The sequence below is a fragment of the Flavobacterium sp. UBA7682 genome, from assembly GCF_002482945.1.
Lineage (GTDB): Bacteria > Bacteroidota > Bacteroidia > Flavobacteriales > Flavobacteriaceae > Flavobacterium.
Window position 1 is genome coordinate 1 of the sequence record NZ_DLGY01000034.1, and the last position, 57,671, is coordinate 57,671.

Genomic DNA, 57,671 nt, shown 5'->3' on the forward strand with positions numbered 1-57,671 from the left:
TTTTAGTATTTCATCTTGATTTGTTACACTTGTATCATAAGTTAATGTTGCCATTTGGGTTTCTTGGTTCCAATCTACTTTGGCAATTTTTTTAATACTTCCTGTTTTTTCGATGGTAGTTTTGCACATTCCACAGTTTCCATAGACTTTAACTGTTTCAGTTTTTGCATTTTTTATTTGTGCGTTGATAGAAGTTGATAGCAACATTACAGTTGCTACCATTATTTTTATAAATGAACTTTTCATTTTTAAATAATGTTTAAGTAATCAAAGTGGTTTACCTTGATTGATTGATAAAATAAATTTGAATAAATAACAGTAGTGAAAGAAAAGGTATTGTAACCCAAATAATGGTGTAGCAAAAGGTATTCTAAAACTGTTGTAAATTGGATAGCAAAACGCTATGAATTTGACACACTTATGGCTGTCAAAAAAGGAATTTAGCTTATTTTAGGTATTAGCCAAATAGAATAAAAGCCATCAGAAATTGATGGAGAGGAGTAAGAAAATTTAACTTTCTCGATTGAAGAAAAATTAAATGTGTTGTTTTGAAAAGTAATATCAGTGAATAGATTTACTGGTGTTGTTGGACAGGTTGAAGAACAACCACATTGTGAATGCCCACATTTTCCACCGCAACCTTTATCATCATTGCTTTTAGAATTATCGTCTTTACTACAACAACTCTTTTTTTCTGTTTTGTTTGAAGATGCTTCTTTTTTACAAGAGTGCTTTTCGCTACCACTACCACAAGCAATAGCATCATTAGGCATAAGAAATATGCCTAATAAAACTAAAAATATAAAGTGGTATCTTCTCATTCGAAAAATTATCACACAAATATAATCAAATTTAATCAAACTTAAATTAAAAATTTGTTAAAGCTATATAGTCTTTTAACAATTATTCAAAAACCTATTGTTGATTTGTACTTTGCTTATTTATATCGTCAAGGTATAATTGTAAGTCATATAAGTAAATCAATTCGTCATTTTCCTGTTCCGGCATTTGTGCCAGCTGGACAAAACTGATATTTTCAGCCATTGATTTTTCGCCGAGTAAATCCTGCAACATAATATTTATAAGAACGGGCAAATTTTTATTGTGTGAATAGATGGTAAAATTCTTTAGGTAAACGATCATATCTATTTTTTTCTCCCCGTCATATTCAAACGGGATGAATTTGAGCTCACTTGTTTTTAGAGTTATGTCATTAAAAATGTATGGTTCATCTATTCCCGCTTCTATATCATCGATATCCTGACGTGGCTGGACGAGTGCGGTAAATTTCCAATCCCATAACCTGGGTGCGGTTTTTTCTAATTCAATAACCATATTGAAAAGTTCCTGTTTTCCTTTTGCGGATATAATTAACTGTGTCTTTTTTTTCTTCACTTTGGGAAATACAATTATATATTCGAGTCCAGGGAAATAGAATTGTAGATGCCAATTCAGCCAAAACATATAATGCTTTTGTTCTTTATGATTTAAACTCATAAGGTTCTTTAGTTTGTTCTTGTGTTTGAGGAACCATGTCCAAAAGTGGGTTGTCTTGTTTTTCATTGCTTTAATATTTAATTAGCGTTTGTCTTTTGTGTTTTTGTCGTAGGCAATCAGGTTCATCATCTCGCGAAGACGACTTCTAACCCTAATACCGTAATGCTGTTCGATTTCGGAGGCCGAAAGGTTTGTTGTAATGTGTGTTGGGATTCTTTTTGCGATAAATATGTCGTAGCGGCTTAAAAAGACTTCAGCCATTACATTGCATTCATTCCCGTAGTATTTTAGATTATTTTCTACCCCTAGGTCATCGAAGCAGTAAATTTTTGGTTCAGATATATAAAGCTTACCATTAGCATAACGGTGGATTACTTCATAACCATCCTTAATGAACTCGAAGCTGATATCGCGGCAAGGCTTCACTGAAAACTTGTGTGGTACAGGTGTTAAGTATTTCATGATATTTAGCAACGATGTCTTACCACAGCCGACTGGACCAGAAAGTATGATTCCTTTATTCAAATCTAAATTGTAGCGGAAGCATGTTTGTTCGTCCTTTAAGAAATAAGCAATTAGTCTATAAACTACAGGATAATCGGTTTCCATAATTTTGAAATGATTACCATATAATTCCTGGCCTTTGCGTTCTATCCAACTTGTGACCTCAACATAATCATAGTGGCTCGGAATAGTCTTTTCCTGCTGAAGTGTCGAGTTGTTGTGTTCTGTCTGTTCGTTCATTTGAAAGAATGAATTTTGGAGCGTTTAACATCCAGTTACTGGCGGCGGCCTGCCAGTCGGCCATTGGTGTCTTGCCGCCGACAAGCCAGCCAATACTTTTGAAATAATTAAAAAACTTGTTAGCTTCGAGTGCAGGGAATTGCTGTTGACGAAAGTATTCGAGTACTTCATCAATGGTTGGTGGTTCTACCTTTTCTTTTTGCTCGGAACTTTTTTGCCGACGGTTTTCAGTGTGCTCCGCATTGTAGTCGGCGAATGCCGGAGAAGAAAATTTTGCTTTTTCATCCACTACATTTTCCGGCATTTCTTTTTGCCTCCCGTTAATATTTTTAGCGGGGTCGGCGAATGTTGAAAACATTTCTTCTTTTTTTGCGGAACTTTTTTCTTCTTTTGAATTTCCATCTTTAAAAACGAATTGCTCTTCTTCAATTTTTTTTTCGAGCTCGCCCAAGTTTAAACTGTTTGAATTGTTTACATCGTTTGTATTGTTTGTATTGTTTATATAAGGTACTACGACTTGTTCACCAACTAGTTCAGGACTTGTTTCACTACCGGTCTGCAACTTGTCTGCAACTTGTTCATCAATAGGTTTAAAATTTGAACTGGTGTTTTTTGGTAAGGGCTTTAGATCATCTGAAAAATTGAATAAAAAAACATGACTCCCTTTAAATGGATTGTATGATGGTTCGTATTTAATATAGCCCTGTGCGTGCAATGCTTTTAGGCATTTGTGATAGGTGGCTTTTGAACTAATCTTACTAATTCGCATTATTTCATCACGGGAAATACTTATCGGATTTTTAAACCGGTTGTAGTTCCAGAATTGAAACAATGACATGTATAGACTTACATGTGTCGGATTCAACATTCTATCATTGGCTACTTTATCAAAAAAACCGGTAAGGTGTTTTATGTAATTCATGATTTGAATTACTTTGAGTTAAAGAGTGTGCGCTCGGCACTTACTTTATTTTCATCGAGTAGTTTTTCGATATCCTTTTGAGCATAATATATAATACCGCCAATCTTGGTGTAAGACAGTGTTTTATTTATGCGCAAGGTTTGTAATGTTCCCGGAGAGATATTGAGTAGTTTGCGTACCTCTTTTGATTTTAACCATTGTTTAGTCTGTTCGGTTTTGCCTTGGAGAATTTCTCTAATGTCATTTAAAAGTAATGTACGGAAATCATTGAGGTCTTCTTTTGTTAGAATTTCAACTGCCATAATTTATGTTTTACATTGTTATATTTTACCGATTAACACCCAAAATAACCTTAGTAAATTGGCCTTTTTTCCTTTCTTCTTCAAAATAAAAATAAAACGTAGCTATGCTATGCTTGATTTTTCTTTATTGAATAAATAAAAAAAGCCTCAATTTCTTTAAGGCAATTTTGAATATTAACCGGTAATGCAAAATTGTATGAATTGGCAATTTTTATTTCACAAGTCAATCACAAGTTGTGAAAGAAAAAAATAAAATTTATTGCGAATTGGCCGCTGTTATTGACTTTTTCAATTTGTAAATAAAGTACGTTGGTGTAATTCCTGTTCGAACTTTGAATGCCCGAGTGAAGTTTTGGGTAGAACCAAAACCGGCTTCTTCTCCTAATGCTTTGTTAGTGTAGTTTCGGTATTTGCTTTCTTTTTTTAGAATATCAATTATGTAATCTATTTTTAAATCGGTGATGTACTCTATGGTGCCTTTTCCTCTGTGTTTTGCAATAACCTTAGTCACATATTTTGTATTGGTATTTAATAGAGATGCCATTTTTACGAGTGTCATGTCTTTTTCTAAGTACTTTTTGCTAGCCTCTAGTTTATCTAATTTTTTTAAAATGCCTACTTCAATATCCGGGCTTATTTCTTGACTAGTTTGTTTATTATTGGTTTCCTGAATTTGAGGATTGATCATTTCTTGCTTTGTAGAGACTTCCGATACTAAATACTCTATGTTGTTATTAAGAGTTTTTGGTTGGGTAGTATCGCGTTTCATTACTTCTTCAAAAAGCCTTTTATTTTTGAAATGTCTGTATACTAAATAGACTATAACAAGTGCCATCAGTGTAATAATACTAAAACCAACGACGGTTCTGAATGTCATTGCATTTTCGATTTCCTGTTTTGATTTAAGTAGTTCTTTTGTATCGTATTCTTTGACTATTTTTCTTAATAGGTATTTGTAGTTATGGCCAAGAATATGATCAACTTTCAATAACTGATTGATGTAATATAATTGGGACTTAGTGTCTCTGTGGTTTTTATAGTAATCTATTAATAATTCGTAGCTTTCTCGTAAATCAGGACGAATGTATTTTTGCTGCTCAAATGCTTTATCGACTTTTTTAAAATATTCTATTGCCTTTTCTTGTTCCTTAAGAGACCAAAAGCACTTACCTAAATAAAAATATGCGACTGTCTCATTGGCAAAGTCTTTCTTACTTTGCATACTTGGTATAGTGCTATTCAAATCTTTGATTGCCTTGCTATAATTATTCTTGAAGTATTGATTAATTCCTTCGGAATGTATAAAGTAGGATTCCATATCAAGGTTTTCCAGCTTTCGTCCTTCATTAATTCCTAATTGATTTGTAGCTGAACTTAAGTCATACTTACCAACTTTGTTGTAGCACACTCCTAATCCATGAATGGAGTTAAGATAAGCGCGGTCATTTTCTTCCTTAAAATAGTCAATACATTCCCGAAATAAACTTATTGCTTCATCATAGAATCCTAAGTAATACTTGGTTTGTGCAATACCAAACTTTATTTTATAAATGGAATAGCTATCATCTGTTTTAGAAATATATTCGTCAGCCAATAAAAAATTGTCTAAGGCATTTTTATTATCCTTTTGTCCATAATATACAGTTGCTCTTGTCATGTATGCAGAAGCAATAAGTATATCATCTTTTGTATGATTAGCTGCAGTAAGAATACTGTCTGAGTACAGCAAATGGGTTTTCTTATCTGATAGGTACATTAAGGCCTTATAAGTCAATGCCATCTCCCGGTAATTTTTTTCGGATTTTATTTTTACCAACAAGTCTTTGGCTGTAGCAATAGATTTTAAAGTATCGCTTGTGTTCAGGAGAGCTCCACTACTAATTTGTCTGAGAAGGTTGTTTGCTCTACTGTTTTCTACTTGGGCATTTGCAAAATGCACTAACAATGTTAGTATCAATACCAATTTCTTTTGACTCATTTTTAGGGATTATAAGTAAATAAGATTCTCGCAAACCAAATTACGATAAGTGACAAATTGCGAATAAATGTAAAAAATTAATATTAAAAACAGTATTCCAAAAGGTAAAATATTGGGAATATACTGACTAGTCTGTAAGTGCCTGAAAGGTTGTTAATTGATTCAAAAAAACGGAGTGGTCGATTCGGGAATGACACATTTTAGATTCCCGAATAGAACAGAAGTTGACTTGTGAGGCGTCAAAACCCCCATTAGTTTTGCCTTGAATTCAAACGGTTTTGTTATGAGCGAAACCAAAACACTGTTCAAATTACCCCGGGCGAAATGAACTGATGAAAAAAAGTAATCAGTAACATTTAACACTTTAACAACCATGAAAAAAATATATTCATGCTTACTTATTTTGACATTTTTTACTTCCTGTACCGATGATTCGAATACACAGCAGGAAGTTGACACTAACACCATTGCCAATAGAGCAATTAATGAGCTATGGCCACTGAATAGTGATAATCCCTATGATGCTGTTGGACAGCTTCATGATACACTATTTGAAACTTATTATGCCAGTGAAAACCTTCCAAGTGATATTAATGGTATTATCAATAAGGTTGAATCTGTCGCAAATTCAAATAGTGCCTTTACAGCTTTGAAAGACACCAATTATCAACCAGTATCTGAACAACGCGTTCAGTATTTATTAGAACATAAAAACACCTGCGTTGCTGATGTAATTTCGAACAGTTCGATGACCGCTGCTGCCAAATTAAGTCTTGCCGACTTTATTAATTCTCTTGTCGTACTTTTTCCAACTGAATTTAATGGTGATGTGCTAAGTGATTTTGTAATAAAATATGAGGATGCCGTAATTGCCAATCCGGTATTTACAACAAATGATAAAAGAGTTATACTAATTACAACTTCAATGGCAAGGCACTCAGCTTATATGGCACGTAAAAAGCCCAAAAAGAATACTGACCCCGACTGGACAATTTTAGTAGTTAATATAGTTGCTGCGGCCGATGGAGCAGAGAATGGAATGGCTAAAAGCGTAACTGAAGGTTTAGTTGGTGGTATAACATCTAATTAGAAAATAGAGGAAAGAGCAAAGAATAAAGATGAGATTGCCACATAGCCTTGCAGGCTATTCGCAATGACACAATTGGGGCTGTCGAAGTTTGGCAGCCCTTATTAATTTTCATCAGCATCATCCATACGGAGGATTAGTTTTTCTTTTAGTGTATTTAGGAATTTAGTTCTTTCGGATTTTCGAGCACGGATTTCAAGGAAGGTGCGATTGAATTGCCCCAAATCGACCTCAAAGGCATCTTCGAAAAATGTTGTTACTTCTTTTAGTTCTGATGCTCCGTGATTGAAAACGCCTTCGGTGTGAAGTGCATAAATCAGTTCGATTAACGCTACTTTTGAACCTGTCCATTTTTGTGTTTTTCGATTAGGTAACAGAACTGTATTTGGGTCTTCTTTATTTTCTAATTTTGAAATCTCAGTTTCTAAATAGATTTTTATGGTATCGTTTGCCTGAATTCGTGCTACTTTATAATCGTGTGAAGTAGAGAACCGATGGTCTGCCTGAAAGTAAAAGCTATCCAATGTATGCCGGAGATCGTGTTTGCCACGAATGAAATATTTATTGTCGAGGTTCCGGTTCCCGGTTCGGTAGTATTTGTAAAAATCTAAATTTTCGGTAAAATAGGTTTCCAGTTTTGTCAACTCGGCATTGTAGAACTTGCGGATAGCTTTTTTGGAACCAAAAGGTTTATTTATTTCTATATTGTAGATGTCGTTGTAGTAAATCAGCTTAGCCGCGAACAACGGTTTTATATTTCGGAAAAAATAAATTTCTTCTGATTTGTTTTCGAAGTGGTGATTTAAGAATGTTGTTTTGAGTTTTTCTAGTATTGCAATCAGCATCTTTATTGCCTGCTCTGCGTATTGAATTGGTTCTTCCGTTTCGGAATGGATTACTTTTAAATGACTCTCTAATTCAGATAGTAAGGATTCAGAAAACAATTTCATTTGCCGTTAGTTGATGGTTGGATTAACTTCGTTCAGTTCGGTCATCGTTAGGCAACGATGCACCTCGTGTAGGGCAAATCTATTGGAGTGTGGTGTTGGGTGCAAATGGTGTGGTGTTGGATTCCCGAATCGAATAGTGCAATTTCCGAATTGCAAAGTAATTTTTAAATCATTCCCTTTCTTTTGGCTTGACCCAAAAGAAACAAAAAGTCAAGGCTATGAATCTTCAGCGGTCAAATTAATTCTTGAATTTGCTTCGCACCGTTCGGCTTCGCCTCGGGTCTAAATGAAAAGAACTCGGCTGTGCCTCAAACAGCTTTTCATTTTTGCTTCGCCAGTTCGCTTTGCTCGGGTCGAATTCTTCGAATATTTGACACTCGCTTCCAGATTATTTCATCAGTTCGCCTTGCAGGCTCGGGTCTAAGGCCGTTCTAAAAGCATATACTGATTATGGCGCCGATATTTTTTGTGATTTCTCTATTTATCCTATTTGTTTATTTATTCTTTAGGGAAATAAAACTTGACCATAAACGGTTTTTGGAAGCTGACCGATTAGCTGATGAACATGTTTTGAGGGAAGTGGAACGATTCAAAAGAACAATGGGTCAGTTGTCTGACAAGTCTATTACGAAGTAGCTTCTCTATTGATCTTCCAATTTACTGTTTCGATTCGATCATGCACTGTTTTTAAGCTTGTCAAAATTTGCTCTTCGGTCGGCAAGTCGCCATAAACTAAATCTTTGAAAGTAGTATTATAAGTATTTCGCATCTGATTCCATGTGTTTTCGATATCAGCATAAATCATGGCAGTGGCCGGGTGATTATCAAGCCATCCATTGTTATTCTTAAAACTTATTACATCATCATTGGCGACAATTAGTAATAGCTTGTCAAATTCGGGAGAATGAAAAAAAGCATTGACTTCCTTGTTATCCAATAGTTTATAAATGTCATAGACATGACGGATTTTATTATTCAAATCGGTAATGGGATCTTCTGTAAATGAAAACCGCATCAGGCTCATGATTTTCTCGCAGAGTGTACGTTCCAGACTGAGCACCAGAACTTCAAACGGCTGCAGACCATATTGCTCAATTAATGCTTCCTGATTATTGGCTTTCATCATTTCGGCTACAAAAGATGTCACCATTGCATTAGTATATGGCTCAAAACTTCCTAACCAGGTTGACTCTACAATAATGATATCACGAACCTGCCCAAAATCACCCTCAAATGTTTTGTTATAGTTGTGTGCTGTTTTTCGAATCATTCCCATTTTGTTTGTAATACCTTCAATCTCAATCTCGGGCAATATCTCTGCTACTACATTTGAAATTTTCTTGATTTTGGCTTTTAACTGATTGCCTGTTTCTTCCTCATTTCTGAGAATAACCATATCAATGTCTTCTGAAAAGCGTTCAATTATGTTGTAGCATTTTGACAATGCTGTTCCTCCTTTAAAGACTGCTTCCTTTCCTATATCTGAAGTAAAGATGCGGTTTAGCGCCAGTGTTACCCAATAATCTTTTTCAACATAAATTTCCTTAATTCCTTTTTGCTGTGCTGTTGCCAGTATCGCATCGTTGTATAGTTCTTTATTTTCGTGTAGTGTCATACTATGTTCCAGTTTTTAGCATTGGGTAAAATATCCTCTGTAATTTTGTATTCATATTGTGAAAGTGGATTAAGACTTTCTTTTAATGGTTTTATTTCTTCATTATTCATAAAAACTTCCACTATTGCCCCTAAAATTGCTCGAGTCCTTGGAGGGTATTTCAAGGCATACTTTAGCAGTAATTTTTTATCTTTTTCATCCCATTTTTTTATTTCATTTGCCAAAAGTAACAGCCCTGATCTTTTATCCATATCGGGGATTTGTTTAAAATCTTTCAGCGCATCTAAAATTTCTAATACATAGTAATTCTTATCGGAAACATCTATGTAACTTTTTACCGGTTTGCCTTTTAGACTTCCGATTGAGGCAAAAATTCGTTTGTCACGACTGGCAATTTTAATGACTTTAGGTATTTGTGTGGTTAAACCAAGTCGGTTGTATAAACTTACTCCGGTTATGTATGCTATTCTTTTATCATTTTCGAATAGGTAATTTTTTAAAAGTTCTTCTTCCCGAGGCTTTAATTCGCCAAAAACTGTTTGCTTTGGTTTATAAAACACCCCAGTTGAAACACGCTTTAGCACTCCTTTTTTTATTAAACGCTCTAATGTTTTTGCAGTAGCAGCATACTCATCCGATTTAACAGAAAGCGTTTGATAGGTGAATGTGGTGCCTATTGGCAGTTTCTTAACCTTATCTTCTATTTTTTTGGAAATCGTCATGCTCTATTCTTTAGAGATACAAAGATACTATTATTTTTTTAATCTGTCAAGTAAATGAAGCAATATACTTGACAAAATATTTAAATTATATTTGTTTTACAGTTTGTTAGTGTAACTATATTGACTATGTTAACTTGACTTTCTCGAAAAAGGCAGCCTAACTTTACAGCACTTTATTAAAGTAATAAAGTGCACGCGCGATAGCACGGTTCTACTGAACCGTGCTATCAGTTTTTATTGTTACAACAACTATACTTTACTTTTCCTATCTTAGCCCTACCACAATTTGTAATTTCATGAATCTCCCACATAGTAATGCACTTCCTGTATCTAAACTAGCGGCTTCGTTTGGCAATACCTCGGCGACGTATAAGTTTTATTGGCTGTTGGCTATTTTGGAATTGGTAGAGGAAGGGCTGCTGACTATACCAAAACGGCATTTATTTGCGAGAATGATTGGCAATGCGTGGTATACTGTGAATTATTTTCATGTGTCGTTTGGGAAACAGGATTTGATACAACAAGCTGTACACTCTATTTTGGAACAGGAACGGTTGACTATTGATATAAAGAAAGGACTACTGTTACCCATATTAGAAAACTCCGATCTAAAAGTTACACAACAAGCCCTTTATCATTTTAACAAAAATGTACCGCATTGGTTTTTATCTCCGTGGTTTAGTAAAGTGGCGGGTGAGAATGATGTTGCTTACCGGAAGCGAATATATGCTTCTTCGCAAGTTTTTGAAAATGATTGTTTGTATGCCTTGTATGATGATTACATTATTATAAATCCTAAGTGGGTTGGTTACCTAAAAGCAAATGCCAAAATACTAAAGGATTTTATTTATTGGAACCTGACTTTGTTTTTGCAGACCCGCAACCCGAATGTGCCGGATATCGCTAATAAGTTAATACGACCGCCTTTTAGAGGTTCGCTAACTAACCAACGGAAGAATTACTGGGACATCGTATTTAAAGAACTAGGAACTGTAGATTGTATTTTTACCAATACCGCTTTGACCATTGACCATTATGCATTGGACCATTTTATACCCCACGCTTTTGTATCACATGATTTGATTTGGAACTTGGTACCGATTGATATTAGTTTTAACTCTACTAAAAGTGATAAGCTGCCCAATATGGAAACCCATTTTGATGGGTTTTATGCTTTACAAAAAACTGCTTTTGAAATTATACACCATTATAGCCCTAAAAATAAATTGCTTGAAGAGTACTTGATTATTTATCCGGAATTAAATAGTCAGAATTGTTTTGATTATACTAGGTTTAAGGAAGGTATACAGCCGTTGGTTACAATTGCTCATAATAATGGGTTTGTGTACTTACCTTAGTTATTTTTTTTTCGGAGCAACTTGCTATCTGAAATTCTGGGATTGGTAAAATATCCTAATTCTTCTTTTATTTTTTTTGCCTGATTTATAAAATCATCGTCCATTTCCGGAATATCGAGAGTACATATATCAAAACAACTATCGCCTTTTGAATTACTACCCATTGAAATTCCAATGATTTTTTCGGCGGTAGGGTTTTCAAATCGTGCCACAATACATCTCAATTCTAATTCTCCTTCTTTTTCTTCCCAATTCTTGTCGGTCAGCGGCATAAATACATAGGCATGTTTACTTCCTTCCAATGGCCTTAACATACGTGCCTTCACTTTATCCTTAATAGCGCTATTCAACATTTCGCCCAATTCAATTCGATTGATTCGAGGTTCTAGATTAATAGTGCGAATTGCTTCTTCTAGTTCCTCTCTTCGTTCATTTGCTGTTTCCTCATTGATATGATGTGTATGTAAGTGTCTAATCATAAAATCCCACACATAACTAACTGCAATATCCTCTCTCCATTCAGCATATTCCTTACTGGCAATATAATCTTTCCATAAATCTCTCCCTGAAATTATAGCATCATCAGGAATCTCCATCTTTAATCCGCCATCGAGATAGAACGCTAAAAAATCTGTTTCGGTTGGAATGAGTATTGTTTTGTTCTTTTCAAAATTTTCTTTTGCTAGTAAATACTCTGTAAAGTCAGTGATAGTATCCAGTTCATCAAGTAGTGTAAAAGTTGTTTTCTCATCAAATACGCTGACATAACCTTTTCCGAAATTGCCTGTCGGTAATGGAAAATCATCATCACTTCCAAAAGCAATGGCAATTCTGTGAATTATGCGATTTTCTTTTTTTGGCAACTTTATAGTTGTTTTTTTGCCTTTTAAAATGACCTCATCAACATCTAGCAGGTATCGCTCTGCTCCATAAATTTGTTTAACAGATTCATGAACCGCCTGGTTCACCCATCTGTCATAAACAATAGATTTGTCGTTGTGCTTGGTAAGTGAAATATCTTTTACTGATATTATAATAATTGTGGGTCCACAGACTATAAGAACATCACATAATTCCTTTCCTTTTTTTCCGAGTGGATTTGCAAAACTCCAAAATGGAAGAAAAGATTTTTCACAAAGATTAGCAACATATTTTTCTGATTGTGTCATCATGCAGCAATTTAGCCAATAAGGATTGAATTAATCGCCTTTTTTAAATTTACCTGTATTACTATCATAAGTTAAAAGTGTTTGAAGCTTTATTGTTTTATTTCCCTCAGTTGAATAGAAATGTACTTCATCATCTTTCATAATTATATCGCTCTGTACCTCATCACTCATTTTTATATTAATAGCATTGGCTTTTATATTACCCTTGTTGTCTTTTAGTGTTCTACCAGTTATATTTTCAGGAGTGACAAATTGAAAATTAATCATAGTGTTGCAGTTTAATTCTAATAAATCGATATTTTGCCCTTCGGATGTCTTAACGTAACTATTAGTGAAAGTTAAAGTGAAATTCACCGGAAAATCTTCTGACTTGTAATTCTTAATTGTCATCCAATTTAAAAGTGCCACATTAAAAATTTCCATTCGGTTATTATTGACGACCTCTGCTAAGATTTGCTTTATGCTTTTTGTATTACTATCATCAACGGAGTAAATTGTATTTGGACAATCTTTGTGTACTTTTTTTAGCGTTTCTTCATCAGCGTCAAATGTTAGCATTAGTGAGTTGAATTTATAAGTAAAAATGGGTTTTATTTGCCTCACCGGTAACAGCTGCAGTAGAAAATCCCTAGTTAGCGATTCAGCCGTCATTAATTCAATTCCAAATGTGTTGGCTGCATTAATTGCATCTGTTTGAAAACCATTGGCACTGATGAATATTTTTTTATTTATAGATTTTATTCTTTCACATTTACCGTGAAATGCTTCCAATTTCTCAACAGGAATTTTGCCTTTGTAATCTTTACATTCAATTGCAATATTCATTTCAAAGCCATTGATTTTAGATGCAATTAAAACATCAATTTCACGATTTTTGCCACTTGAATTAGGAATGCTATAGTTTCTAAATACTTCTGTATATTCAGAATCCTTAAAAGTTTCCTGAATTAGAGCAATTGTTTTTTCGAACTGTTTTCCGTTATTCATCTAAACACTTCTTAGGGTAAGTCTTTTATCTACTAGAGCCAAATATTTCATCCCGCTTTGATCAAAAATATTTTCGGGTTTTTCGACTTTTGATGCTGCATGAATGCCATTTAAAAAGCCAGGAGTTGCTGCTGCAATGGCTAAGAATTTATTTTCGACAGTTGCCATAGAAATGCCTGAACTTAATAGCCCACAAACTGTTCCGAAAAATATATTTCCCATTTGGCCTTCATTCATTTTTGCAGAAAGTTCATCTTTTCGAAATTTTAGTTCTTTCAAAGTCTCCGTAAATAATTCGGTACCTTCTATGTATTGTGGATTCAATGTGATTAGTTCTACTTTATTCTTAAAGGCTTTGAGTAGGTCAGGATGTTTATCTTTAAAAGCCCTGACTTTGGCTAAATCTATATTTTCAGGAAAAGGGATTAATTCTTTTAGAATAGTTCCTCTTTTTCGGTTTTGATTCATTTTTGATGTCATAAGTCCTATTACATTCACCACATCTGTTGTAGGCAGCATCTCTAATTCTTTACTAATCGTCATGGCTAATAGTTTCATTAATAGGTTAGCGGTTTTGCTTTCTACCAAATACCAACTATCGTCAGGACTTAACCTCTCGGCTAATCCTAAATCCTGCAAAGCATAAAATATCTCACCGTCAAATTTATCAGCATGTAATTTAGAAGGGAAAAAGCGTTGTGTTGGTCTTGAACTTTGACGGTCATCATTATTGGAATTGTTTCTTATGAAACTATTTTTATGTTGTTTAAGGTAGGATAAGAATGCCTTTGAAAATTCTACAGGGTTAATAACCTCCAGAGGATTTACAGGAATAACCAATTCATTCTGAACCAAATCAAGCATGAACGGGTCGTAATTTCTATCGGGATTATAGAAATACTCTTGAGGTACAATTGAACCAATTGTATCGTAATACAGGAGCGTTCTCAATGTCCAATCGGTGCGTGGGAGGTTGATATAAGGGTAGTATAAAATGTTATCCATAGTTTAAATGAATTAAAAATAACGACTTGTTTTCACAGTTTCAGTAAATTCATTTCGCATTTTCCTGAATTACGTGCCACTGACCCTCTTCATAATTACAGCTAACACTTCCGATTAAATGGCCATTTAAATCTTTTACATACAACCTTTTGAAATCGCCCAGCGTTATCGAAATATTTTCAACAGCAACTGAAAAAATGGCAGCAACTAATGCATTAATTTCTCCGCGATTACTATCATAGATGTAGTCCCATTTAAGTTTGTTAGTTGAGGAAGGACTGGTATCTATAATTAAATTACCCGGTGTATGAACCAGTTGAACGGTACCTATATTTCGATTGTTGTATATTACTTCTGCAAAGGTTCCGAAATCGATGCCGCTATCGACCGGTATTTTTAATCTTGTTTCTAATAGTTTTCCTAATTCGTTCATAATTTTGTATATTTTGACCCTATAAATGTACCTAAAAATTTATACAAGTTATGACTTCTGATGAGAACTATATATTGACGGGTAATGCTGTGGAGCGCTACTTTGATCTTCACAAAGCATTATTGGAATTTTCATCGCTTTTTGATTATAGTGAGCCGAATGAGAGAAGTATTGCCATAGTAGGTGCTACCTATCTTGAAATGATACTTGACCACATACTTCTTGCATTTTTCCCTGAAGATGATAAAGAGGTTTTGAGATTACTGGATTATAATGGACCTCTTGGTAATTTTAGCAATAAAATTAGTATGTGCTATTGCCTGGGATTGATTGACAAAACCATTAGGGATGACTTAACACTGGTAAGGAAAATCAGGAACAAGTTTGCCCATGAAATGGTAATACGTTTTACTGATGAGCCTATGCAGTCGTGGTGTCGTGATTTAAAATGGCACAAGATTTCGTTAACACCATTTCCTCCTAAAGATGCTACAAGCCGTGATTTATTTCAAGTTGGCGTGCATCAACTTATCAGCCATCTAAACGGATGCGTGGGTACAGCAAGAAACCAAAAACGCACTCTTTTAAATAACTTTACATAAGGGTCTACATAGAGTATAAAACATCGGAATTTTAATAATTTTTTGTTTAAATTTACCCGCGTTATCAAATCAATTATGAGCAAAATTAGAATTAGAAATTTCGGACCCATCAAAGCAGGGCTGCAAGTTAACGAGGGATGGCTTGACATTAAACGTGTTACCGTTTTTATTGGTAATCAAGGTTCGGGAAAAAGTACTGTCGCAAAATTAATTTCTACTATCGTTTGGATTGAAAAAGCTTTGGTAAGAGGTGATTTTACTTCATTAACAAGGGAAGAATTTAAAATTCACTGCTCTTACCAAAACATTGGCTCTTATTTTAAAGATACTACCGAAATTGAATACCACGGTAAGGCTTTTATTATTCGTTATAATACTAAAAGTGAAGATGTTTTTATTGAAAGAAATCCTATGAATGGTTATTCCTTTCCAAAGATTATGTATGTACCGGCAGAGAGAAACTTGGTTGGTTCGGTTAGAAATGTAAGAAACTTAAAAGGTCTGCCCAGTACACTTTACACTTTTGCTGATGAATATTTTGATGCCTTGGATGAAATTGATGCCTTGGACGGAATGGTAGATTTACCTATCAATAATGCCCAACTCGAATATGAAAAGTTTAGCAATATCGTTAGAATAAAAGGTAAAGATTATACAGTAAACCTTACTGAAGCTTCTAGTGGTTTTCAATCTTTCGTGCCTTTGTATATGGTAAGTTCGTATTTGGCCGATTCTCTTTTTAGAAAGCGTGACCATTCTACTAAACATACTAGTCTTGACGAGGAAAGGAATCTATTTTTACAGGTACAGGAAATTATGAGCGATCCCACATTGTCTGAAGATGTGAAACGAGCACAGCTTCAACTTTTATCAGCGCAACGTAGTTATTCTGCCTTTTTAAATATTGTTGAAGAGCCGGAACAAAACCTGTTCCCTACTTCTCAGCGGGAGGTGTTGAATACTCTTGTGCGATTTAGCAATCAAAATGACAATAACAAATTAATTATAACAACTCACAGCCCTTATTTATTAAACTACTTAACCTTAGCAGTAAAAGCGCATACTCTTGTTAATAGAATAAATAATAATGATGATGAGATGCTACGAAAAGTGCATCAAATTGTGCCCATCATATCGGTCTTAAATGGCGAGGATCTTGTGGTATATGAGATGGAAGAGGCAGAAGGGACTATTTCGCTATTGGAGGATTATCAAGGAATGCCCTCAGACGACAACAAACTTAATGAACGACTTGGCGAAACCAATGAGCTTTTTGCAAGGTTACTGGAAATACAGCAAAAGTTATGAGTTTAAATTTTATGGATGCAGGATGCCAAACGCACTCCAGCCGGAAAAAATTTGGATTATGTGATGATCCGCCACCTGCAAAAAACCCAGCCTATATTGATGAAGCTAATGGTGCCAAATGGATTGCCGTGGTGATTAATGACTATGATTACTATTGCACTTTTACTGCTGTTGATAATTGTATAGATATCCGAAAGCCTAGTGGAAAACCAGACAAACGTTGTGAAGGAATCCTTTCTTATGATGATACCATCATTTTTGTAGAATTAAAACAGCGCGGTGCATTAGGACCCGATTGGGTTAAGACTGCGGAAGAGCAAATTAAGGTTACTATTGATCATTTTGAAAAAACGGATGCGGCGGAAGAGTTTACCGAGAAAAGGGCTTATATAGCCAACAGCGAACATCCAAAGTTTAAAGAAAGTCAGACTGAACGAATGGAAAAGTTTGCACAAGAGACTGGTTATGTTCTGCGAATTGAGAACAGAATAATTCTATTATAAATATATAAGATTGTTTGGGTGCAAACCCTTTAAAAATAAAATATGGAAAAACTGTTTCAGGAATTACTTAGCGCAAATACCGCAAAGGAAGTAACAGACGTTTTAGAAACACTAATCGATGATTATAGTGTCGATTGGACTCCAGTCGGAGGCTACAAGGATAATATTGCAACCATTAATATAGGTACTGATCCTGCAGCCGGACTTGCAGAAAGGCTCACAAATGCCATAGATGCTGTGATGGAACTCGAATGGAAAATTCAAGGCGAACCAAATAATATAAATAGCCCAAGAATGGCTTCCCAAACTTGGTTCGATTTGGAGGAAGGACGCTTAAAAAATGTCGAAAATGCAAGTGATAAAAAAATACAAGAACTCGCAAAGAAAATAAAAGTTACGCTAAGAGATTCTGAACGAGAAAATTATCCAACAGTTGAAATCCGTGATCAAGGTATTGGGGTTAAAGGAGATGATTTTTCAAAAACTATTTTAAGCCTTCATGGTCAAAATAAAATTTCAAAATTGTTTTTAATGGGTGCATACGGTCAAGGTGGTTCGACAGCCCTCTCATACAACAATTACACAATAATAATTTCTAAACCAGCACTTGGAGAAGAAAACGTAAAAGACGAAATTAGTTGGACAATTGTAAGGATTAACCCCGGTAATGTTGACTCTGATAAATTGGAATGGTTTGAATATTGCATTAATAAAAGCACAGGACAACCATTCAACCTAAAGGATTCGAAAGGTATTTTCAATCACGGGACATTAATTCGACACATTGGAATGGACCTTGGGAAGTACACCGCTAAAATTACAGGTCCGACATCTTCTCTGTGGTATTTAGCACATCACTACTTGTTTGACCCAGTCATACCGATAACTATAAGTGGTGAGCGAAAAAAGGATTTGAATAATGGTAAGGTAGAAAACCGTAGTATTTTTGGAAATAACCGACGATTGAGTAAAGGTGGTGGTGATGAAAAGAACTTGACTCAATATCAAAATGAGGTAAATCTAACTTTTAAGGATGGAAAAGTAAGAATCTACTATTGGGTCTTAACATTAGAAGGTTCAGATAAACCAATGGATAGAATAAAGAATTATTGTTTACCATCGCAACCAATTATTATTACATTCAACGGACAAAAACAAGGTACACTTCCAAGTTCTATTATTAAAGGGGATTTAAAGCTACCATTTATCGAAAAGTATTTAGTAGTGCAAATTGAATGTGATGGACTAGACAATGAATCTAAGAGGCATTTATTCAGTAGTACAAGGGAGTCATTAAGAGATACTTCTATTCTTGAAGAACTAAAAAAACTAACTATTGACACTCTGAAAGAAGATGATCAATTAAAACTATTAGATAAAGAACGGAAAGACCGTTATCTTAAAAAGGATGTAACTGAATCTCTCGATAAACTAAGAAAGAAACTTGCAAATAGAATAAACGTTTATTTTAAAGCAAATGGTGGTGGTACCGAAGTAAAAGCTTCCGAAACTAAGGAATCCGTTAAGACCAAAAAGCAGGTTCCAATTCCATTTAGTGATCCACCAACTTTTTTAGAGATAACTACAGAAAAAGGAAAAGAAATATATATTGGAAAAACTTTTAGTATTAAGTTCAAAACTGATGCACATCCAAGTTATTTTAATAATCCAGACGCATTTTTAGCGGTAATTGAACCACATTCTTTTGGAAGCTTTACAGGGTCAGCTAGAGTAATTGATGGATATGGTATAGCGTATTTTAAATGTAGAGAAGACGTTGAACCCGGAACAAAAGGAAATATAACCCTGGAACTTCGCCCACCAAAACAAAAAACACTAAGTAGTAACTTAGAAGTTCAGGCGATAGAATTAGCTGCAGATGGAGATTCAAAAAAAGGTGGCGATAAAAATATACCAAATATTCAAATTCATAATATTAATGAAGATGAAGCCTATTATAAAGAATCCGGTTGGAATTATGATACGGTAGCCGATGTAGACATCAGCAACGATTCTGTAGATATTTTTATAAATGACTCAAATAAACACTTGACAAAAATAATTACCCGCGCACAGCAATACAGTATGGAAGCTGTCGAGTCAATTAAAAATAGATATAGAGAACATGTTGGATTCTGTGCCTTTATGATAAGTCAAAACAAAATCGAAACAAGATTAAATAACGAAGACGGCCATCAAATTTCTCAAGAAAATATTGATGCTATAAAAAGAGCCGATTTAGCCAATGCTTGTGAAACAATTGTTGAGTTAATCAATGATTTTTTCCAAGTGATAATAACCGAAAATGTTGAGAATGACAATTGATAACCTACAAACGCCATGGTCAAAACTCAGTGCCCGAGATTTTGATTCCTGGCATTCTATGTGCTCCTATTTAGGAGCATTCCCTGCCCCCTTAGCAAATTACTTTATACAGTACTTTTCAGATGAAGGCGATCTCGTTTACGATCCTTTTTCGGGTCGAGGGACAACTGCATTGGAGGCTAGAATATTAAATAGAAATGCTTTAGCAACAGATTTAAATCCAATAGCTCTTGCTCTTAGTGAGGCCAAAAACTATAATCTTACCACAGAAGAAATCTTTACAAGAATTGATGAACTTGAAAGCAAGTATGATTATGCATTATATCAGCCAGAAGCAATTGCTCAATCTGATGAAATCCACCTAATTTTTCACCCAAAAACTTTAGCACAACTTTGTTATTTGAGGAGAAAATTATTGAAGTCGGAAAAGCAAGTTGATAAATACTTAATTGGAATTACATTAGGAATTTTACATGGTGGAGAACGAAAAGATACTAGCTCCGCCTATGCTTCGATAGATATGCCAAACACATTCAGCATGTCGCCTGAGTATGTAAGGAGATTTGTTCAAACAAATCAACTTAATAGATTTGAAAGAAATGTTTTCAGTTTATTAAAAGAAAAAACAACCAGAATGTTTAAAAAACATTTATCTTTAGGAGGTGAAGGTCTAATTATAAAGGCTGATGTCAAGTCATTATCCAATTATAATGAGTTACAGCCTTACAAGGATTCAGCTAGCTTAATTTTGACCTCACCACCATATTTGGGGATTGTCAACTACGCTAAACAGAATTGGATTCGTTCATGGTTTATGGATCAGGATCCAATTGCTGTATCAGAAGAATTGGATGATGATTTAAATTTAGACGGATGGATTGAATTTTCTAAACTGGCAATTAAAGAATTGAAAGAATTTTTGAAAGAGGATGGTGTTGCTGTTTTTGTAATTGGTGACGTTGCGAAATCAAAAAACAGTGTTATTCCATTAGCAAGGGAATTTTGTTTGATGATTATGGAAAATAAAATCTTTAAAAATGTTTGGTGTATTAATGATGTTATAACAAGCACCGATAAAACGACCAGAATCTGGGGAGATAAAAAAGGAATCGCTACCACAACGGATCGTATTGTAATACTATCAGATATTAATCCATTTGAAAAGTTCGAAAATAAGAATAATATTGAAAAGCTAAACATAGATTCTGTTAATGAGTTAACAAAGTATTTTATAGGAGTTTAAAAATAAAAATGTATGTCTAAAGTCCTTGATCACGATACCGTTTGGTTTCAAGAATTAGCACCACGGGATTATTATAATGAAAATGATCTTGAGCGTACTGTTAAGCTATACCTTGAAACAATTTTTCCAGATTATAGAGTTTTTTCATTTAAACAAAAGCTTTTAAATAACATAACTGGAAAATCCAGTGCGGCTGATTTAGGGATGATTAAAAATGATTATTCTGAATGGTATGTTATTGAAGTAGAGTTGGGAAAACATACTAAGGAAGAAGTAATAAAACAAATTCACACCTTCAGAAACTTTACTCCTAATAAGGATAATTCTGATTACATCTGTAAAGAAAGAAACGATTTAAACAAATCAAAGGTTGAATCACTTATTACATCTTCTATCCTCCCTAAATTGATGGTTATCGTTAATGAAGAAAAAGAAAAATGGAAATCTGATTTAGCAAAACTTTCCTGCGAAATGTGTGTTTTTCAAATATACAATGATTTTGACAACAGGAAACTGTATCGACTCTCCGGCGAATTCCCTACCATTTACACCGATTTTTGTCACTGTAAATTTGAAAAATCACTACCTTTCGCTATTAAATTACTTTCTAAAGACTTTCTTAATAAACACGGAATTAAGAACGGTGATACATTAGAAATATTTTTTGAAGGTAGGAGTTACAAATGGGAAAGACAGGACGACGGCAGTATTCCATACTTAATTTGTAACAGTACCACGTCTCCTCTTGATCCAATTTCGGCACGTTATAGGTTAAATTACTATTCAAAGAGCCGTACAATTCAAAATAGAAATTTGTTTTCAAGGTTATTCAGTAAAATCAAAACGATCAACCAAAATACATTCGTATTTATAAAAGACTAGATTATGTTAAAATTTGGAATAGAAAATAATGTTATTGAATCTTACAAACGGCTTTCATACGAGCCTTGGTTTGCTTTTGCAGAATTTATTGATAATTCAACACAAGCCTTTTTTGACAACGAAGAACTCCAAGAGAAATTTGAACTTTCCGGCGAGAAATTATCGATTTCGATTATTTATGATCGTGATGCTGATTTTATAACTATTACTGATAATTCTATTGGTATGGATTTGGCAGATTTAGACAGGGCAATGAAGATTGGTAAGCTACCCGAAAATACTGATGGGCGATCTAGGTTTGGAATGGGTATGAAAACAGCTGCGTGCTGGTTTGGTGACAAATGGTGGGTAGAAACAAAAAAGTACGGTGATGAAAACATATACAAAGTCGAAATTGATGTTGCAGCGATTGCCGCAATAGTAGGTGAAGTTGACTTAGTACCTACTATAACTCCTGGAGAAAAAGAAATGCACTATACAAAAATTACAATAGAGAATCTTAATAGGAAGTTTGTCGCCAAAACTCTTTGGAAAATTAAAGATTATTTAAGTTCAATTTACAGGTTCGATATAACTGAAGGAATAGAAATTAAGTGGAATCACGTTCCTTTAAGTTGGATAGGATATCAGGATGAGTTACATGTTTCTACTGATGGAATTAGATATAAAAAGGATTTTGAATTTGAAATTAATGGTAAAGTTGTTGAAGGCTGGGTTGGAGTTTTAGGTAAAGGTTATGGAAGCAGAAAAAAAGCAGGTTTTTCAATTATTCAAAACAAAAGAGTGATAGAAAGTGGATACAAGCCAACTACTGTCTATGGTGATCAAGAAGATGGTGGGAATGATTTAGTGAATCAGCGAGTAGTTGGTGAATTAATTTTGCAGAAGTTTTCGGTAAGCCACACGAAGGATAAAATAGTTTGGGAGGACGACGATGAGGATCTTTTGGATAAGAAACTTGGAGAAGTTTGTCATGATGCAAGGGAACTGGCTTTAACTCTCAGATACAATAAGGAAGAATTAAATAAAATTTTAACTTTTAAAGAAAGTTCAGTCACAATCCTAGAAAGTGAACTAAAGTCTGCTGAAATAAATTCATTTTGGAGAGCAGCTGACCCATATCCCGAAAAGATCATAGGCATGTCATATCAAAAAAGTATCCAAAGTACAACTTCTGAATATGAACCTGATTTAAAAGTTGAGCTTGGAGAAGATGATGATAAAATTACTGTAATTGTATTTTTTAGTGAAAAATCAGAGTTCGATCCTTACGTTTTAAGTGAAACGACTATCGAGGACTTAAAAATCATTGTTATAATTAATGTGCTGCACCCGCATGTACAAGATATGCAGCATCCAGAATCATTTACTAATTTTGTAAGGCACTCCATTTATGATGGGGTTGCAGAATGGAAAGCCTTAAAACTAAGAGGAAATATTCAACCAAATACAATAAAAATGTTAAAGGATACATTATTAAGAATTCCATACGAAATTATGGCAAATAAGATTTAAAAAAACATTTATCCTTAATGCAATATTATCTTATTGCATCATTTTTTAGACCATAATTCATTTGAATTATTAAAACCAAAGACGGTCGCACTCCTAACTTTACCGTGTTTCTCAATTTCAAAGTAATCCTTGTTTTTTGAAAGATGTCTTGCAATTTGTGCATGGACGTTTCTATGTGCATCCTTTCTATAATTTCTTAAAAGCAGTACATATTGGTATTCATACTTTTTTGCGAGTGCCCTGATAAAGATGTGAGAGTCGAACTTATCACTCATTTGTTCTTTGATCAATTTTTTTATCGCATTTAAATTCGCATTCATAAAGTCACTAGTTTTCATAATGGTATAATTTTTATAAAATTTATATACTATATAATACGATAAAAATATTTAACCTTAAAAACGAAAAAAAATGATGCCTCTCTGAAGATTACTTCTTTCGATTGCGCCAACTATCATTATAATGCATATTCCTTTTATTTTCATAGACTTTGCCACGGATATATACTCCAAGAATTATGACTGGAATTGCAAGTAAGATTTTGTACCACTCCATATTTAGAATTTTAAAAAAGACAAAATACTAAATGTCTCGAAAGTAAATTATGCAATTTTGGAATAAAAAAAGATGCTCGAAAGCATCTTAAATTTAGTGGTATTTATTGAAAAGGATTTACTTTTTTTCGGTTATTTTCAACTTTTTGTCGATCTCCTCGACTCTTTTAAAAAAAGATGAAATTGAAATTTTATAATATTCACAAAGCAAAAAGATGGTGCTTGGAGAAACTTCCACAGGACCTGTTTCAATCCTAGCTAAATTGATGGTTGTATTTTTTGAATCAAAAATATCTGTAATAACAGCATCTTGTGTCAGTGTTGTTTCTGCACGGAGGTCTTGTAAAACCTTTTTTGTTGCCGCTATAAGTTGAGTATTTTTTATCTGTTTCATTTGAATTCAAATTGACACAGAAAAAAAGTTTATCACAACGACATGTATGTCGGTAATAATTTTTATATTTGTCAGCATAATGCTATAATTAGTATTAAATTTGCGATTCTTCAAATAACAATATTGAAGCATTCGCTTTGAATCTCGTTTCAGAAAACTGGTAATTTTTTAAACGTACGAGATGATAAGTCAGATGCTCACGTCCTTTGGCGTGGGCTCACTTATTCGTACGTATGGTATACCAGTACCTCTGAAACGTTTAAGCTGAGTTCCGCGCCTTTTTTTATGGGGTAAACTCTGCTTCATGATTCACCATTTTTTAAAGGGATAAGGGACTAGGGATAAGGGAAAAGTTTATCCTGTTATCACTTAGATTTCTCTTTGTTTTTATAACTACTTATACAGCCTGCGTGTGAGTAATAGTTGAGTTTTTATTGAGTTGGGTTAGTTGCTATGCCCGCGCAGGTTTATTCTTGTAGAAGAGAATAGAAAATAGAACATAGACCCTTCGACTGCGCTCAGGGTGACAAATTATTAATTAACACATTTAAGCCTATGGTATAACAAACAAAACTTCACAAACAAAAAAAAGACCCTCTAGCTCCTGTTGGCGCATGATACTAGAGAGTCAAGCTTAATTAAACTATTGTTCAATTTAACCAACCCAATATTATGAATAAAAATTCATTATTCAAGGTCAAGGACGTGATTTGGTATTCCGTTATGATATGGATGTATCTTTTTTGCCTTGCCTGTTTTGCTAATCCTTATGAGGGAAAAGAAAGCCCTTTGATAATAAAAATACCTGACAGCCACTGGCTGTCCTCCTCTCAATATCACATGCTCGGGATGACAGGATATCTTAACCTACAAACTAATAGTATTAGAGGAACAGTCAGTGATGCCAATGGTGCTTTACCAGGAGTTACTGTTACCGTTAAGAAAGCCCTTCGATCCTTCGACTCCGCTCAGGACAGGCTCGCTCAGGGTGACAATCCTAAAACAAGTGACAACAGTGTTATAACCGATGAAAAAGGGAAGTATACTATAGATGCTGCCGAAGGTGATGTGCTTGTTTTCAGTTACATCGGTTATAAGGATGTCGCAGTCACAGTCGCAGTTGACAGTGTTGTAAACGTTACTATGACCGAAGATGCGACTACTTTGAAAGAAGTAACTATAAACGCAGGATACTACACCGTTAAAGACAAAGAACGCACGGGAAGTATTGCCAAAATAACCTCGAAAGATTTGGATAATCAACCCGTGACTAATGTTCTTGCCGCTATGCAAGGAAGAATGGCGGGGGTTAGCATAACCCAAACCAGTGGCGTTCCCGGAAGTGGATTTGACATTAAGATCCGTGGGCAGAACAGCTTGCGTGCTGAGGGTAACAGCCCTTTGTATTTAATAGACGGTGTTCCGTATTCGTCGGAATCAATAGGAAACTCACGTACTACCAGTATAATGCCTACGGTAGCGAATCCGCTTAACAGTATTAACCCAACCGATATTGAGAGCATTGAAGTTTTGAAGGATGCTGATGCTACGGCTATTTATGGTTCGCGTGGTGCCAATGGTGTAGTTCTTATCACTACCAAAAAAGGAAAGCAAGGCAAAACACGCTTTACTGCCAACGTATCACAAGGTGCTGCAAAAGTGACGAAATTCATGAAACTGCTGAATACTGAACAGTACCTTGCTATGCGAAATGAAGGTTTTGCTAATGATGGCGTGAGTCCGGGGTTTTCGGATTATGATGTTAACGGAACGTGGGATCAGAACCGGTATACCGACTGGCAAAAGGAACTCCTTGGCGGAACAGTAAGCTACAAGGATGCGAATGCTTCGGTAAGTGGCGGAAGTGCTACTACCCAATTTTTGGTAAGTGGTACGTTTCATGATGAGACGACGGTTTTTCCGGGTGATTATGGGTATAAACGTGGAGTACTTCGCAGTAATATAAACCACGCATCGGAAAACAATAAGTTTAGGATGTCACTATCAACCGGCTACACTGTACAAGACAATAATCAGCCTGCGATTGACTTGAGCCGCACCGCATTACAACTGGCACCTAATGCACCGGCACTTTACAATGCTGATGGGAGCTTGAACTGGGAAGGTAGCACATGGGTAAACCCTTTGGCATCATTGGACGGAAAGTACCGAACTAAAACCTATGACTTTATTGCCAATTCATTACTTAGCTACAGTATACTGCCGGGATTGGAAGTGAAGTCGAGTTTTGGAATAACCGATACTAAGCATGATGAAACGAGAACCACGCCCTCGACTATTTATGACCCTGCCTATGAGGCGGGTCCTGAATATTCTAACTTGTTAGTGAATACTGTAGCGCGCCGTTCGTGGATTGCAGAACCCCAAGTAAGCTGGTTAAAACAATGGAAATATGGAAAAACTGAACTGCTTGCCGGAGGCACTTTTCAGCAACAAAAAAACAGCAGAGTTTTACAGAGTGGTGATGGATTTGCGAGCAATAGCCTAATTTATAACCTAGCTTCTGCCTTTAGCGTTACTGTTTCGCAGGACCAGCAGACTGATTATAAATACCAAGCTTTTTTTGGGAGGTTTAACTACTCCTATAAAGACAAATATATAGTAAACCTTACAGCACGACGTGATGGGAGTAGCCGTTTTGGGCCAGGAAAGCAGTTTGCCACTTTTGGCGCTGTGGGTTCTGCCTGGCTGTTTGGTGAAGAGTCCTTTGTGAAGGACAAGAGTATATTGAGCTTTGGAAAATTGAGAGGCAGTTATGGGACAACCGGGAATGATTTGATTGGGGATTATCAGTTCCTTGACACTTTCCTTTCCTCGGGCGTTAGTTATAACGGCGTAATAGGATTGCAACCTACGCGATTGTACAATCCTAACTTTGGATGGGAGACTAATAAAAAACTGGAAGTTGCCTTGGAGGCGGGATTTTTTAAAGACCGTATTTTTATGACTGTTGGCTGGTACAGTAATCGTTCTTCGAGCCAGCTTGTGGGTATTCCGATGCCCGCGACCACTGGGTTTCCAACTCTTCAAGGAAATCTTGATGCCACTGTTCAAAACAGCGGAACGGAGATTACGCTAAGAACCGTGAATTTTCAGAACGGGAACTTTGGCTGGACTACCAATTTTAATATTTCCTTTTCGAAAAACAAGCTTTTATCGTTCCCCAATTTAGAAAGTTCGACCTATCGCAACCAATTTGTTATAGGCGAAGCTCTGAACATACAAAGGGTGTATCATTACACAGGATTAGATCCGCAAACGGGCGTTTATACGTTTGCCGATATGAATGGAGACGGGATGCTATCCCCATTGGACAAACAGGTAGTGAAGGATTTTAACCCTAGCTTTTTTGGAGGATTGAGCAACCAGTTGAATTACAAGCGTTGGCAACTTGACTTTATGCTGCAGTTTGTAAAGCAGGATAATTATACCTCGGTGGTGATGGCGGGTTTACCCGGCACGATGGGTAATCAACCCGTTGAAGTTTTACAGCATTGGCAAAACGCCGGTGACTCGGCAGGTTCTCAAATATATAGTACCGGCTATAATGGCGCAGCGTTAGATGCCTATTATAATTACTATGAAAGCGATGGTGCCATTGGCGATGCGTCCTATGTGCGATTGAAGAATGTAGCTTTATCCTATAAAATTCCTGAAAAGTGGCTTTTTGGTGCCAGCTGTAAAGTGAGCCTTGAAGGGCAAAACCTTTTGACTTTCACTTCTTACAAAGGACGTGACCCGGAGTTCTCTGCCTATGGATACCTGCCTCCGCTGAAAATATTTACGGCAGGACTGCAATTCACTTTTTAACAATTAAAACTTAGCATTATGAAAAATTTAAAATCATTAAAGTCTGTACGACTAAGCATAATCGTTGGACTTGTTCTATTATTTTCCGGGTGTGATTCGTTTGTGGAAGTGGATTTGCCCTCATCGCAACTGAACACGTCGAGTGTTTTTGATGAAAAAGCAACAGCCAATGCAGCCATGACAGACATATACTCAAAACTTAGAGATAGTGGCCTGCTGACAGGCAATGCCACTGGTATGAGCATTGCGTTAGGAACTTATGCCGACGAACTTGACTATTATGGAACGAGCTTGGCCGATATTCAACATTTTTATAACAATAGTGTTCTTCCCAGAAACGGAGCGGTTGCCGAATGGTGGAGCAGCAGCTACAATATCATCTATGCTGCCAATACCGTTTATGAAGGTGTGAGTGCATCAACGAAACTCTCGCCGGCAGATAAAGACCAGTTGATGGGTGAAGCGTTGTTTGTTCGTGGCATGGTGCATTTTCATTTGGTGAATTTGTTTGGAAATATACCTTACATCACAACGACCAGCTATGAGCAAAACCAAGTGGCTCACAAAATGTTGGTTGCTGAGGTATATAATCGCGTTATTGCCGACTTAGAGGCTGCAAAGCAACTTTTGCCTGCAAATTACTTTGGTGGTGTTCGCATACGCCCGAACAAGCTTGTAGCATCTGCTATGTTGGCGCGAGTGTACCTGTACAATGGCAATAATGCAGAAGCTGGCAATGAAGCTTCGGCGGTTATTAATGAAAATGGAACTTACTCGCTAGTCACTGATTTTGACACCGCTTTTTTAAAAGGGAGCGTTAGTACCATTTGGCAACTTATTCCAAACAGCCCGGGAGGCAATACTGCGGAAGGTGGGAATTTAATTTTTACTGCGGGACCGCCATCGTTTGCTGCGCTTACGAGCGAACTTGTAGCTGCGTTTGAAACAGGCGATTTGCGTAAGACCCATTGGATAAATGCTATAACCGATGGTAGTGCTACATGGTACCACTCCTATAAGTATAAACAGCAGAGCATGACAGGAACCACAGAAGAATACTCTATTGTAATGCGTTTGCCGGAAATGTATCTTATTCGTGCGGAAGCAAGGGCAAAACAAGGATTCTTGACCGGTGCTACAGCTGACCTCGATGTAATCAGAAACCTTGCGGGTTTACCTAGTAGCACAGCCACTAACCAGCAGGATATCCTTGCTGCAATATTGAGGGAACGTCGCGTAGAGTTTTTTACTGAAGGTGGCCATCGCTTTTTTGACCTGAAGCGTGCCTCGGAACTTACTACTGTACTTGCCCCTGTAAAGCCCGGATGGAGTTCTAATGAAGCGCTGTTTCCATTACCGGAAAGCGAGCTATTGCTCAATCCTAATATGTTACCACAAAATCCCGGCTACTAATGAGCAACAAGATTTTTTTTCATGTTTTATTTGTTTTAGTTATGACCTGTCCCGTAATGGGACAGGTTAAAAAACAGTTGACAGAAGCTCACTATAAACTGTGGAGCACGATGGAACTGAAACAGTTGTCTGAAAAGGGAAACTGGGTAAGTTATTCACTGCAATATGAAAGCGGTATTGATACTTTGTTTGTGAAGCATACCAAGAGCCTAAAAACATATGATTTTGCAGGAGGTACAGAAGGTAAATTTGCGACTGACAATTGTTTTGTGTTTCGGGAAAAGAATGGGAACTTGATGGTGCAGAACCTTAAAAGCGGTATCCGGCAAACGTATTCTGATATCAGCAAGTATACTATTGCAATGGACGGTCAGCTATTGATTCTTCTAAAAAGCGAAGGTGCTACTCCGGGCGACTTACTGATTGTAGGTATTGATGGCACAGAGATAATGAAGGTTCCTAAGGTCACATTTTATTCGCTTAACCCTACATCGGATAAAGTAGTCTTTGATTCTGAACGGAAAATGCAGTTGTTGGACTTGAAAAAAATGAGCTCGGTTGAACCGTTGGATGCCATTGAGCGCAACTATACAAGTTTTGCATGGCAACGCAATGGATTATCGTTTGCGTGGATTGCCAGCGATCATTTGGGCACCGTTGGTCAGTATCGACTAAAGGAAAGGAAGTTTTATACTTTTGACCGTAGTAGCTTTAGTGATTTTCCAGCCGCCGCTGAAATCTATAATGCATCAGGTACTGAACTTTCGATTTCAGATGATGGCTCCAGAGTGTTCTTTGGAGTTTTGGGAGAAAAACCTTTAGTAGATTCGACAGGAGTGCAAGTTTGGAATACTGCTGACAAAGTAGTATATCCTAGAAGATCTGCTTTGCAGGACTATGCTATCGCTACTTTGGGAGTATGGTTTCCGGAGGAGCAAAAGTTTCGGATGTTGACAAATAGTCAACTTCCTAATATGGTTCTGATTCCGGGACAGGAATATGCTTTAGTTTGTAATCCATTTGACAATGAGCCCCAGTTTGACTACGACGCTCCGATGGATTATTACCTGCAGGATATTGCTACCGGTGAGCAGCGGTTGTTTTTACCCAAGTTTAGTGCCGACCATAACAAAATTGATCTTTCGCGAGCGGGTAATTATATTACTTATTTCAAAGAGAAGCAATGGTGGCTCTACGATATCAAGTTAGCTACTCATAAAAACCTTACCGGACAGACAGGGCAGTCTTTTATCGATGAGAAATACGACCGCTCCGGCGAAGAAAAGGTCTGTGGTATTGCAGGCTGGACCACCAATGACAAAGAAGTTTTGGTTTATGACCAGTATGATCTATGGCTTTTAAAAACAGATGGTAGCAGTGCTGTAAGGTTGACAAACGGCCGCGAAGCGAAAGTAGTTTACCGCATCGTATCGAAAAGTCCCTATGGCGCGACTGGTTCTGTTGCTAATGGAATCTTAAATTTAAACGACGGTTTGCACCTCGAAGCCGTTAGTGATACAAAAAGCGGTTACTTTACGTGGGATGCCAAGAATGGATTGCACCAGATTGTATTTGAAAATAGTAGGGTTTACGGACTTAAGTATTCGCCAAATGGGGTGTGCATTTATATAAGAGAGCATTACCATGTGCCACCCCAAATACTAGTGAAGTTCAGCAAAAGGTCTGCTAAACTACTGTACCAGAGCAATCCCCAACAAAGAAACTACCAATGGGGTTTTTCGAAATTGATAACGTATGAAAATAGCAAAGGTACGCTGCTTAATGGTGCGCTTTTTTATCCGGCAGGGTATACACCTGATAAAAACTATCCTATGGTAGTATATATTTACGAAAGGCTTTCTGATTATTATAATCAGTATGTAAATCCTTCATTGTTTAATCAGGACGGATTCAACATTAGTAACCTAACCACTCAGGGATATTTTGTGCTGTTACCTGATATTGCATATGATGAAGGGAAACCTGGCAGGTCAGCCTTAGATTGTGTCATAAGTGCGGTTAACGAAGTAGCGGCGCATGAATCAGTTGATAAAAAGCGTGTAGGACTGGTGGGTCACTCTTTTGGCGGTTTCGAAACAAGCTTCATAGTAACACAAACTGATTTGTTTGCCGCGGCCATTTCAGGTGCCGGCTTTAATGATTTTGTAAGTAGTTATTTGAGCGTAGGTCGTAACAATAAGAAGCAGGACTCCTGGCGCTACGAATACAGCCAAGTAAGGATGGGCGTACCTCTTTATGAGGCCTTTCAGCAGTATTTGCAGAATTCTCCCATTACTTTTGCACCACAGATGCAGACCCCATTTTTGATTTGGGCTGGTATCGAAGATAGTGCTATCAATTATACACAAAGTCTGGAATTCCATTTGGCTTTGCGAAGACTAGGGAAGCCCAATATATTGTTGCTTTACGAAAAAGAAGGTCATGCGATAACCAAGCCTGAACAGCAGATTGATTTGTCACGACGAATGATGCAGTGGTGGGATTATCATCTTAAAGAAGGAAGTAAGCCGGACTGGTTTAGACCCAATAGTTTTTAAACAACAAAGCAGTTCCATGGGAACTGCTTTGCTTTTTTGCTACTAGTGATTGCGTTTCAACTCGAATGTACAAGGTCCGGTCCCATTGACCTTGCCCCAAATTTGTGTTGTACCAACGGTACAAAGCTGAATACCATCATCAGAGCACAAAATGGATGACTCACACTGAGTTCCCATAGGGTTCAATTTTACATACCCCTGAATGTTAGTTGTCAATTTTGAGTCTTTGTTCACCGTAAATGAACTTAGTGCTCCAACTAAGCCTAAGGCAAGAGCTGCCATAGGAATGAATTTACTTAATCTTTTCATGATAATTATATTTAATGTTATGATCTACTCTGTTTACAGGTTTTCGATCTTACTCCTGACAACCAGCGCTGGTTATATTGTTAGTTCCCGTATTTTGCTCTTTTTTTATTCGAGATAGCTTTTATTTTTTTTCGGAATATCTCCTTGTAACGATGTTACTCATCTTGTAACTTACCAAGTGCGAGCCAACTATACCGTAGAAATTATTACCTTGGATTGCAAAATCTGTTAATCTTTCACCATCAATATTGTAGACGTAAAAGCTTACCACATAACTTCGGTTTTTATAGTCGTAGACATCGATAATACTTGCTTGTTTCCACATTTTTTCGGATTCGTATTTGCCCATTAATGCTGCGTTTACAAATAAGAGTCCCTTGTAGACATAAGCATTTTTATTGACAGTCATGGGCGGTGCAGAAAACTTCTTTTCGTTTCTGTCTTTTATGAATGCTACTTTAATATTTGCTTTGGTAGTTGTATCAATTGTGTTTCCACGATGAATTAAATTTAACTTTGAATCGGCAACGATGTACTGATTTCTATAGTAGTATATGTATACAAGCTGGTTAGTATAAGGGTCATAATTAAGCACGCCATCAGTATCGAATCTGCCATCTATTTGCTTTTGGAGTAATGCCGGATTACGTTTTACACGGTTTGAAGTGAAAGTAGCTGTAGCTAAAACGCTTTCAAGATTTTTTTTATGTGTTCGAAAAGCAGTCGATATTGAATCTGTAAAGACCGGATTTGAAAACGCATACTTTATACCGGGAATCTGTGTGGCCTTCCATTGTCCTGTTTTCCCTCTGAATATTACAGGAACAGTGCCGTCAGATGCCAAAAAGTACTTTGAATACACCTGAATATTTAGTGAACGGAATGGGAAATTAATGCTACTTAGTGTAATTACGATTTCCTTTTTAGATTTTAGCATCGTATCAGTTTCGGTAAGTAGCAATGGTGCGGTTACATTGCCCAAATACACTTTTCCATTTACAGCACCGGCAAAATAGTAGGAATTAAAACCCAGGTCGATATCGTGTTCTTTAGAGAACTGGTCTGGAAGTCGTCGCACAAAATTGTTTCGATGTTGTATGATATCTTCGGACATGAGAAATAGCGCTATAATAAACGTGATCCCTGACGTGAAAAGAATAGCTAAAAAGCCATAAACAAATCTTGTTTTAGAATGTAGTATTATTGCTATTGCTGAAATTACCACAAAGACGATATTAAATATCAGATGTTCTGTCCAAGACATTTTTTCTAAAATACCACCGCACGAACAGGGTGTAAACGAACTGAAGTTTAGAACTATGACTATGTAGGCTGAAAACATTGTCATCAAAACAAAACTGCCGTACAATCCAATCAAGCGAAATCTGGGAAGCATCAGCATCAAAACCAAAATGAATTCTACCATGGGAACGGCAACAGAAACTGTAACAGCAAATGCACTTAATAGAGGTGATTGACCAAGCTGAACCTGAAAATTCTGAAAGTCTAAAAGCTTGCTTGCAGCAGCATAAGAAAACAGCAGTATGTGCAGCAATGCCACTATATAAATGAAGTTTGATTTAAAGGAAGAAGAAAGTTTCATTTGATGAATTTGTTTTTGTAAAATTCTGTAAATGAAATTCTTGCAAAATGGTAATTTGGGAATTTGAATATGCAAAAAGGACAGTAGTCTTTACTCTTCGCTGTTGTTCCGGCTGAGGTCGCTTGGGGTGTAGTGGTATTTTTTCTTAAAGGCTTTAAAGAAATTTGTGTAATCGTTAAAGCCACATAAAAAAGATATCTCCTTAAGAGGAATAGCTGTTTGCTGAATTAGAAAGTGTGCTTTTTTAAGTCGTTCATCATTGTAGAACTGGTAGATGCTTGTTTTAAGGATATTTCTAAAATTCTCTTTTAGGGTAAACTCGTTTGTACCAAACATTTTGGATAGCTCCTTTGTTGTTGGTAGTGGTTCTTCTAAATTGTTTAAGATGTAGTCCTGTACTTTTTGAATAATGATTGTTGCAGAATCATTTCCTGATAGGATTGGATTAGTAAAGTTTTGTGGATTTAAGTAGTTTCCCAATTGCATTTTTTCTGCAACTTCATTTAGCGATTTTGCAAGTTCATCAAATTGTAAATCGTGTCCATCTAACTTAATGCGATATGACAAGTTACCTGTTGCCATTTCTAAAAGCATACGGTAAATAGATTTAATTCGATGTTGGTTTTGTTCTGAGTCCATGCAATTATATAAAGTATAGAAGTACCGAGAAAGATTGGAGGAAGTGTAGACAAAGCTATATAATGCAAATTTCTGAATCAAGAAGTATAGTGTGTAATTCGGGAATTAAACACCTATTTCAGGTAGTATTTATCAATAAAAAAGCACTGTGATTTTTGTTACAGTGCTTTTGTTAGTGGAACTATTATTTTAACTTTAGCCAGTATAGCTTAGTAAAACTTTACCATCTTCGGAATTCATAATTTCCTGCAATTTGTTTCGCAATACTTGCATATCTGCGCTCACTTTTACATCTAAAACTCGTGCATAAACTTGAGTGCTTTTAAGATTTTTATGGCCAAGCATTTTGCTTACACTTTCAATTGGCACACCATTACTAAGAGTTACACTTGTTGCGAAAGTATGTCGAGCAACGTGAAAGGTTAAGTCTTTTTTTATTCCACATACGTCCGCGATTTCTTTTAGGTAACTATTCATTTTTTGATTGCTTAGAATTGGTAATACTCGATTCTCATTCAAGCATTTTGGGCTTTCAGAGTACCTGTCGACTATTTCACTTGCAATTGGAAGCATGGGTATGTTTGAAGGTCCATCTGTCTTTTGTCTATTCTTGAAAATCCATTTAATTCCATCGATACCGTATGAAATATTTTCAGGTGAGAGTTGTTTAACATCTATATACGCTAACCCAGTGTAGCAACTAAAAATAAAAATATCCCTAACTAGTCTAAGACGTTCCGAAACAAATTTTTTCTGATAAATCGTTCTTAACTCGATTAGTGTTAAATAATCTCTTTCAACTTCCCGGACTTTCGCTTCGTACTTTAGAAATGGGTCTCTAATAATCCATTCATTTTTTAAGCAAATATTGATAATCTTTTGAAAGTTCTTTACATACTTTACAGCTGTATTGTGGCAACAGCTTCTTTCAGTTTTTAAGTAAAACTCAAATTCTGTTACAAACTCGTAGTCGATATCTTCAATGTTTATATCTGTGACTTTGTATTTCCATTGAATAAAACTTTCTGTATGCTTTAAAGAAGTATCATATCGCTCTGCTGTTCCTTCAGCATATTCATCCGGAACTAAAGCCCACATTTTTCTATTGTGTTCTTTGAAAATTGGAACTATCATATACTTGGCTTGATCGGTTCCAGTTACTTTTGATTTGACAACCGCAGCAGTAACCGGTGTTTTATCTTTCATCGCCATATGATGCGCATCATAAATCTCCTGTTCAAAGGTTTTCAGATAGTTGTTCATCGATTTTACTTCTGTAGTTCTACCAACAAGTCTTTGGAGTTTATTGTCCCATAGTTCTGGTTGGATTGTTCTCTTACAAGAGATTTCTTTTGGAATACCGTCGATTGTGATTCGTGCATAAAGTGGCACAGTTCCGTTGGCTTTTTGTTTGTTCTTTTTGAGAAGAAAAAGAAGGCTGAAAGTTTTGTTCATAATGTGTAAATTTTAGATTTATAAAATTATCTATCAATCACACCTGACACAAGATGTACAATATTTGAACAGGTTGGTAGTCAGGTCGTTCAGCGATTTTCAGTGACCCATTTACGTTGAAATAAATAGGTCACTAAATAGGTCACTGATACGATACCATTTAATGAACTTCTTTGATACTGCTACAAAGCAAAAAACGCCGTAAAACATTAGTTTTACAGCGTTTTGCTTCAAATTACCTTTCGGTCAGCGGAGAAAGAGGCTCCGGCTATCTTTAAACGATGTCAGTATTTACCAGGCTTGACAAAGATTGATTTTCATCGGTACACTTATAGGGCAACTCCTTTTTACTACTTTGTTATAAGCAGGGTAAAAATAGTAAATTTGGTATTAGTATTCAATTTCTTGTGGTTATTTTTTGAAATAATTATTGTTTTAAAAAGTGTTAACATTATAAACAAGCCTATGAATATTTCCTATTTCTTCAAAAACCACCTAATTTCTTTATTATAAATCACTTTTATAGAATCTTTTTGAAGAGAAGTTACCATTAATCCATCTTTCTTTTCATTCAACTTTAATCTCGAAAATTTACCATTAATACTTAAAAGGATTAGTTCTTTATTACCTGTCGTTGACTTTATAAATCCATAATATTTAACCATTGGAAATGGTGTGATCGGAACAACTTTCTTTGGTAGAACTTTAACCACACTCTTTTTAGAGCTTTTGTAATTGGACGTATAAACCTTCTTTTCGGTTCTTATACCATTTAGAAAGGGATCTCGCGTTATAATTCCTAATGTAAAAGTATCCTTAGCAATAGCCTTACTATTGAATGACGCAATAAAATTATGCTCTGTAACTGGAATATCATCTTCTAAAAAAAAACGATTAACATATTTGTAAATTACGGTACCCCATAACCCTAAAACAAATACCAAAAGCACTATGTTAATCTTCTTTTTCATCAAAAAATAGAGATAGTATTAATTCAAAGTGAATTTAAAAACAGGACTATAACTTCCAATATTACCCGCTAAATCTTTAGCCCTCACCCTCCAATAATAATCTCCGGCATTAGCAAAAGATTGCTGAAAACTAGTCCCATTCACATCAGTAGTTTGAAGTATTGAACTGAAACTGATGTCATTCGAAAATTGTATGGTATAAGTTATGGTTGATTGAATAATACCGGTATCACCCGGGATACTCCATCCGAAATTTATTGGCTGATTAATGTTTGATGTTGCATTATTCAAAGGAAGTGTATTTTGAGGGATGTTCGGATTTACCCTGTCAAGATAAAACTTTCGCGACGAAAATAAAGTCTCGCTAGTTCCATTAACCCCTTTTACTTTCCATCTATATTCGGCATCATTGGAAAGTATAGTGCTACTTAGAGTAACAGAACTAACGGTTAAATTAGATTGCTGATTGACAATAGATTCTCCATTAGTTACATTAACCAATTCAAAGTTGTAAGTATCTGCGGCATTCAAATCCTGCCAATCCAAGATCAAATTCAAATTGTTGGTGTAAAAACTATCGTTGGGACTGGATAATATGATTTGCTGGTCTGCTAAATCCGTAGTTTCAACCACGCTAAAGTTCATATTAAAAGTGTAATTTGACTCATAAGCAGAATTTTCTCCTCTAATCCTCCATTGATAATTGCCGGCATCCATAGGAAAACTGACATGATTTTGGGAAACCAAAGAATCACGAATAACTCCCGAATTAGAATTGAAGATTTGCACACGATATTTATCAGCACCATCTAATTCAGCCCACTGAAAATTAACCACATTACTATAAATTATTTGATCATTTTGAGGGAAAAGAACCTGTACTACATCGTCTGAAATGTCTTCAGCAATGATATCTTCACAGGCATAAAACGTAACCAATGAAAGGAATAGTAAAATGAATCTATTTATTGTTTTCATAATTTTGAAATATTAATTTTAAATGTAAAACATCAGCTTTGTTGTTCTTTTTGTCCTTATAAAATTTTAAACTAACAATTTTTGAAAATTCAAATTGCTTTTCAAAATTATTGGCCAAAGAAAGTAATCGATTATAGTTCCCTATTAAATCTAGTTGAAAAGTATATATTTTATAATCTTCTTGAATTAATTCATGAATAGGTTGCAAATCATATATTGATATTTCCGAACCATTAGTAACCAAAAAATCAATTATTTCCTGTTGAATCTTTTCTTTCTCAACTCCTTCTTTTCCTATCAATTTATCCAAACTTGCAATCTGATTTTTTAAGGTATTCACATTTGGTTTTTGACTACTAATCTTTTCTTTCTTAGCATTCAATTCTCTATGCTCGTTAAACAGCGTAATCAAATTACTAAATGATCTCCTATAAGCTGCGATTGATAATATCACAAAAAAGAATATCAAAAACTTAAATTTAAACCGATAAGAATATTGATTAAACATCAGTGATAGTAATTTTTAATTCAAAAAATGTCAAATCTTTTTTATCTCTTTTTATAGAAACAATTTCTAGTAATTTAACCCACTTTTGGGTCTTTAAATAGTCAACCCATGTATTAAAAACCGACTTATTAGTAGTCTGCCCAATAATCAAAATGGTCTTATAATTAACTTCTATTTTCTTATTATTCTTAACTTCATGCTTTAAAGGATAAACATCCAATAATGAAAAACTGATTTCTTGAGGCGTTGATTTTGTTATTTCATAGCAATAGTAAGTGATGAACTTCTTAGAAGAAAACCCGGTTTCATTAAGTATCTTAAATTTATCATCCCTTTGCTCCTCCAAAGTAGTAATCATATCATAAGATTTATTGGAATAGCTATTTTCAAGATTCAATAAGGCATTCTTATTGATAAAATACTGTATCAGTAAATAGCTCGTAAGTAAAAGAATGAAAAAACCAACCAACATCCCCAAACCTAACTTTTCAAATCCTTTACGATAAACAATCTCATCATAAGAAACATCATCTATTTTACTTTTGGTAAAAGAACCATCATTGACATAAAAAAGAATGGCCAACCCATATAAAGGGAGATGAAAATTTGAAATTACCTTGTCTCCTATCTTATAATCTTCTTTAATAGTACCACTTTCAGCTTTTTTAAAATCCAATAACAATTCTCCATCAAATTGCAATAAAACTTGATTTGAATAATAACTGTTTTTTTCAATTACATTCCTCATTAAAACAGAAGGCAATGAGCCTACATAAAAATCTAAAATCTGTATTTCGGTCTTACTAAAAGCTTCTCGATAATCCTCCACTACGTTCTTTCTGCAAAAACTCAGAAACTCTACCTCTTGTTCTTTATAACAAGTAAAATGTATCGATTTATAATCTAAATTCTTTAGCCAATCTACATCGGCACTATTCTTTAAATCAATTGTTTTGTTTAAAACACCTTTCCCGTCAATTAAAACCAATACCGGTATACTTTGATCTAATTGGGTTTTTAAGCTCTCAAAATCAGAAAAAGAGAAACTATCAATGATATCCAATTGATTATTTCGATTCTTTATCTTTAATAAGGAATAAACATCTCCATCATGATTACGAAAAACGCCAATGAGGTGTAATGTTTTAAACTTTATTATTTTTTTTAATAAAAAATCCATTAGTATACTACTGTCGGTTTAATAAAAATATGAAGTTTAGAGGTGCTCTTAGCTTTTTTACGACTGCTAAAAAACCATTTAATAACCGGAATCCTTGATAAAAGTGGTGTCCCGGTTCCCGAATTCTCTCTCTCCAATTCATCAAGACCTCCTAACAGTACCATCTCACTATTTTTTACTCTGACTAACGATTCAAATTTTTGTGTTGCTTTACCGGGTGGAGCATTCTCCCCTGCTCTTCCAAGGAAGGAACTTTTCTCAACCGTAATGTTTAACGTTACATTTTCATCAGTAGACACATAAGGTTTAATTGACACACTCAAATTGGCATCCGTAGATTTCCATGTCCCCGATTGAAGCACATTATTATTCAAACCGCTATTGATTAATTGATTGGTTTGTTCAAAATAGTAGCTGGTTTCTCCTATGGCTAACTTAGCTTCATGACCACTAATAGTGGCAATCTTAGGAGTAGACTCTATTTTAATAATTGAATTGTTTTCTAAAGCCTGTAAATTCAAATAAAAAGCCTCAGTAACCTTGCCCAATTTTATAAACCCAAGCCCATTAAAAGCATCTATCAAACTATTAACTGAGGTGGAATTCAAATTCACATCAGTCGATGGAAACAATACACCATTCGTTTGCTTAATATTACTCTTGTCAATACCGGCCTTTATACCGGTTTGGATATCATATGATTTGTTATACTGAACTATAATAACTTCTATCTGTACTAGAGGAACAACTTTATCAATTTGCTTCATGTAAATCCTTAACTCATCAACAAGTGTTTTAGGACCCGAAATAATCAACCCGTTCAATTCAACAAATTCTTTTATTTCCAATTTTTCAGTAAAAACTCTCGGCAAAGACGCAAGTACTAATTCTACCGAACGATTCTCTAATTGTATTAATTCCGTAGCTCTTAAACCCTCAGTTACGTGCTCCCCAATGATATAATAATTATTCTGTTTTTTAAAAGTATATTTTTTTCCCTTGAATATATTGTCAAGTAATTCATCAAAAGTCAAGTTATCGGCAAGCAAAGAAGTCTTTTCATTATCTGGTTTATTATAAAAAAAATAATTCACTTTGGCCTTTTCTGCCGCTTCAACAATTAAATCTGTAGCTTCGGCAACATTGGCTCTTACATCTAACAAACCCGTTTTATTCAAATCTACTTGAAAAAAACCAGGCGCATCAACAGCTACTTTTGTTTGTTTGCCCTTACTATTTTTGTCACTAGTTAAATTGCCTGATGCATTCAAGCCTCCTTTTTCAAGCAAATAAAATCCGTTCTCATCTTTTGTTGCTGTTAAATTATTAGCCTTCGCCATCATTTCTAAAACCTGATCAAAAGGTCTATTCAATATATATGAAGATACTTTTTGTGCCTTTACATCTGGGGTTATAATAATATTTTTTCCCGATTTATCTATAATCGCCTGAACCACATTAGGAAGTGAATCATTTTCAAGTTTAACCGATAAAAAATCATTTTGATTATTGTAACTAACATCAATCACCTTAGGGATTTTCTTCGGTACAATTTTTACTTCTTTCCTCTTTTTAAAGAGGATAATGTTATTCATGAACTCAACCTCTAAATCATACTTTTGAACTAAAAAAACAAAAACATCTTTAACAGTTACATCAAAAAAAGTATTGGAGACCAATTGATTTAAATCTGTATCAACACTAACGTTTAACTGATGCTCCTGAGCAACTGAATTAATAAAATCATATAGCGTCAATCCGGAAACATCTGTCTTCATGATGTCATTCAAACCCTTTTTCTGCTTGGCAAAATCTTCAAATTTAATAGTTAAACTAGCCATATCACTTTGTGCAGTAGAAAGGCTAATCGATAAAATACTAAATAAGACTATAAGTACATACTTCATTTTAAATATTTATTAAAATTGAATAAATCTCTTCCAAAGAGGTTTCTCCATTGGATAGGATATCAAACGCTTTATCTGAAAGTGATTTGTGTTTACTCTCCTCACTAAAGATACTTGAAATTTCATTGTTTTTTATACGACTCGTAGTCCTTGAATCAATACTCAACACCTCATATATCGCCCTTCGTCCACTATAACCGGTATGATAACATTTGTTACAACCCTTTGGCTTATAAAGTGTATTGATAGCATAGGGAATCTCATAACTCTCCGGAAAATCATCACTATTAAATGCTGTAGTTTGCTTACAATGGCTACATAACTTTCTAACCAACCTTTGAGCTACTGATATATTGAGCGTTTCTGCAATCAAATAGGGAGGAATTCCCATATCTATCAACCTAGAAATAGTACCAACCGCCGAGTTGGTATGTATCGTCGATAAAACCAAGTGACCAGTTAATGAAGCCCTAATAGCCATCATGGCCGTCTCAGAATCTCTGATCTCTCCAAGCATAATGATATCTGGGTCTTGGCGAAGAAACGATCTCAAAGCAGAAGCAAACGTCAATCCTATATCTTCTTTAAGCTGCACCTGATTGATGCCTTTCAAAGTATACTCAATTGGATCTTCAACAGTAACAATATTTCTAACCGAATCATTTAAGAGCTTTAGAGTTGCATAAAGTGTGGTTGTTTTACCCGATCCAGTTGGACCGCTTATCAAAATTATACCATTGGGCTTTTTAATGGCTTCCAAATAGTATTTTAACTCTTCCTCTTGTAACCCAAGCGTACTTAAATCAATATTAGAAGCATCATTTCCCAATAAACGCATCACTATCTTCTCTCCAAACAAAGTAGGAAGAATGGAAACCCTAATATCAAAAGTTTCATTGGTTATTCTTCCATCTTGCGGAAGTCTTTTTTCAGTAATATTTAATTTAGATTTGATTTTTACTTTGTTAACCAACTCTAAGTAGTTTTCTTTGTCTACTTTATATCTTTCTATTAACTGTCCGTCTATTCTAAACCTAATTCTGGCATCTAATTCATATATCTCAAAATGAATATCACTACTCTTCAGTGATTTCGCCTCAAGAATCAAACTCTCCAAAAAATCATTGTTATCAATATTTAATGATTTTTTACTTTCAATAGCTCTGTCTTTTCTGTAATAAAGGGATAAGGCTTTTTCAATCTCACTACTATTTGTTGGCGTCAAATGAATTTCTTTTCCCAACAGTAATTCCAATTCTTCTTTATAATCAATTTGATTGATACTGTCATCTATATAAAAAGTAATGCTGTTATCATCAACACTCAAAGGAATCACTTTGTAATGATTGGCCAAATCACTTGAAATCAAATGTTGATTTTCGGGTAAAATTATAATCTCTTGCATCTATAATAACGTCAATTTATTAAAACTAAAAACCAAATCCTTTGCAATAACCAGCAATAGTAATAAAGCTGAAAAACCGGCTAAAGGAACCGTTTTATCTTTTAAGACTTTTTTGAAAATAGATTGCAAAACAATCGAAAACAGCATAGAAATAATAAAGAATAAAATATAGTTATAGGTCACAAACAAAGGTGATATTGCAATAAAAAAAAGCAAATCACCCAATCCGAAATAATGGGTAAAAGGATTTAGGAACTGTTTGTTTTTTACACTCATATAAATCACCAAAATCAATATTATCATTAAAAAGAAAAGAATATTTGTTATGTAAACAATATAGTTCAATCCTTGTTTTGAATAAAAGGATTTTAAAGACAACAGGAATAGTAATATGGGAAGAATTATATGTATCTTTCTATACTTCAAATCTTGAAAAAAGACTAAGCCCAAACAAGAAACCAATCCAATTAAAATATAAACCAAACTATTCTTTTATTACTTCGGTTAACATTTTCTTATTGTCGATTTCCCATGTATTAAAGGAACCGTCACTATCCAAATCAGACACTGAGGTTGCTCTTGCCAAAAAGGAATCATTTGTGGCATCAATAATCTCAATCTTGTAAACCGCTTGCCCTCCTTCATCAACAGTCAACTCTTGTTCAAAACCAAGCTCTTCCAAGCTGGATGAATATTTGGAGAATCGGTAAAAATTGCTTTTTTGCAATCCATAAACTTGATTGAGCATAGCTTGTGCCTCAATAGCTTTAGCCTGACTAATCACCGCCGTTTGATTAGGCAAGACCATCAAAAGAATAATACCGATAATACACAATACTATCAATATTTCAGTCATTGAATACGCTCTAACCATGGCGCTTTTCAACTTATTGACAATTATTTTTCCTGACCTTTTCATAATGTAATTAATTGAAAATAATAAATCCTTTAAGAACAAAAATAGCTTTAAACACTTTAATATACTACTTCCTGTGAATCAATAAATTTGGACTACAAATTAAAGATTTTTTTTAAACCTACAAGATTTTTCTTTAGTTAATTAAAAATCATATTTTCAAATTTAATTTTTAATAATCTTACTCAAATCAAACATCGGAGCATACATGGAAATCATGATTACACCAACGATAACTCCAATAAATATAATAATCATAGGTTCCAATACAACGCCAATCATTTTAGTTTGATGACTAATTTCTTCATTATATTGTTCTGTCAATCTTTCAAACATTACATCAAGTTGGTTAACCTGCTCAGCAACTTCGATCATCGAAACCATTTTGTTTTCATAAACAGCATGCTTTTTCAAACTATCACTCAAAGTAACTCCTTTCGTAATATCACCTTTAATTTGCTCTATTGATTTTTCAATCGGATAAAATCCAATCATTTTTGAAGTAAGAGAAAGCGATGTTATTAAAGACGTTTTAGAAGTGGTTAAAAGCTTCATCGACTGGCAAAACCTCGAAATATAAATCTTCTTAATCAGATTGCCAAAATATGGGATTTTCAAAACCATTCTTGAAGTAAAGTCCCTATACCATTCTTTCTCCTTTGAAACAAAATGGAAAACCATAAGCCCAATCACAAAAAGCAACAGACCAAGGAAAATAGCACCGGAATGATTAGATATCTTTATAATAATTTGTGTACTCTTTGGTAGTTCACTGCCAAACTGTTTAAAAACTGAACTAAACATGGGCACAACCTTATTCAACATAAAATACAAAACCGATATCGTAACAAGCATTACGATACTCGGATAAGTCAGTACAGAGATAATCTGTCTCCGCATCTGAATTTTTCGATTGAAAAATTTTTGCAATTCCAATAACACCTCCTCCAACTTTCTAGTCTCTTCTCCAATTTGAACACTATAATATTCATAAGGCGAAAACTGATTGGTGGCAATCATAGCCTCACAAATACTTTTCCCGAGCACTACCCTATCCTTAATATCAATAATAATACTTTGCTCTAACTTGGTTTTGGCCTGGTGACTTAAAATTTCCAAAGCCTTTTTAAAATCAACACCCGATTTTAAAAGCATCCCCAATTCACGGTAGAACACCTCCTTTTTTTTATCAGATAGCTTTTTAGCACTATTAAACGATTTCAAATCAAAATTAAAATCACGCTTAGTAGTTTCTTTTTTGTATTTTTTTAAATCAACTCCCATTTATTTCTCGGCTTCAATTAATTGATTCGGATATACTTTTTTAAAAAAATTCAATTTCATAGGCTGTTTGTTGACTTCTATATTCAATTTAAGCCTTTGATAAACTACTCTTTCGTTCTTATTTTTAATAGTATCAATAATCAAATCACGCAAAGGAATTTTAAAAGTATCTATGAATTCTTCTTTAATTCTAATTGTAAATTCTTCACTATAATTATACTTAATCTCTTTTCCTTGATAACCATTGAAAATAATTTCTTCCTCGTTAACCATCATCTTTTCATTCTCAAAAATATCCTTATTGACAACATAGGTTAATCTGTTCAGATCAGCTACAAACTGATTTTGATTTTTAAAATCAATCATCCGCTCTGATAATATTGAAAAAACAACAAATACCAACCCAATAACAATAGCAATTATAACCATACTAAACACGGCTTCCATTACCGAAAATGCTTTTACTGAAGTATAGTGCTTATTCATTCTTTTGGATGTAATAAGTATTATTCAATTTTACACCCGATGAATCCCTGTATTCTATACTTAACTCTTGCAAATGATTATTCTCCCATTCCTGTTTAATAGTCAGATTATCATTGTCAGCAGATAATATACTGTCCGGACTTACTTGATATAAATAATAAATTTCAACCATTTTATTTTTCGTGTTATAAAACCTTGGTGAAGTTTTCGAAGTAAAAACTTGTGCATATACCATTACAGCCACATACAGACAAACTGCAATTATACAGAGTGCAATTACTGATTCTAAAATAGAATTAGCAGGTAGATTACAATATTTTTTTAATCGTTCCAAGGGATTCACTTTTTTCTTTAAACAGAGGAATTGAAATAAAATAATCCGGTCTTTTCGAAATATCTATTTCAGTATTAATAATGCAATTTTCATAAGTAGCAGATTTAGTTTTGCTATAAAATCTATTAGTATAGACTGACCCATAAACTGACCCGCTGATCATCACCTTACCGGTACAGTATAAATCTCCTATCAGTAATGTGTTTTCACTAAGTTCAATCTTGTTTAAATCAATCTTGTTTAATGAATTACCAAATAATACAATAGCACCATAGACTTTACTGTTTTCACCCAAATAAATTTCACTTTTCTCATTCGTATCATTGTATATTGATACAACAGAAGGATAACTTAAAACCACATCATTCTCTATGATAATCTTTTTGGAGGCAAAAACTTGAATTGCGCCTTTAAATCCTCTTCTGATTCTTATTACAGGTGCTTTAACGACTACATCCTCTAAGACAGCATTTTCATCAATTAGTACTGAATCTTTAGCAGTTACGATAAAATTACCCTTGATTACCTTAGTACCAATTTCACCATAATCAACTTTTATTTCAAGAGTTTGATTCATGAATGAATTAAAATAAACACCAGTTTCTGTACGCTCAATGTCTTTGAAAGCTATAGACTTTGATTTAGTGATGTTAAATCCCTTTTTGTAATCTGAACTAACCTCAGGCAACTGATTCTTTGAGAAATTCACATTACCGGTCGACACCAAAATATTCTTAACATTATTGATATACTTATCTTCTATAAATTTGAAGGGTAACATTTTATCACCTATGAGTTTAACCGTTCCAGAGTAAGAAAGCGAATTTGAAAAGTTACTAAGATATATTGCAATTGGGTTCTTCGCATACTGTCCCACAAAATGAGCCGAAGAAATAGTATCGGCATTCAAGCTACTTTTGACAATAGCGATTTTTAATAAACCATGCGTCTTCATTTCACAATTTGAAACTAAACCTGATTCAGACTCCAATACATCTGCATCTTGATCTCCTTTGGAAAGAAAATAATGCAGAGCCGAATCATTTTGTACATACAACTCCTCATACGTATTATAAAAAAGATTTAGCATATTGTAGAGATTGGCAAAATAAAGCAAGGCACTACAAATTATAGCCACAATCAGGCATACATATACTGCATACAGCAGGCTATTGGCCCTTATCATTTGGCTTTTTCTTTTTAGAAAACAATCTTTTAAAGAAACCATCTTTCTTATCTCCGGACTCCACCTTTTTCTGAGATGACTTTACTTCTTTACCAGACTTTGATTTATCCCCTTTTAAATTGGTTTTCGAATTTGTTTTTGATTCTGATTTTGACTTGTCCTTTTTAGTAAATATTCTTTTAAAAAAGCTTGGCTTCTCCTCCTCGTCGGTTTTCTTCTCTTTTACTTTCTTTGGTTTTGGCACTACCTTTTCACCATAGTTATATAATGTGGTATCTTTTGAGATGTAATTTATCCATTTACCATGCTTTCTATTGGAACGAAAACGACCCTTTTCGATTAATAAACCTTGCTCACTATACAAAAAACTCATACCTTTCTTTTTCCCTTCGTCCCAATACTCATTGGTTTTCATAACACCATTTGAATACCATGTCTTCCAAACACCAACGCGCAAACCTCTGTTGAAACTTCCTTTTTCTGCCAATTGGTTATTCAAGTAAAATTTTTCAAAAGTATCATCAAGTAATTCTCCGGCAATGCCATATTCACTGTTATGAATCGCTCCGGCCTTAAACCAATAATAAATTCGCTCCGATTTAATTTCCGGTGCTGCATCAGTCACATAAAACTCATATCTAAATTCCTTATCAGTGATTCTCTTTTTAAGCTTGGGCTCCTGAAAAGAAAATAATGATAAAACTATTAAACTACCCAGAAACCAATTAAATCCTTTAGTCTTCACAATACTGTTATTTTAAAAGTAACGCAATATATAACTTTATAAAAAAATAAAAAACAAAGAATTTACTGATTTAAAATAAATTTTTATATTTGATAAAAATTGACAATTTTGTCCACATATCGACTTAATGTTGATTTTACAATAGCTCAAAAGTTCTTACTATTACTGGTTTTAGAACCAAAAGGATTACTATCCTTTCGGAAGCCTAGTCCCAAGACGTCATGGCTCCACTGATAGCTACCGTTACGGCTTCCAAGGACAGGAAAAAGATGATGAGATTAAAGGGGAAGGAAATAGCTATGCTTTTGATTTAAGATTTTATGATTCGAGAATTGGAAGATTTTTAAGCTTAGATCCTGACAAAAAATTATATTCTGATCTTTCACCATATCTTTTTGCCGCTAACAGTCCTTTGGTGCTTATTGATGAAATGGGTCGAGGACCAATCGTTCCCAAGTGGTTGTGGCAAGGAAAAGCTTATGATATAGCTTTTGTAGCCGGCTTTATCGACGGTATGTGGGATGCTGGTGAAGGAGTTGCACAACATGCAGTTGACTGGCATCCTCTAAACTGGGTTACTGACCCTAAAGATCAATGGAGGAAAACACAAGAAGCTCTTTCTTTACCAAGAGCAATGGTGACTATTTTGACTGATGATACAGCCAGAGAAAATCTTTTGAAAGCTGTTGAAGAAGGCATAGGAACATGGATTGATGACGCAACCGGCAAAAAAGGGATGGATGTTGCGGGATATACTCACGGAAAGCTGGTTTTTGAAGTTGTTGCTTCTTTTGTTGGAGTCAAAGAATTGCAATTGGCTAGTAAAAGTGGTAAATTTTCTAAAGAGACCTTAGATCTCATCAAAAAGAATGCTAAGACCCTTATTAAACAAATGAAGCCATGTGGTTGTTTTACAGCGGGTACCTTAGTTTTTGCTGAGGAAGGTTATAAAAATATTGAGGAGATTAAAGTTGGTGATAAAGTTTGGGCTTATAATGAAAAAAATGGTGAATTAGAACTAAAGAAAGTAATTGACACATTTAGTAGAGACTTTAGTCAAGTTTATAAAATCTATTTTGGAAATGAAATTTTAGAAGCCACAAATGAACATCCTTTCTTTATTGGAGGAAAATGGTTGAAAGTTGATGAACTAAAAGTTGGCGACAATTTAACCTTATATGATGGAACTTCATTGCCTATTACAAAGATAGAACTTGTTGAAGGAAGCTTTAAAGTATATAACTTTACAGTGGATGAGTATCATACTTATTATGTTTCTAAATCCAATATACTTGTTCATAATGGGACTCCATGCAATTGGAAAAGCAGTAAGCTTTTTGGACACACTTTTACGACACATGGTGCAGGAAAGAAAATATTAACTTCATTAACAGGAAGGATTGAGAAAGGTAATGCTAATCAGGGTCAATGGTTGGATAATCAAAAAGCAGCAGATTTTTTAATGTCTGAAGAAAATTACAGTAAAATAGTTAATTTAAAGCCTGGAGAGGCTATAGATATAGACCTCCCTGAAGGATTAGGACAAGTTTTAGAGAAGGTTGAAGGAAAAGTCGTAACAACTGTGGCAAAAAAAGTAACAGTAGTAAAAGGTAAAGATAATTTTATTAAAACTGCAATTCCAAAAAAATAAGTTATGTTAAAAATTGATGTATTGAAATCTAACGATAGTTTTACAATTAAATCTTATGACGAAAGTTCAGATTTTTTTTTAAAACTATTCAAAATAGTTGACAAAGAACAAATTGCTTCTTTCTATTTTAAAGACAAAACAAATTTTGTTAAGTTTGATTTTGCCTATGATTTTCTATCAATATATGATTTTTTGGAAAGTCTAATAAAATATGTCAATTCTAGCGATTACAATAACGCATATATATTACTTCTCTATGAAAGGGGAGATGATAAATTTATCTTTAATTTAAATGACAATCAAATGATTACTTCTAAGTTTGTTTGTAACGATAATGTGATTGAAAATGTATACAGCATCGAAATCTTTAAAGACCATATTGTTGAATTAATTAATAAAATAAATGATATCGTAACTTTGTTTAACTTAACAGAATTAAACTACTCCCATTACATCAAATGGAGGAATGATTTTATGCAAAATGTTTAGCGAATTCAATGGATGCCATCAATAGGTAAGCTATACTTGAGCATCAATTAGGAGAATATATAATCATAAAAACATAGAATAAGATGTTACAATTTGAAACGAACAAAAAAGGGAGTTTATTTCTATTTTGTATGGATTTTCAAAATCAAAAAAAACCTTATAACGGGATGAATCTAAATAATAAGTTTTATAAAGTAGTACTATTGTTCTTTGCAATAATATCATTTTCTTTTCAATCCGCATCAAATGAAAATGTGGAGAAATTGTTAAAAGTTAATAGGACAAGAGAAATTACAGAATCATTGATTCAAGATGTAATGGTTATGTACAAGAAGAAGTATCCAAATGTATCAATTATGACATGGAACAGCATTGAAAAATCTATTAATTATGATATTTATTTAAACAAAATAAAGACCATATATGGTACAAATTATACAGATGCTGAAATTAAAGAATTAATTAAGTTGTATAGTTCAAAAACAATGGATAAATATAAAATGAAAACTAATAAAATAGAACAAAAGTTATATGATATTGGTAAAGAATTGGGAAAAGAATTATCAATTTTAATAAACTCTAAGATCAAATAAACAAACCTGTAAAACCGTTTACACCAAAATATATTTTTTATAACTAAACCGAGATTAATTAAGTTATAGGTGAAATCAATTCAATAATACAAAAAACTACAACTTTAAAAGTTGTAGTTTTTTATTTATATTTACTCCACGTTCTTACTAATGATTTTCATATTCTTTTGGAAGCCTAGTCCCAAGACGTCATGGCTCCACTGACAGCTACCGTTACGGCTTCCAAGCACAGGAAAAAGATGATGAGATAAAGGGAGAAGGGAACAGCTTAAATTATACTTATCGTATGCATGATCCCAGGGTGGGAAGATTTTTTTCAACTGACCCTTTAGAAAAATCATATCCATGGAATAGCCCATATGCATTTAGCGAAAATTCTGTAATTGCATTTGTTGAACTTGAGGGGGGTGAGAAATTGATTGCAACTGTAAAAGGAGGTGAGAATTATCCAGAAATAAAAAACACCTCAGGTGAAAAATTGATAATAAGACTTTATCTAACAGAATTATTAAAATCAAGTAAGGATGGTTTTAACTCTCTATCTTATTCCGTTGCGTTTACAAAATTGGGGAAAGGATATTTAATGGGGTCAAATGGAAAAATTTATCAAGGTTTAGCAACAAAATTTGTACAAGACTTAATTGAAGGTAAAAAAGTTTATTTTTATTGTGCGAAAGATATAGGAAATAAATATTTCAGTACTAAACCGGTTAATCAAATAGATGCTCTTAAAGGTAAACTTTTTGGGAAATTAGGCAAACTCTCTGGCGAAGCTGGAGATAGACTGGGTAGTTTCATTTCTGCAATTTCATTCATGAGCAGTACAGCCAAAAAAGGAGAGGCAGATGCATTAACAATATTAAGTTCAGCCGTAGGAGGTTTGGTCGGTAATCCTTTTGTTGGATTAGCAACTGGCATTTTACAAAAAGAGGCACAAACATATATTGATGAGACAAATCAATATTTTGAAAGCTATCTCATTAATAGTGTCACTCAAGGCGGTGTAATGAATACTTCTAGTTACTTATCTATAAAGAGATCTGAATTAAAGATATTAGAAAATTATTCAGTAGTGAGTTTGACACCAACTGCAATGGCGGCATACATGTCTGGACAAGTGACAGATTACAAACAATTAATGGATGTTAATTATAAGACTCTAGATAAGGAAAATCCAACAGAAGCAATGTTAGTTAAATTTACTGATTATGAAGTTGAAATTAAAACCATATTTATGAGTGATGAAAATGCTGAGACGCCTAAAACAAATAAATAGCGTAATGTTATGCAAAACAAACTGAAAGTTAATTATGAATTTTTAATGATCAAAAATTATAGACACATTCCAAATACTGATAATGACTATTTTGATTTAGATAGAAATTTTAATTTAAGTAAAAAATTTCAAGGAGAAAAAAGCTCTAGCTATTGTGTAGTAATTTATGAAGCGACAATCAACAATAAAACAATTAAGTTAATTAGTCCAAAGTTGGATATTGATGAAGACACCCTTAGAATTAAATTATACTTAAAAGGATTTGTTTATATTTGGCATGATAAAAATTTTATTTCCTACTACTACGAATTAGATTTTTTAAATTAATTATGAAATTAATATTTTTAGCAATAACGTTAATAACATGCTTTGCATATTCAAATAATATGCAAGTAGATGAATGTAATGTTTTTTTTAAAGAAATTGGAGTTAGAGACTTTGAATTAGGTTCAGATTATCAAATCATATTGAATTCTAAACTTAACTTTGAAAAAAAACACTTAACAAACGGTAATAAATTTTTAATATTTCAGGAGGAAAAAAATATACTAAATAAAAAAAGAATAATAGTTTATGAATTAACTTTTAGAGCTGATAAATTGATTGGATATACTTTTAAAATACGAATTGAAAATGATAAAAAAGGATTAGATTATTTTGTTAAAGTTTTAGAAAAGCTTAAGATGTATAATCAAAATGGATTTATAAAGGGAGATAACTATGCTTTTATGGAGACAAATGAATATTGCAAAAAATTTTTTAGATTCTGTGAGTTAGATTTTAATAATTATATATTTGGAGGGGTCAATTATAATGTTATGTAATGTAATCACCGATGAACTTTAACGATATAAGTACTTATGTGAATAAGAATTACCTAAAGTTTTATTTTTAATAATTGACAAACAAAGCTACAGCCATTTTAGTTGTAGCTTTGTTTATATTTACCTTATGTTCTTACAAATAATTTTCATATTCTTTCGGAAGCCTAGTCCCTAGACGTCATGGCTCCACTGATAGCTACCGTTACGGGTTCCAAGCACAGGAGAAAGATGATGAGATTAAGGGTGAAGGTAATTCACTGAATTACAAATATAGAATGCATGACCCGCGAATAGGTAGATTCTTTGCTGTAGATCCTTTGACAGCTAAGTATCCGCACAATAGCCCTTATGCATTTAGCGAAAATGATGTAATTGCTTCATTGGAGTTAGAAGGATTAGAAAAAGTTCCTGCTAATGAAATATGGGATATGACAGGATCAACCTTGATATCTGCTAGTAAATGGTATAATATAGATTTAAATTCTACATATTATATCAGAAAAATTCATAATCAAATTGTAACATTGCACGAGATCAAGGATGGCCCAAATAAAGGAAATTATGTAGGTATTGTTCATAACAATGGAGCTTATTATAATCTTTATTCAAATAGGGAAAAACCTAAAAACTACACCTACGAATTGAAATATGTTGTTGGTGCTGATAAAATAAAAGAAAAAGTTGATTTAGGAGAAGTTGCAGCAGATAATTTATTGGATGCTTTGTCTTCCGATTATGAATTTAGCCCAACTCTATATAATGTTAATAACTACAATGCATATGGTGTTGGAAAATGGAATGATGATACAGGAGAATGGGTTTCTGGTTCAACAGAAGAGCAAGTTAAGGTACTAGTAGACCACACGGTAGACCAATTGACAGATCCTTTGAATTATTTGCCTACTCCTGTGGAAGTAAATTTTAGATTAAAACCAGGAAAAGGTAATTGGAACGCCTTTCGAAAACTTTCAAAAGGCACGATAACTAAAGAAACGCATCCTAATTTAACTAATAAGCAAAGGAAAGATTTAAGGACAAAAAGCTATCAAGACTGGCAACACCAAAATTTAAAAGTTGATCCAACTAGTGCTGTTCCGTCACCCGATTTAAAAACAGAAGAAAAAGATAATAACTAGCAAAGAAGAATTTTAAGCTTTTATGCATTAATTTTTATAATTGCATAAAAGCTTAAAAAAACACAAATTGCGTATATTGCTTGTATAAATAAGAATCTTAAAACTACTAGTTCTATATTAAGTTTGTCATATTCATTTTGTTTCCATTTTTTTCCAACTTTTGCAAGATAATTGCCGATAATTACTGTAATTAATATATAAGTAAAAAGAAAAAATAGAAGAGTAATACTTGATGAAGTATTGCTTTCTTTTCTTGAATAAATGAAAGTAGGGGTAAAAGGTAAAAGGATAACTAAAATCAAATAAAGCGATTTTAACTTGTAGTATGGTATATCTTGATAAAGCCCCAATATTTTTACAACGGACATTATATATTTTTTAAAATAATTAATCACTTCATTTTTTCTTTAGTAAAATTTATTTCAATATAACTATTTAAATCCCAAGTCATCTTTTTTTCTGTAAGGGAACTAAGTTTTATTTCAAACTCAAATTGGTTTTCTGTATTTAAAAGACAAAATAAATATAAATTTTTATCAAAATTATATTTTGTGTTTAAATTAATCATTTTCTCAGTAGCAATTATATCAGTATTCCATGTGTTGTTTTCTTCAAAACTAAAATGTTTTCCTTCTGCATTTTTCCATGCTTCTGCTCCAAAGAAACTATAGATATTTATTCCTTTAGGGGGTGTTACATTATACGCATTCCCTTTAAAAATAACGTCTGTTACAATCCATTTTCCCTCAATTGATTGTAAGGAAGTATGCTTACTATTGTTTTTATTTAAGTTTGAGCATCCTGTAAGTAATACTATAAAAAATGCTAAAAATATTTTTAATATCTTCATTTTATTATTTTCTTTTAATTTTTAATCAAGGCATCGCGAGTATAAAGAATGTACTTTTTTATCTTCTTCTTTAAACGGGTCATCTCTTAAAATTTTCTTAACATATCTTAATTGTTAAAAATTTCGCCATTATCTTTTTTCATTTAGCAACTGACCAACAAGTATTAAGTAGTTCGGCTAATTTTTAGGAGACATCAATTGATGGTGTCATTTATCAAATTCACAACGATAGACTACACTAACGGATTCATTTAATTGCTTGTATCTTATCAAATGTCAACATAAAAAACTCTAAAAAGTTATACATGATAGTATATTTCAGTATTCGGTAAAAGTATAACACCAAATCAACTAAAAAAAAACAATTATAAAATTTGTCTATTATATTTAAGATTAATTTAAAGATATAAAGGTTGAAATTAAAACTTATAAACAATTTTAAAGCTCCAGCCCTCGAGCATTAACATTTTTAAAGTAAACATTTAAACAGAAATTATACGTTTAATTCTAATAAGTAAACTAATGATTGTTTAAATTATATTTGCTTGTTATCGAGATGAATACCTAGAAAATCATGACAAGGTATACGGGTTCTTAAATATAACATTTGTGCACCAGAAGTAAAACAACAAAATCCAACTGTAACCCCAAATTAATTTAACAATGATATATAGCTTAGAATTTCAAAACAAAATTGATTGTGCTCAAATAGAAATTGATAAATTTATTGAAATTATTGAGAAACAAAATGCAAAAGATCAATTATTATATGCGTTTCGTGAGGGGTTAGCTGAGTTAAATAAATTTATTATATCAGATAAGGTAATGGATGAAAAATTTATTCGTAGATGGGATTTAATTTTTGGTCAATCATTTAGATCATTTGAAGGTCACCCTTTTTTACATAATTTAGAAGAAATACATAAAGATATACATACAGTTTATTCAATGTAAATCATCTATTAATTTAAAATATTGAATGTAGAAGAAAGAATATTAGTTAAATATAAATAGATTATTTTCAGTTTTGTATTAGCTATATTTTAATAAAATTAAATACTATTTACAGATGTAACATTAAACTACAACTTTAAAAGTTGTAGTTTTTTATTTATATTTACTCCACGTTCTTACTAATGATTTTCATATTCTTTCGGAAGCCTAGTACCAAGACGCCATGGAAATACTGATAGCTTCCGTTACGGGTTTAATGGAATGGAGAAAGATAATGAAATTAAAGGAGAAGGGAATAGTTATGACTTTGGAAGTAGAAGTATATATGACGGTCGTGTAGGAAGATTTATATCACTAGATCCTGACTCCCGTAAATACCCTGATTTTTCCCCATATGCGTTTGCTGCTAACAACCCAATCCTTTTAATTGACGAAGATGGAAGAGGACCTATAATACCTAAGTGGCTTTGGGAAGGAAAAGGGTATAATATTGCATTTATGGCAGGTGTAATAGATGGATTATGGGATACCGGAGTAGGTGCCACAGATTTAGTTGAAAAAAACTTGAGTTTTCATCCTTTTAGATTTGTATACGATTTCGACGGAGCAGTTGACAATTATAAAAATACATATAAGCAAGGTAAGGCTGTTATTAGCGTTCTTTCCGATGGGGAAGCAAGAAATAAAATGTATAGCGAAGTTAAAGAACTCTTGGGTGACTGGGTAGGTGATATTTCTTTCGCTAAAGGAGTTGAAGTTGCAGGTTATCAACACGGTAAGCTTGTGTTTGAAGTGATATTAGCACTTGTTGGCGTTGAAGAAGCAAACTTATTAGTAAAGACAGGCAAGTTTTCTATTAATGCTAGTAAAAAACTCTTGGCAGTTAACAAGCTGGAAAGAACTATGGTTCAAAAAAGTGGTGTGTGGGGTAGATTAGTGGATTTACCGCTTCAAAAACACCATTTGTTGACAAAATATGGAGCATGGGGTAAAACTTTCAATAAAGTTTTAAAAAGATATGGATTGGATGTTAAAAAAAGTTTTAATATTGTTAAAGTTCATCATAAGGGCATGCATCCCGATTCGTATCATCAGGAGATGTACAAGAGGTTATTGAAAATCGATGAAAAAGCTAATGGAGACAAAGAGGTTTTCTTAAAAGAATTTGAAAAGGAAATTACAAAATATGTCCAAGAGAATCAAGAAATTTTACATAAAACAACCAAGATAATTGGAGAATAAACTATGAACTACTATAGAGTTTTATTTAGTAATGATTATGCAAAAAAGAAGGGAATATTTGGTTTAGTTGAAACTCTTCCAGATGCTGATTTGCATTTAATAGCCTATAACAAACCTTTCCCTACTGAAGAGATAAATAAATATAAATTTTACCTTGAGAAAGGGGTGTTTGCAGATTTACAAATGTGTATAAATCCATGGAGAATAGTATCTAAAAAATTAAAATATATTTTAGATGAATTCAAAGATGATAACACATTCTTCTATTCTATTAATTTATTTTGTAAGGAAAAGAAACTTTCAGAAGAATACTTTATTTTACACTTTAGAAAAACGGCAGGTTTTAACGAAAGTGACTTCAGTGATAGTCTAAACAAAGTAAAAAACTTTCATTTCCAAGGATTTGACGATTCGATAACAGGAGTTTTTTTTGTTTCGGAATTGGTTAAAATAAAGATTGAGGCGAATAACTTGACAGGTATGTCTTTTGATAAATTATAGTGTCAATGAAATTTACGACTAGAGTTGAATTATATGTAGAAATGAGTAAGCTAAAAAATGAAAAAATGAGATTATTTTTAGTTGCAATGTTGTTTTTTAGTTTAAATATATATTCGCAAAATTCGGATAAGTATGATATATTATTAGAAAAGTTAAAAATAAGAGAACAAACAGATATCATACTAAATCAAATAACTGATGACATGGCAAAGCAAAAACCTGTTGTACCTGTTGAAATTTGGAAAAATGTCAAAGTAAATTTAAGCGCTACATATCTATCTGAATTGAAGATGGTTTTTAAAGAGAACTATACCATGAATGAAATTAACGATTTAGTTATTTCAATAGACCG

General features: G+C 33.9%; 56 protein-coding genes and 4 pseudogenes (1 of these 60 running past the window's edge). 25 read left to right on the forward strand and 35 right to left on the reverse strand.

The window, feature by feature from the left end:
* The 7 genes from B3C16_RS09465 to B3C16_RS09495 form a co-directional block, all read right to left on the reverse strand.
* Positions 1–246 (reverse strand): heavy-metal-associated domain-containing protein (locus B3C16_RS09465; RefSeq protein ID WP_414655264.1); only part of this gene is annotated, 246 nt, incomplete at its 3' end.
* A gap of 194 nt (positions 247–440) precedes the next feature.
* Positions 441–821, reverse strand: coding sequence for a hypothetical protein (locus B3C16_RS09470; protein ID WP_291131149.1), 381 nt, complete (start codon positions 819–821; stop codon positions 441–443).
* A gap of 94 nt (positions 822–915) precedes the next feature.
* Positions 916–1,563, reverse strand: coding sequence for a hypothetical protein (locus B3C16_RS09475; protein ID WP_291131151.1), 648 nt, complete (start codon positions 1,561–1,563; stop codon positions 916–918).
* Positions 1,564–1,578: 15 nt separating this feature from the next.
* Positions 1,579–2,241 carry an ATPase gene (locus B3C16_RS09480; protein ID WP_291131153.1) on the reverse strand — a complete coding sequence of 221 codons (663 nt, stop codon included), beginning with the start codon at positions 2,239–2,241 and terminating at the stop codon, positions 1,579–1,581.
* Positions 2,174–3,010, reverse strand: coding sequence for a transcriptional regulator (locus tag B3C16_RS09485; protein ID WP_291131155.1), 837 nt, complete (start codon positions 3,008–3,010; stop codon positions 2,174–2,176). Before B3C16_RS09485 ends, B3C16_RS09480 begins: the two co-directional genes overlap by 68 nt.
* Positions 3,011–3,171: 161 nt before the next feature.
* On the reverse strand, positions 3,172–3,465 hold the full coding sequence (locus tag B3C16_RS09490) for a helix-turn-helix domain-containing protein (protein ID WP_291131157.1): 294 nt from the start codon (positions 3,463–3,465) through the stop codon (positions 3,172–3,174).
* 256 nt (positions 3,466–3,721) lie between these two features.
* Positions 3,722–5,443, reverse strand: a complete 1,722-nt coding sequence (locus B3C16_RS09495; RefSeq protein WP_291131159.1) for an AraC family transcriptional regulator — start codon at positions 5,441–5,443, stop codon at positions 3,722–3,724.
* Between the two features lie 373 nt (positions 5,444–5,816).
* On the opposite strand from B3C16_RS09495, the gene B3C16_RS09500 reads away from it, so the two are divergent.
* The gene (locus B3C16_RS09500; RefSeq protein ID WP_291131160.1) at positions 5,817–6,533 is read left to right on the forward strand and encodes a hypothetical protein; all 717 of its coding nucleotides are present in this window, start codon (positions 5,817–5,819) and stop codon (positions 6,531–6,533) included.
* A gap of 101 nt (positions 6,534–6,634) precedes the next feature.
* Here the strand turns inward: B3C16_RS09500 and B3C16_RS09505 are convergent, their stop codons facing one another.
* From B3C16_RS09505 to B3C16_RS09515, 3 genes are all read right to left on the reverse strand, one after another.
* Positions 6,635–7,480, reverse strand: coding sequence for an RteC domain-containing protein (locus tag B3C16_RS09505; RefSeq protein ID WP_291131162.1), 846 nt, complete (start codon positions 7,478–7,480; stop codon positions 6,635–6,637).
* Between the two features lie 625 nt (positions 7,481–8,105).
* The gene (locus tag B3C16_RS09510) at positions 8,106–9,095 is read right to left on the reverse strand and encodes a nucleotidyl transferase AbiEii/AbiGii toxin family protein (protein ID WP_291131164.1); all 990 of its coding nucleotides are present in this window, start codon (positions 9,093–9,095) and stop codon (positions 8,106–8,108) included.
* Positions 9,092–9,817 carry a DUF6088 family protein gene (locus tag B3C16_RS09515; protein ID WP_291131166.1) on the reverse strand — a complete coding sequence of 242 codons (726 nt, stop codon included), beginning with the start codon at positions 9,815–9,817 and terminating at the stop codon, positions 9,092–9,094. Before B3C16_RS09515 ends, B3C16_RS09510 begins: the two co-directional genes overlap by 4 nt.
* Positions 9,818–10,113: 296 nt before the next feature.
* Between B3C16_RS09515 and B3C16_RS09520 the strand changes: the two genes are divergently transcribed.
* On the forward strand, positions 10,114–11,175 hold the full coding sequence (locus tag B3C16_RS09520) for an HNH endonuclease domain-containing protein (protein WP_291131168.1): 1,062 nt from the start codon (positions 10,114–10,116) through the stop codon (positions 11,173–11,175).
* Here B3C16_RS09520 and B3C16_RS09525 read toward each other — a convergent pair.
* Genes B3C16_RS09525 through B3C16_RS09540 form a run of 4 tightly spaced genes read right to left on the reverse strand, consistent with a single transcriptional unit; the run spans position 11,172 to position 14,769 of the window.
* Positions 11,172–12,344 carry a hypothetical protein gene (locus tag B3C16_RS09525; protein ID WP_291131170.1) on the reverse strand — a complete coding sequence of 391 codons (1,173 nt, stop codon included), beginning with the start codon at positions 12,342–12,344 and terminating at the stop codon, positions 11,172–11,174. The two genes, B3C16_RS09520 and B3C16_RS09525, sit on opposite strands and share 4 nt — an antisense overlap.
* 30 nt (positions 12,345–12,374) lie before the next feature.
* Entirely contained in the window at positions 12,375–13,331 is a 957-nt protein-coding gene (locus tag B3C16_RS09530) for a restriction endonuclease (protein ID WP_291131172.1), read from the reverse strand.
* Positions 13,332–14,336 carry a kinase gene (locus B3C16_RS09535; protein WP_291131174.1) on the reverse strand — a complete coding sequence of 335 codons (1,005 nt, stop codon included), beginning with the start codon at positions 14,334–14,336 and terminating at the stop codon, positions 13,332–13,334.
* Positions 14,337–14,385: 49 nt separating this feature from the next.
* On the reverse strand, positions 14,386–14,769 hold the full coding sequence (locus tag B3C16_RS09540) for a hypothetical protein (RefSeq protein ID WP_291131176.1): 384 nt from the start codon (positions 14,767–14,769) through the stop codon (positions 14,386–14,388).
* A gap of 50 nt (positions 14,770–14,819) precedes the next feature.
* Here B3C16_RS09540 and B3C16_RS09545 point away from each other — a divergent pair, with 50 nt between their 5' ends.
* From B3C16_RS09545 to B3C16_RS09575, 7 genes are all read left to right on the forward strand, one after another.
* Positions 14,820–15,371 carry an MltR family transcriptional regulator gene (locus tag B3C16_RS09545; protein WP_291131178.1) on the forward strand — a complete coding sequence of 184 codons (552 nt, stop codon included), beginning with the start codon at positions 14,820–14,822 and terminating at the stop codon, positions 15,369–15,371.
* Positions 15,372–15,446: 75 nt separating this feature from the next.
* Positions 15,447–16,679 carry an AAA family ATPase gene (locus B3C16_RS09550; protein ID WP_291131180.1) on the forward strand — a complete coding sequence of 411 codons (1,233 nt, stop codon included), beginning with the start codon at positions 15,447–15,449 and terminating at the stop codon, positions 16,677–16,679.
* A complete protein-coding gene (locus B3C16_RS09555; RefSeq protein WP_291131182.1) occupies positions 16,676–17,182 on the forward strand; it encodes a hypothetical protein in 507 nt (168 codons plus the stop codon). The genes B3C16_RS09550 and B3C16_RS09555 overlap by 4 nt, the downstream gene beginning before the upstream one ends.
* Before the next feature lie 42 nt (positions 17,183–17,224).
* A complete protein-coding gene (locus B3C16_RS09560) occupies positions 17,225–19,507 on the forward strand; it encodes a hypothetical protein (protein WP_291131184.1) in 2,283 nt (760 codons plus the stop codon).
* A complete protein-coding gene (locus B3C16_RS09565) occupies positions 19,497–20,750 on the forward strand; it encodes a DNA methyltransferase (RefSeq protein ID WP_291131186.1) in 1,254 nt (417 codons plus the stop codon). Before B3C16_RS09560 ends, B3C16_RS09565 begins: the two co-directional genes overlap by 11 nt.
* 12 nt (positions 20,751–20,762) lie before the next feature.
* Entirely contained in the window at positions 20,763–21,632 is an 870-nt protein-coding gene (locus B3C16_RS09570; protein ID WP_291131188.1) for a hypothetical protein, read from the forward strand.
* A 3-nt stretch (positions 21,633–21,635) separates the two neighbouring features.
* Complete coding sequence (locus tag B3C16_RS09575) at positions 21,636–23,147, forward strand: ATP-binding protein (protein WP_291131190.1); 1,512 nt, start codon at positions 21,636–21,638, stop codon at positions 23,145–23,147.
* A gap of 38 nt (positions 23,148–23,185) precedes the next feature.
* Here the strand turns inward: B3C16_RS09575 and B3C16_RS09580 are convergent, their stop codons facing one another.
* On the reverse strand, positions 23,186–23,485 hold the full coding sequence (locus B3C16_RS09580) for a hypothetical protein (RefSeq protein ID WP_291131192.1): 300 nt from the start codon (positions 23,483–23,485) through the stop codon (positions 23,186–23,188).
* Positions 23,486–23,819: 334 nt separating this feature from the next.
* Positions 23,820–24,095: a hypothetical protein gene (locus B3C16_RS09585; protein ID WP_291131194.1), complete on the reverse strand. Its 276-nt coding sequence runs from the start codon at positions 24,093–24,095 to the stop codon at positions 23,820–23,822.
* Positions 24,096–24,935: 840 nt separating this feature from the next.
* Here B3C16_RS09585 and B3C16_RS09590 point away from each other — a divergent pair.
* The 3 genes from B3C16_RS09590 to B3C16_RS09600 are packed head-to-tail and all read left to right on the forward strand — an operon-like array spanning position 24,936 to position 31,897.
* Complete coding sequence (locus B3C16_RS09590; protein ID WP_291131196.1) at positions 24,936–27,926, forward strand: SusC/RagA family TonB-linked outer membrane protein; 2,991 nt, start codon at positions 24,936–24,938, stop codon at positions 27,924–27,926.
* Positions 27,927–27,944: 18 nt separating this feature from the next.
* A complete protein-coding gene (locus B3C16_RS09595) occupies positions 27,945–29,339 on the forward strand; it encodes a RagB/SusD family nutrient uptake outer membrane protein (RefSeq protein WP_291131198.1) in 1,395 nt (464 codons plus the stop codon).
* Positions 29,339–31,897: an alpha/beta hydrolase family protein gene (locus B3C16_RS09600; RefSeq protein WP_291131200.1), complete on the forward strand. Its 2,559-nt coding sequence runs from the start codon at positions 29,339–29,341 to the stop codon at positions 31,895–31,897. Before B3C16_RS09595 ends, B3C16_RS09600 begins: the two co-directional genes overlap by 1 nt.
* Before the next feature lie 42 nt (positions 31,898–31,939).
* On the opposite strand, the gene B3C16_RS09605 is transcribed toward B3C16_RS09600, so the two are convergent.
* From B3C16_RS09605 to B3C16_RS09685, 17 genes are all read right to left on the reverse strand, one after another.
* On the reverse strand, positions 31,940–32,206 hold the full coding sequence (locus tag B3C16_RS09605) for a hypothetical protein (protein WP_291131202.1): 267 nt from the start codon (positions 32,204–32,206) through the stop codon (positions 31,940–31,942).
* Positions 32,207–32,327: 121 nt separating this feature from the next.
* Entirely contained in the window at positions 32,328–33,809 is a 1,482-nt protein-coding gene (locus tag B3C16_RS09610; protein WP_291131204.1) for a MauE/DoxX family redox-associated membrane protein, read from the reverse strand.
* A 90-nt stretch (positions 33,810–33,899) separates the two neighbouring features.
* Positions 33,900–34,448: a helix-turn-helix domain-containing protein gene (locus tag B3C16_RS09615; protein ID WP_291131206.1), complete on the reverse strand. Its 549-nt coding sequence runs from the start codon at positions 34,446–34,448 to the stop codon at positions 33,900–33,902.
* Positions 34,449–34,643: 195 nt separating this feature from the next.
* Complete coding sequence (locus tag B3C16_RS09620) at positions 34,644–35,903, reverse strand: site-specific integrase (protein WP_291131208.1); 1,260 nt, start codon at positions 35,901–35,903, stop codon at positions 34,644–34,646.
* Between the two features lie 476 nt (positions 35,904–36,379).
* Positions 36,380–36,874: a hypothetical protein gene (locus B3C16_RS09625; RefSeq protein ID WP_291131210.1), complete on the reverse strand. Its 495-nt coding sequence runs from the start codon at positions 36,872–36,874 to the stop codon at positions 36,380–36,382.
* A gap of 18 nt (positions 36,875–36,892) precedes the next feature.
* Complete coding sequence (locus B3C16_RS09630; RefSeq protein ID WP_291131212.1) at positions 36,893–37,852, reverse strand: hypothetical protein; 960 nt, start codon at positions 37,850–37,852, stop codon at positions 36,893–36,895.
* On the reverse strand, positions 37,836–38,321 hold the full coding sequence (locus B3C16_RS09635; protein ID WP_291131214.1) for a hypothetical protein: 486 nt from the start codon (positions 38,319–38,321) through the stop codon (positions 37,836–37,838). Before B3C16_RS09635 ends, B3C16_RS09630 begins: the two co-directional genes overlap by 17 nt.
* Positions 38,322–38,352: 31 nt before the next feature.
* Positions 38,353–39,540, reverse strand: a complete 1,188-nt coding sequence (locus tag B3C16_RS09640; protein WP_291131216.1) for a hypothetical protein — start codon at positions 39,538–39,540, stop codon at positions 38,353–38,355.
* Positions 39,540–41,447 carry a type II secretion system protein GspD gene (locus B3C16_RS09645; RefSeq protein ID WP_291131218.1) on the reverse strand — a complete coding sequence of 636 codons (1,908 nt, stop codon included), beginning with the start codon at positions 41,445–41,447 and terminating at the stop codon, positions 39,540–39,542. Before B3C16_RS09645 ends, B3C16_RS09640 begins: the two co-directional genes overlap by 1 nt.
* A gap of 1 nt (position 41,448) precedes the next feature.
* Complete coding sequence (locus B3C16_RS09650; RefSeq protein ID WP_291131220.1) at positions 41,449–42,852, reverse strand: GspE/PulE family protein; 1,404 nt, start codon at positions 42,850–42,852, stop codon at positions 41,449–41,451.
* Positions 42,853–43,155, reverse strand: coding sequence for a hypothetical protein (locus B3C16_RS09655; protein ID WP_291131222.1), 303 nt, complete (start codon positions 43,153–43,155; stop codon positions 42,853–42,855).
* A 181-nt stretch (positions 43,156–43,336) separates the two neighbouring features.
* Entirely contained in the window at positions 43,337–43,771 is a 435-nt protein-coding gene (locus B3C16_RS09660) for a type IV pilin protein (RefSeq protein WP_291131224.1), read from the reverse strand.
* Between the two features lie 162 nt (positions 43,772–43,933).
* Positions 43,934–45,052 (reverse strand): type II secretion system F family protein, encoded by a 1,119-nt coding sequence (locus B3C16_RS09665; RefSeq protein ID WP_291131226.1) that lies wholly within the window; start codon positions 45,050–45,052, stop codon positions 43,934–43,936.
* Positions 45,053–45,538, reverse strand: a complete 486-nt coding sequence (locus B3C16_RS09670) for a hypothetical protein (RefSeq protein WP_291131228.1) — start codon at positions 45,536–45,538, stop codon at positions 45,053–45,055.
* Complete coding sequence (locus B3C16_RS09675) at positions 45,531–45,872, reverse strand: hypothetical protein (RefSeq protein WP_291131229.1); 342 nt, start codon at positions 45,870–45,872, stop codon at positions 45,531–45,533. The genes B3C16_RS09670 and B3C16_RS09675 overlap by 8 nt, the downstream gene beginning before the upstream one ends.
* Positions 45,847–47,058: a hypothetical protein gene (locus tag B3C16_RS09680; protein WP_291131231.1), complete on the reverse strand. Its 1,212-nt coding sequence runs from the start codon at positions 47,056–47,058 to the stop codon at positions 45,847–45,849. Before B3C16_RS09680 ends, B3C16_RS09675 begins: the two co-directional genes overlap by 26 nt.
* Positions 47,042–47,803, reverse strand: a complete 762-nt coding sequence (locus tag B3C16_RS09685; protein WP_291131233.1) for a toxin-antitoxin system YwqK family antitoxin — start codon at positions 47,801–47,803, stop codon at positions 47,042–47,044. The genes B3C16_RS09680 and B3C16_RS09685 overlap by 17 nt, the downstream gene beginning before the upstream one ends.
* Before the next feature lie 199 nt (positions 47,804–48,002).
* Between B3C16_RS09685 and B3C16_RS09690 the strand changes: the two are divergent.
* From B3C16_RS09690 to B3C16_RS09725, 8 genes and pseudogenes are all read left to right on the forward strand, one after another.
* Positions 48,003–48,227: pseudogene (locus B3C16_RS09690) on the forward strand (RHS repeat-associated core domain-containing protein); the annotation flags it as partial.
* Positions 48,228–48,695: 468 nt separating this feature from the next.
* On the forward strand, positions 48,696–49,454 hold the full coding sequence (locus B3C16_RS09695) for a polymorphic toxin-type HINT domain-containing protein (RefSeq protein WP_291131274.1): 759 nt from the start codon (positions 48,696–48,698) through the stop codon (positions 49,452–49,454).
* Positions 49,455–49,457: 3 nt separating this feature from the next.
* Positions 49,458–49,943, forward strand: coding sequence for a hypothetical protein (locus tag B3C16_RS09700; protein ID WP_291131235.1), 486 nt, complete (start codon positions 49,458–49,460; stop codon positions 49,941–49,943).
* 83 nt (positions 49,944–50,026) lie between these two features.
* Positions 50,027–50,536, forward strand: a complete 510-nt coding sequence (locus tag B3C16_RS09705) for a hypothetical protein (protein WP_291131237.1) — start codon at positions 50,027–50,029, stop codon at positions 50,534–50,536.
* Positions 50,537–50,711: 175 nt separating this feature from the next.
* A pseudogene (locus B3C16_RS09710) lies at positions 50,712–51,812 on the forward strand (RHS repeat-associated core domain-containing protein); the annotation flags it as partial.
* 9 nt (positions 51,813–51,821) lie between these two features.
* Positions 51,822–52,139 carry a hypothetical protein gene (locus tag B3C16_RS09715; RefSeq protein ID WP_291131239.1) on the forward strand — a complete coding sequence of 106 codons (318 nt, stop codon included), beginning with the start codon at positions 51,822–51,824 and terminating at the stop codon, positions 52,137–52,139.
* A gap of 2 nt (positions 52,140–52,141) precedes the next feature.
* Entirely contained in the window at positions 52,142–52,636 is a 495-nt protein-coding gene (locus B3C16_RS09720) for a hypothetical protein (protein ID WP_291131241.1), read from the forward strand.
* 164 nt (positions 52,637–52,800) lie between these two features.
* A pseudogene (locus tag B3C16_RS09725) lies at positions 52,801–53,772 on the forward strand (hypothetical protein); the annotation flags it as partial.
* Positions 53,773–53,792: 20 nt separating this feature from the next.
* Here the strand turns inward: B3C16_RS09725 and B3C16_RS09730 are convergent.
* Complete coding sequence (locus B3C16_RS09730; RefSeq protein WP_291131243.1) at positions 53,793–54,140, reverse strand: hypothetical protein; 348 nt, start codon at positions 54,138–54,140, stop codon at positions 53,793–53,795.
* Positions 54,141–54,163: 23 nt separating this feature from the next.
* Positions 54,164–54,622, reverse strand: coding sequence for a hypothetical protein (locus tag B3C16_RS09735; RefSeq protein WP_291131245.1), 459 nt, complete (start codon positions 54,620–54,622; stop codon positions 54,164–54,166).
* 663 nt (positions 54,623–55,285) lie between these two features.
* Between B3C16_RS09735 and B3C16_RS09740 the strand changes: the two genes are divergently transcribed.
* The 5 genes and pseudogenes from B3C16_RS09740 to B3C16_RS09760 form a co-directional block, all read left to right on the forward strand.
* Entirely contained in the window at positions 55,286–55,576 is a 291-nt protein-coding gene (locus B3C16_RS09740; protein ID WP_291131247.1) for a hypothetical protein, read from the forward strand.
* A gap of 207 nt (positions 55,577–55,783) precedes the next feature.
* Positions 55,784–56,005: pseudogene (locus B3C16_RS09745) on the forward strand (RHS repeat-associated core domain-containing protein); the annotation flags it as partial.
* A gap of 474 nt (positions 56,006–56,479) precedes the next feature.
* Positions 56,480–56,818: an AHH domain-containing protein gene (locus tag B3C16_RS09750; protein WP_291131276.1), complete on the forward strand. Its 339-nt coding sequence runs from the start codon at positions 56,480–56,482 to the stop codon at positions 56,816–56,818.
* Positions 56,819–56,821: 3 nt separating this feature from the next.
* On the forward strand, positions 56,822–57,319 hold the full coding sequence (locus B3C16_RS09755; RefSeq protein WP_291131249.1) for a hypothetical protein: 498 nt from the start codon (positions 56,822–56,824) through the stop codon (positions 57,317–57,319).
* 5 nt (positions 57,320–57,324) lie between these two features.
* Positions 57,325–57,671, forward strand: the 5' portion of a protein-coding gene (locus B3C16_RS09760; RefSeq protein ID WP_291131250.1) for a hypothetical protein. Its footprint extends 127 nt past the window's final position; 347 of the gene's 474 nt are visible here — the first part of the coding sequence; it begins with the start codon at positions 57,325–57,327; its stop codon lies off the right edge, out of view.

What these genes read in the sequence shown, in the direction of transcription:
- B3C16_RS09670 (WP_291131228.1), bottom strand. Translation starts at nt 45,538, where the DNA reads ATGAATAAGCACTATACTTCAGTAAAAGCATTTTCGGTAATGGAAGCC.
- B3C16_RS09755 (WP_291131249.1), top strand. Translation starts at nt 56,822, where the DNA reads ATGAACTACTATAGAGTTTTATTTAGTAATGATTATGCAAAAAAGAAG.
- B3C16_RS09665 (WP_291131226.1), bottom strand. Translation starts at nt 45,052, where the DNA reads ATGGGAGTTGATTTAAAAAAATACAAAAAAGAAACTACTAAGCGTGAT.
- B3C16_RS09645 (WP_291131218.1), bottom strand. Translation starts at nt 41,447, where the DNA reads ATGAAGTATGTACTTATAGTCTTATTTAGTATTTTATCGATTAGCCTT.
- B3C16_RS09640 (WP_291131216.1), bottom strand. Translation starts at nt 39,540, where the DNA reads ATGGATTTTTTATTAAAAAAAATAATAAAGTTTAAAACATTACACCTC.
- B3C16_RS09550 (WP_291131180.1), top strand. Translation starts at nt 15,447, where the DNA reads ATGAGCAAAATTAGAATTAGAAATTTCGGACCCATCAAAGCAGGGCTG.
- B3C16_RS09570 (WP_291131188.1), top strand. Translation starts at nt 20,763, where the DNA reads ATGTCTAAAGTCCTTGATCACGATACCGTTTGGTTTCAAGAATTAGCA.
- B3C16_RS09580 (WP_291131192.1), bottom strand. Translation starts at nt 23,485, where the DNA reads ATGAAAACTAGTGACTTTATGAATGCGAATTTAAATGCGATAAAAAAA.
- B3C16_RS09500 (WP_291131160.1), top strand. Translation starts at nt 5,817, where the DNA reads ATGAAAAAAATATATTCATGCTTACTTATTTTGACATTTTTTACTTCC.
- B3C16_RS09520 (WP_291131168.1), top strand. Translation starts at nt 10,114, where the DNA reads ATGAATCTCCCACATAGTAATGCACTTCCTGTATCTAAACTAGCGGCT.
- B3C16_RS09560 (WP_291131184.1), top strand. Translation starts at nt 17,225, where the DNA reads ATGGAAAAACTGTTTCAGGAATTACTTAGCGCAAATACCGCAAAGGAA.
- B3C16_RS09720 (WP_291131241.1), top strand. Translation starts at nt 52,142, where the DNA reads ATGAAATTAATATTTTTAGCAATAACGTTAATAACATGCTTTGCATAT.
- B3C16_RS09590 (WP_291131196.1), top strand. Translation starts at nt 24,936, where the DNA reads ATGCTCGGGATGACAGGATATCTTAACCTACAAACTAATAGTATTAGA.
- B3C16_RS09700 (WP_291131235.1), top strand. Translation starts at nt 49,458, where the DNA reads ATGTTAAAAATTGATGTATTGAAATCTAACGATAGTTTTACAATTAAA.
- B3C16_RS09595 (WP_291131198.1), top strand. Translation starts at nt 27,945, where the DNA reads ATGAAAAATTTAAAATCATTAAAGTCTGTACGACTAAGCATAATCGTT.
- B3C16_RS09730 (WP_291131243.1), bottom strand. Translation starts at nt 54,140, where the DNA reads ATGTCCGTTGTAAAAATATTGGGGCTTTATCAAGATATACCATACTAC.
- B3C16_RS09605 (WP_291131202.1), bottom strand. Translation starts at nt 32,206, where the DNA reads ATGAAAAGATTAAGTAAATTCATTCCTATGGCAGCTCTTGCCTTAGGC.
- B3C16_RS09480 (WP_291131153.1), bottom strand. Translation starts at nt 2,241, where the DNA reads ATGAACGAACAGACAGAACACAACAACTCGACACTTCAGCAGGAAAAG.
- B3C16_RS09485 (WP_291131155.1), bottom strand. Translation starts at nt 3,010, where the DNA reads ATGCGAATTAGTAAGATTAGTTCAAAAGCCACCTATCACAAATGCCTA.
- B3C16_RS09735 (WP_291131245.1), bottom strand. Translation starts at nt 54,622, where the DNA reads ATGAAGATATTAAAAATATTTTTAGCATTTTTTATAGTATTACTTACA.
- B3C16_RS09695 (WP_291131274.1), top strand. Translation starts at nt 48,696, where the DNA reads ATGAAGCCATGTGGTTGTTTTACAGCGGGTACCTTAGTTTTTGCTGAG.
- B3C16_RS09565 (WP_291131186.1), top strand. Translation starts at nt 19,497, where the DNA reads ATGACAATTGATAACCTACAAACGCCATGGTCAAAACTCAGTGCCCGA.
- B3C16_RS09505 (WP_291131162.1), bottom strand. Translation starts at nt 7,480, where the DNA reads ATGAAATTGTTTTCTGAATCCTTACTATCTGAATTAGAGAGTCATTTA.
- B3C16_RS09750 (WP_291131276.1), top strand. Translation starts at nt 56,480, where the DNA reads ATGGTTCAAAAAAGTGGTGTGTGGGGTAGATTAGTGGATTTACCGCTT.
- B3C16_RS09470 (WP_291131149.1), bottom strand. Translation starts at nt 821, where the DNA reads ATGAGAAGATACCACTTTATATTTTTAGTTTTATTAGGCATATTTCTT.
- B3C16_RS09740 (WP_291131247.1), top strand. Translation starts at nt 55,286, where the DNA reads ATGATATATAGCTTAGAATTTCAAAACAAAATTGATTGTGCTCAAATA.
- B3C16_RS09650 (WP_291131220.1), bottom strand. Translation starts at nt 42,852, where the DNA reads ATGCAAGAGATTATAATTTTACCCGAAAATCAACATTTGATTTCAAGT.
- B3C16_RS09555 (WP_291131182.1), top strand. Translation starts at nt 16,676, where the DNA reads ATGAGTTTAAATTTTATGGATGCAGGATGCCAAACGCACTCCAGCCGG.
- B3C16_RS09705 (WP_291131237.1), top strand. Translation starts at nt 50,027, where the DNA reads ATGTTACAATTTGAAACGAACAAAAAAGGGAGTTTATTTCTATTTTGT.
- B3C16_RS09530 (WP_291131172.1), bottom strand. Translation starts at nt 13,331, where the DNA reads ATGAATAACGGAAAACAGTTCGAAAAAACAATTGCTCTAATTCAGGAA.
- B3C16_RS09610 (WP_291131204.1), bottom strand. Translation starts at nt 33,809, where the DNA reads ATGAAACTTTCTTCTTCCTTTAAATCAAACTTCATTTATATAGTGGCA.
- B3C16_RS09475 (WP_291131151.1), bottom strand. Translation starts at nt 1,563, where the DNA reads ATGAAAAACAAGACAACCCACTTTTGGACATGGTTCCTCAAACACAAG.
- B3C16_RS09600 (WP_291131200.1), top strand. Translation starts at nt 29,339, where the DNA reads ATGAGCAACAAGATTTTTTTTCATGTTTTATTTGTTTTAGTTATGACC.
- B3C16_RS09545 (WP_291131178.1), top strand. Translation starts at nt 14,820, where the DNA reads ATGACTTCTGATGAGAACTATATATTGACGGGTAATGCTGTGGAGCGC.
- B3C16_RS09535 (WP_291131174.1), bottom strand. Translation starts at nt 14,336, where the DNA reads ATGGATAACATTTTATACTACCCTTATATCAACCTCCCACGCACCGAT.
- B3C16_RS09630 (WP_291131212.1), bottom strand. Translation starts at nt 37,852, where the DNA reads ATGAAAACAATAAATAGATTCATTTTACTATTCCTTTCATTGGTTACG.
- B3C16_RS09620 (WP_291131208.1), bottom strand. Translation starts at nt 35,903, where the DNA reads ATGAACAAAACTTTCAGCCTTCTTTTTCTTCTCAAAAAGAACAAACAA.
- B3C16_RS09575 (WP_291131190.1), top strand. Translation starts at nt 21,636, where the DNA reads ATGTTAAAATTTGGAATAGAAAATAATGTTATTGAATCTTACAAACGG.
- B3C16_RS09655 (WP_291131222.1), bottom strand. Translation starts at nt 43,155, where the DNA reads ATGATAATATTGATTTTGGTGATTTATATGAGTGTAAAAAACAAACAG.
- B3C16_RS09585 (WP_291131194.1), bottom strand. Translation starts at nt 24,095, where the DNA reads ATGAAACAGATAAAAAATACTCAACTTATAGCGGCAACAAAAAAGGTT.
- B3C16_RS09540 (WP_291131176.1), bottom strand. Translation starts at nt 14,769, where the DNA reads ATGAACGAATTAGGAAAACTATTAGAAACAAGATTAAAAATACCGGTC.
- B3C16_RS09625 (WP_291131210.1), bottom strand. Translation starts at nt 36,874, where the DNA reads ATGAAAAAGAAGATTAACATAGTGCTTTTGGTATTTGTTTTAGGGTTA.
- B3C16_RS09510 (WP_291131164.1), bottom strand. Translation starts at nt 9,095, where the DNA reads ATGACACTACACGAAAATAAAGAACTATACAACGATGCGATACTGGCA.
- B3C16_RS09680 (WP_291131231.1), bottom strand. Translation starts at nt 47,058, where the DNA reads ATGATAAGGGCCAATAGCCTGCTGTATGCAGTATATGTATGCCTGATT.
- B3C16_RS09660 (WP_291131224.1), bottom strand. Translation starts at nt 43,771, where the DNA reads ATGAAAAGGTCAGGAAAAATAATTGTCAATAAGTTGAAAAGCGCCATG.
- B3C16_RS09490 (WP_291131157.1), bottom strand. Translation starts at nt 3,465, where the DNA reads ATGGCAGTTGAAATTCTAACAAAAGAAGACCTCAATGATTTCCGTACA.
- B3C16_RS09495 (WP_291131159.1), bottom strand. Translation starts at nt 5,443, where the DNA reads ATGAGTCAAAAGAAATTGGTATTGATACTAACATTGTTAGTGCATTTT.
- B3C16_RS09615 (WP_291131206.1), bottom strand. Translation starts at nt 34,448, where the DNA reads ATGGACTCAGAACAAAACCAACATCGAATTAAATCTATTTACCGTATG.
- B3C16_RS09715 (WP_291131239.1), top strand. Translation starts at nt 51,822, where the DNA reads ATGCAAAACAAACTGAAAGTTAATTATGAATTTTTAATGATCAAAAAT.
- B3C16_RS09515 (WP_291131166.1), bottom strand. Translation starts at nt 9,817, where the DNA reads ATGACGATTTCCAAAAAAATAGAAGATAAGGTTAAGAAACTGCCAATA.
- B3C16_RS09525 (WP_291131170.1), bottom strand. Translation starts at nt 12,344, where the DNA reads ATGACACAATCAGAAAAATATGTTGCTAATCTTTGTGAAAAATCTTTT.